This window comes from Anaerotignum lactatifermentans DSM 14214, from assembly GCF_900142265.1.
GTDB classification, from domain to species: domain Bacteria; phylum Bacillota; class Clostridia; order Lachnospirales; family Anaerotignaceae; genus Anaerotignum; species Anaerotignum lactatifermentans.
This window is the reverse complement of record NZ_FRAH01000015.1, coordinates 10,129-53,629: the sequence shown is the minus strand read 5'-3', so window position 1 is coordinate 53,629 and position 43,501 is coordinate 10,129. Positions and strand designations below refer to the sequence as shown.

Sequence of the window (43,501 nt, the reverse complement as noted above, 5' to 3'; positions counted from 1 at the left end):
AACTAACATGTGTATATGATTTGAACAACACTCCGCCTCTACAATATTTACACCTTTCCTTTCACATAATTCTCTTAATATCCTCCCAATATCTGCTTTTAACTTTTTATAAATCACCTGTCTGCGATATTTAGGTGCAAAAACAATATGATATTTGCATCTCCATTTGGAATGTGATAAACTTCTTATGTCATTCATTGACAAAACCTCCTGCTTCTATAATTTGGGTTGCCAGACCATTTTCATTATAACGCAGGAGGTTTCTTTCTTATACTAAAGTATTTTTACCTACCCCCAGTTGAACTGGGGGTTTTGTCATACCTGTTCGGCGTACAATAAAAACAGAGCATTTCTCAAAAGAAATACTCTGTTTTTTATTTTCTGCGGAAATTGCGGACTTTGGCGGAAATTTCCCGGAGTTCTTCTTTGGACAGGGTATCCAGATGTTCCAATTGATCCATGAACAGCACAAGACTTTCGTTATAGCGAATCTTATTGAACTCAATGAAATAATTCACCATGACCCCCGGCACCAATGCCACCACAAAAATGCCGTAAAGCGCCAAAAGTACCGTCAAAATTCTGCCGCCCCATGTCACTGCCACAAAATCTCCAAAGCCAATGGTAGTGGACGCCGCAAAACAGTACCAAAGACTGTCCGCCAATGTGGTGATGGACGGCTCTGCCAGCCAGACTGCCACTGCCACTAGAAACAACAGCAGTACATAACCAACGGCAAACCGTTCCGCATGGGTGATACGAACCACTTTCCAAAGCAAAGATATCCTGCGCATGTTATCTCCTTCCCCCTCTTTTTCCAAAAAAATACCCCGTATTTTTTTTGGGAGGGAAATACGGGGATATCAAAAATCGCTATGGGGTTATACTGCACATAACCCCATAGGGTGACGTAATCTTATTTGCCTCTGACGATTCTGGACAGCTGGATCAGGAAGGTAGGCGCAAATGCCAGACCTACAATCTGACCGATGTTTGTCAGTGTCAGAGCGTTGTCGATGTCAAACAATCCATGGAGTGCGGGCACAAACAGTACCAGCATCAGCAGCAGTGTGCCTACGAAGAAAGCACCTACGCTGTAAGGATTGGAAGGCAGACGGAAGATGGAACGGGAGCCGCGGCAGTTGAAGCCGTGGAACAGACGTGCCATACAAAGTGTTGCGAAAGCCATGGTACAAGCCATGCCGTTGTTGATCTGCATACCCAGATAGAAAGCTGCCATGGTTGCCACTGCAATGAGGGCACCCTGGATACCCAGTGTCTGCAAGAAGTCTTTTGTCAGAATGCCTTCTTTGGGGCTTCTGGGTTTCTGGTTCAGCAGGTCGCCAGTGGGTTTTTCCATGTTCACTGCCAGTGCGGGCAAGCTGTCTGTCAAAAGGTTGATGAACAGCAGCTGTACTGCTGTGAAAGGCAGAGGCAGACCAAAGAGGGATGTGATCATAACCACCAGAATACCAGCCAGGTTACCGGAAAGCAGGAACTTGATGGAGTTCTTGATGTTGGTGTATACGTTTCTGCCGTTGGCTACGGCTTTGACGATGGTTGCGAAGTTATCGTCTGTCAGAATCATGGACGCTGCGTCCTTGGATACTTCTGTACCAGTAATACCCATGGCAATACCGATGTCAGCCTGTTTCAGTGCGGGCGCGTCGTTGACGCCGTCACCTGTCATAGCTGCCACATGACCTCTGTCCTGCCATGCTCTTACGATACGGATTTTATGCTCGGGAGATACACGGGCATAAACGGAAATATGTTCTACTTCGTTGCGAAGTTCTTCATCTGTCATTTTTTCCAGCTCGCTGCCTTCCACAGCTCTGTCGCCATCCTGCAGGATGCCGATTTCTTTTGCGATGGCAGAAGCAGTGATCTTATGGTCACCGGTAATCATAACAGGACGGATACCGGCTCTGCGGCAGTCCGCAACAGCAGGCGCGGATTCCACACGAGGAGGGTCCATCATAGCAATCAAACCAGTGAAAATCAGGTCGGTTTCGTCCTCCAATGTCAGAGGGCGGTTTTCAGAAAGCACCTTTTTGGCAAATGCCAGCACACGCAGACCCTGAGAGGAGAAATCTCTGTTCTGGTCTACGATGGCGCTGCGGATTTCGTCTGTCAAAGGCAGGACTTCGCCGTTCTGTTCCACAGAAGTACATCTTGCCAGCAGCACGTCGGGCGCGCCTTTGATGAGCATTTCATAACGGTTATTTCTGAAATGCAGAGTAGACATGAGTTTTCTGTCGGAGTCAAAGGGAATTTCCTGCAAACGAGGGAATTCTTCTCTGACTTTATTTTCATCGCCGCCGATGGTACGGCAGAAGGACAGCAGAGCCGTTTCTGTAGGGTCGCCTACCGCTGTTTCACCGTTGATGGCGCCGTCATTACACAATACACTTTCTGCCACCAGACCGTTCACGGCTTTATCATTGCCTTTTGCTTCTTCGGGTTCCCAAACTTTGCCGTTGGCATAAGCTTTCTTTACAGTCATGCGGTTCTGTGTCAAAGTACCTGTTTTATCAGAACAGATAACGGATACACAGCCCAGACCTTCCACGGCACGGAGGTTTTTGATGATGGCGTTTTCTTTTGCCATTTTCTGGGTACCAATGGCAAGACCGATGGTCACGATAGAGCTGAGGGCTTCGGGAATGGCAGCAACTGCCAGAGCCACAGCAAACATCAAAGATTCCGCCAGACCCATGTTCCGCCATACACCCAGACCAAAGACGATGGCACAGATGACCATGATGATGATGGACAGTTTCTTGGAGAAATCGTCCAGACTGCGCTGGAGGGGTGTTGCCTTTTCCTGTGCGGATTCCATCAGGTCGGCAATCTTACCGATTTCTGTCTGCATCCCTGTACCTGTGACCAGTACCACCGCACGGCCGTAGGACACCAGAGAGCTGCTGTATACCATATTCAGTCTGTCGCCCAAAGGCAGTTCATCCTGATCAATGGGTGTGTCGATTTTGTTTACGTTTTCAGATTCCCCTGTCAGTGCACTTTCGCTGACCTGCAAGGAGAAGTTCTGCAATACACGACCGTCTGCTGCGGTCACGTCCCCTGCTTCCAAGAGCAGAATGTCGCCGGGCACCAGTTCTGCCGCAGGCACTTCCATTTTCTGACCGTCACGAATGACACGGGCATTGGGTGCTGCCATAGCCTTCAGGCTGTCCAGAGATTTCTGGGCTTTGAAGTGCTGCACCGTACCCAAAATGGCATTGAGGATGAGCACTGCTAGAATAACGATGGTGCCTTCCAGACCGCCTGTCAGAGCGGAAATGATGGCTGCGATAATCAGAATGATTACCAAAAGGTCAGCAAACTGTTCCGCAAATACCTGCAAAACGCCTTTGCGCTTGCCTTCCTGCAATTTGTTGTAGCCGTACTGTTCCAGCCGTTTCTTTGCTTCTTCCGCTGTCAGCCCGTTCATGGAGCTGTTCAGTTCCTGCAGGAGTTCTTCCTGCGATAATTTCCATTGTTTATCCATAGAAATTCCCCTTTCTCTGTGTCCCGTGCAAATAAAAAAGACTTTTATTGCACCGAATCCTCTCGTTATGCAATAAAAGTCTTGCTTTTCAAGAAAATGTTCTTTTAGTCGCGCCCGGGTAATAACACCGAGATGACGAACGCTGACGATGCGGCTTGCCGCACAAGCTACTCCCTTTTATTACAATGACTCTACCATACTTTTGCACAAAAGGCAAGAGAAAAATTCATACAAATTGCAATTTTCTTTTTGCCCCTGTTATTTTGCCCCAAAGCCCCTGATTTTTCCCTCTTTTTTCCCAAAAGCGCCCGTTCTGTTTTTTTGGCAGTCTGCATTTGCATTTTCCTGTCATTATGCAAATATAACGAAATTTTGTATGCAAATCCATGCAATTTTTTTCAAAAAAGGGGCTTGTTTTTTTCTTAACATGGGTCTATGATAAATGCGTCAACTACATACGGCAGTATCTTCAGGGCAGGGTGAAATTCCCGATCGGCGGTATAGTCCGCGAGCGCAGCGATGCGTAGGATTTGGCATAGGTTCAAGTCAGGATTTGGTGAGATTCCAAAACCGACAGTATAGTCTGGATGGAAGAAGATCATGACAGTACAAGGCAGATTTTTCTGTTTTTGTTCTGTTCTTTTGTGTATACCAAAAAGGGGTGTGTTTGTGGTACCCTTTGTTTTGGATATGCGTATTTTTTTCATGGATTTCAAAGCCCTGAGTGGACGGTTTCCCGTCTGTTCAGGGTTATTTTTTTGCAGAAAAGGAAGTGGCGAAAATGGAAAAACAGGATTTTATGCGGCACGCCATTGCCCTTGCCAAAAACGGCATCGGCGCCGTTGACCCCAACCCACTGGTGGGCGCGGTCATTGTCAAGGACGGCGAGATCATCGGGGAAGGCTGGCACGCACGCTTTGGCGGACTCCACGCGGAGCGCAACGCCCTGGCAAACTGCCGCACCTCACCCAAAGGCGCCACTATCTATGTGACACTGGAGCCCTGCTGTCACTACGGCAAGACACCGCCCTGCACAGAAGCCCTGCTGGAAGCAGGCATTGCCAAAGTGGTCATTGGTTCCCGTGACCCCAATCCCAAGGTGGCAGGCAAAGGAGCAGCCATCCTCCGGGAAGCAGGCGTGGAAGTGGAAGAAGATTTCCTGCGGGAGGAATGTGACGCCCTCAACGGTCCTTTCTTTCACTACATCACAACGAAACGGCCTTATGTGGCAATGAAATACGCCATGACTGCCGACGGAAAAATTGCCACAGTCACCGGTGCATCCCAGTGGATCACCAACGAGGAAAGCCGCTATCATGTCCATGCTCTGCGGCGGCGGTATCCAGCCATACTGGCAGGCATCGGCACCGTTCTTGCAGACGACCCCATGCTGAACTGCCGACTGGGTGATGAGGCACGGAATCCCATCCGCATCATCTGTGACAGCAAACTGCAAATTCCCCTGGAAAGCAAACTGGTGCAGACGGCAAAGGACATTCCCCTTATCGTGGCAACCTGTTCCAAGGACGAAGAAAAACAGGCAGCTCTAACAGCAAAAGGTGCAGAAGTGCTTGTCTTTGACGGGGAAAAAGTTCCCCTCCCTGCCCTTATGGACAGACTGGGGGAAAAACAAATCAGCGGCATCCTGCTGGAAGGCGGCGCCACACTGAACGCAGCTTTTCTGGCAGAAAACCTGATACAACGGGCGTATGTATACATTGGGGCAAAAGTATTTGGGGGCGCAGCAGCAAAATCACCCATTGCAGGAGGCGGCATATCCCTTCCATCGGAAGCGGCTGACCTGCATCTGGCAGAAGTACAGACCTTCGGAAACGATGTACTCTGCGTTTATGATTTCCCGAAACAGGAGGCGAAGTAAATGTTCACAGGCATCATTGAGGAACTGGGCACCATTCGGGGTGTTTCCCTCACCAAAGACGGCGGCGAGCTGCAAATTGCCGCCACCACCGTACTGGGCGGCACAAAGCTGGGGGACAGCATTGCCGTCAACGGTACCTGTCTGACGGTGACGAAACTGGAAAAAGACGGCTTTACAGCCTTTGTCATGGCGGAAAGCCTGCGCCGCACCAATCTGGGCAGCCTGAAACGGGGCAGCGTGGTACATCTGGAAAGAGCCATGGCGGCAGACGGGCGTTTTGGCGGGCATATGGTCACGGGGCACATTGACGGGCAAGGCACTTTCCTTTCCCAGAAGCCGGAAGGACAAGCTGTTGTCCTCACCATCGGCGCAGACCCGGAAATCCTTTCGGGCATTGTGGAAAAAGGCTCTATTGCCATTGACGGCACCAGCCTGACAGTCATGGATGTGGGCAAAGACAGCTTCCGTGTGGGCATCATCCCCCACACCGGCGGACACACCGCCCTTTTAGACCGTCCCAAAGGCTACGCCTGCAATCTGGAAACAGACGTCATCGGCAAATACATTCAGAAATTTTTAGCAAAGAACACAGAATCCACTCCCAAGAAATCCACATTGACCATGGATTTCCTCCGGGAAAACGGATTTTAAACATAGGAGGATTACGTTATGCGTGAATATAACACCATTGAAGAAGCATTGGAAGAACTGCGTCAGGGTCGTATGATTCTGGTCACTGACGACCCCGACAGAGAAAACGAAGGGGATTTGATTTGTGCGGCAGAATTTGCCACCACAGAAAACGTAAACTTTATGGCAACCCACGGCAAAGGGCTCATCTGCATGCCCATGAGCGAAGAACTGGGCAAAAAGCTCATGCTGCCCCAGATGGTTTCTGACAACACAGACAACCACTGCACCGCTTTCACCGTTTCCATTGACCATGTAGACACCACCACAGGCATTTCCGCCGAAGAACGCGGCTACACCGCAAGAAAATGCGTGGAAGACGACGCGAAACCCCAGGATTTCCGTCGTCCCGGTCACATGTTCCCGCTCATTGCACGCAGAGGCGGCGTGCTCACCAGAGAAGGACACACAGAAGCTACCGTTGACCTGCTGCGTCTGGCTGGGCTGAAACAGTGCGGTCTGTGCTGCGAAATCATGGCAGACGACGGCACCATGATGCGTACCCCTTCCCTGTGGGAACTGGCTGACAAATACAACCTGAAATTCATCACCATCCACGATTTGCAGAACTATTGCCGCCGCAACGAAAAACACGTCATTCGGGAAGCAGAAGCAAAAATGCCCACAAAATACGGCGAATTCCGTATTTTCGGTTATGTGAACGACCTGACTGGCGAACACCACGTTGCACTGGTAAAAGGCGACATCGGCGACGGCAAAAACCTGCTGTGCCGTGTACACTCTGAATGCCTGACTGGTGACGTATTCGGTTCCCGCCGCTGCGACTGCGGACAGCAGCTTGCGGCAGCCATGGCACAGATCGAAAAAGAAGGCAGAGGCATCCTGCTGTACATGCGTCAGGAAGGCAGAGGCATCGGCCTGATCAACAAGCTGAAAGCCTACGAACTGCAGGAAAGAGGCAGAGATACCGTAGAAGCCAACCTGGAACTGGGCTTTGCACCTGACCTGCGGGAATACTGGATCGGCGCACAGATTTTGCAGGACCTGGGCGCAAAAGAACTGCGGCTCCTCACAAACAACCCCACAAAGGTTTATGGTCTGGACGGCTTCGGCGTTTCCATTGTGGAACGTGTGCCTATCGAAATCGAACCCCAGGAAGATGATGAATTCTATTTGCAGACAAAACAGCAGAAAATGGGTCACATTTTCTCTCACATTTTATAAAAACAAAGTCAGGAGGATACAGCAATGAAAGTTTTAGAAGGATATTTAAACGGCAAGGGTATGAAAATCGGCATTGTTGCCGCAAGATTTAACGAATTTATCGTAAGCAAACTGGTCAGCGGCGCAGAAGACGCTCTGGTGCGTCACGGCGTAGACGGCGACGACATTTCTATTGCATGGGTTCCCGGTGCTTTTGAAATCCCCACCATCGCACAGAAAATGGCAAAAAGCGGCAAATACGACGCTATCCTGTGTCTGGGTGCAGTCATCCGCGGTGCAACCAGCCACTATGACTACGTTTGCAACGAAGTTTCCAAAGGCACAGCACACATCGCTCTGGAAACAGGCGTACCTGTGATGTTCGGCGTACTGACTACAGACACCATCGAACAGGCCATCGAACGTGCCGGCACAAAAGCAGGCAACAAAGGCTATGACGTGGCATGCTCCGCCATCGAAATGGTTGATCTGGCAAGAAAGATGTAATTCAAAGGTGTCGACAAAGTCGAACACCTTTCGTCAAAGGCTCATTTCATGGGGGCCTTTGACGATTAGACAGAAGTATAAAGCAGTTGGGTCAAGCACTTTGCTCCGCAAAGTCAGCTTTGCTGCCCCCGTTTTCTTCGGGGTGCAGAATATCCATCTGCTCAAAAGCATTGAAACTCCCGCTTTTCCCCTTGGGATTCCATTTGGGAAACCCCACACCGCAAGAGATGCGGACAGCCTTTTATGGCTGGCGTTTGCAAAGCAAACGTGTTGACCCTTTGTTTCCCAAACCCTTCCGCGTTCTGAAAAATGTATCATATCACTTGAATTTTTCTTTTCCACTCCCGCTTTTTTTGGTATACTAATGCCAGAGAAACGAAAGGAGCGAAAGCCATGATTCACGATACTTATACCTTTCAGGATTTAAGCGAGGTGTGCTATCACCTCAGCAAATACAAAAACGTCAAAGAGGAGTGGCGGGCAGATTTCTGCAACATCTACGGAGAGCTGGTTGCCAGCTTTGACAGCGACGAGGAAACCAGAGAACGTCTGAAAGACCCCGACGAAACATACGCCATGGTGACAGAACTCATGGACATTGCCATGATGATGGGGAAAACATGGTGATTCCCCTGTTCCAAACTCCATAAAAACGACATAAAAAAAGACATTTTCCTTAGGGGCATCTTCATAAGAAAACAAAGAAAGCCAAAATCCTTATCATGACAAAGGATTTTGGCTTTCTTATTTTATGAAGATTTTCGTTGTTATGTTTTCTTCTGAAGACAGCCGTCGCAGTTCCCCTTAAGAAATCAGAAACAAAAAAACCAATGTTTTCTTAAGGGGAAGTTGCTTTTGGAAAATGTCTTTTTCTTTTGGCTTTCTTCTTATTATATAGAAGAAAAAAGGCAGAGAATTTGACTTCTCTGCCCAAAAATATCTTATTTGTAGTTTTTGCTGGAGTCTTTCAGCAGTACGTCGTGAGCGCCGCCTTCTACCAAGCTGGTTGTGGAAATCACAGTGATCTTTGCTTTTTCCTGCAGTTCGGGGATGGACAGAACGCCGCAGTTGCACATGGTGGATTTTACTTTCTTCAGAGACAGGTTTACGTTGTCATGCAGGCTGCCTGCGTAAGGAACGTAGGAGTCAACACCTTCTTCAAAGGACAGTTTTGCATCGCCGCCCATGTCGTAACGCTGCCAGTTTCTTGCTCTGGAGGAACCTTCGCCCCAGTATTCTTTCATGTAGCTGCCGTTGATGTTTACTTTATTTGTAGGGCTTTCGTCGAAACGAGCGAAGTATCTGCCCAGCATGATAAAGTCTGCACCCATAGCCAGTGCCAGTGTCATGTGGTAGTCGTAAACGATACCGCCGTCGGAGCAGATGGGGATATAGATACCTGTTGCTTTATAGTATTCATCTCTTGCCTGTGCCACTTCGATAACTGCGGAAGCCTGACCACGACCGATACCTTTCTGTTCTCTTGTGATACAGATGGAGCCGCCGCCGATACCAACTTTAACGAAGTCCGCGCCGCATTCAGCCAGGAAACGGAAGCCTTCTGCGTCTACAACGTTACCAGCGCCGATTTTAACGGTATCGCCGTATGTTTCTCTTACCCAGTCCAGAGTCATTTTCTGCCATTCGGAATAACCTTCGGAGGAGTCGATGCACAGGATGTCAACGCCTGCTTCTACCAGTGCGGGCACACGTTCTTTGTAGTCACGAGTGTTGATACCAGCGCCTACCACATAACGTTTCTGTGCGTCCAGCAGTTCGTTTTTGTTTTCTTTATGGCTGTCGTAGTCTTTACGGAATACCAGATACTGCAGTCTGCCTTCATCGTCTACGATGGGCAGTTGGTTGATCTTGTTGTCCCAGATGATGTCGTTTGCTTCTTTCAGTGTTGTGCCAGCAGGGGCATAAATCAGCTGATCCAGAGGAGTCATGAAGTCTTTTACTTTCACGTCTTTGTCCAGACGGCTCACACGGTAGTCTCTGCTTGTTACCATACCTACCAGTTTGCCCTGAGCGGTACCATCTGTGGTAACAGCTACTGTGGAGTGACCTGTTCTTTCTTTCAGGTTCAGGATATCCTGCAGTGTGCTTTCGGGGCTGATGTTGGAATCACTGATCACGAAACCAGCTTTGTAAGCCTTTGCTCTTGCCACCATGGCTGCCTGGCTTTCGATGGACTGAGAGCCGAAAATGAAGGAAATGCCGCCTTCTTTTGCCAGAGCCACTGCCATTTTGTCGTCAGATACTGCCTGCATAACAGCGGAAACCAGTGGAATGTTCATGGTCAAAGCGGGTTCTTCCCCTTTTTTGAATTTTACCACGGGTGTTTTCAGGCTCACGCTATCTACCATACATTCTTTGGAAGAATACCCGGGTACCAGCAGGTATTCGCTGAAAGTTCTGGAAGGTTCTGTAAAGTAAGTTGCCATTTTCTTCTCTCCTTTTCAAATACTGGGTGATGGTTGACTATCATAAAAGCCCGGAGGCTTTTGGGTTTCTTGGATAAAAAAAGAGGAAAAGCGCGTTTTTCTGTTCTTTTCCTACCTTACAATTTTACCAAAATTTCTTTTTTCCGTTTCTGATTTCTCTTTTGTGTATACAACATGCCGTTGTCCTTGTATTGCATACGATTTTAGCACTAAAAAGCCCCCTGTTCAAGGGGGCAGAGACATTTTTTTTGATTTTGTGAAAATTCGTCATTTTTTGCCTGCAAAAAGGCGACTTTCTTAGGTTCTTCTTTGCAGATAGCCCAATGCCAAACGGGCTACGGCGCCAATGACAAAGCCGGTCACCACGCCGGTCACCAGCAAGAACGGCAGATAATACGCCATTTTGATATTTTCCACCACAGCCGCCGCCACGATGATCTGCCCCACGTTATGGAACACACCGCCCATGACGCTGACGCCAGTGATGCTGACCTTCCCTGTTTTCTTCAAAAGAGCCATGACAGCCAGAGAAAGGAGAGCGCCTGCCAGAGAGTACAGCAGTCCCGCAAAGCCCTGGAACAGCAATCCTGACATGAGGACACGCACCAGGGAAATAAAAAAGGCTGACTTGGTATCCATATGATACAGGACAATGACGATGATGACGTTTGCCAGACCCAGCTTCATGCCGGGCACCAGCAAAGGCAGAGGAATGAGCATTTCCACATAGCCCATGAGGATGGCCAACGCCGCAAAAAGTCCGTATTGTGCTACTTTACTGCTTCTCATATCATCCCACCACCGCATCTACTGTATTTTCCGTACCTGCTTCAATGGTGACCACCATTTTATGAGGCAGGCAGACAATGGTTTCTCCTGTTTTGTGAATCCGCTTCTGGTCGGCACAAAGACCGTCCCGGCAGTCCGCTTCGATGACATCCGCCCAGCCATCTTTGATTTCTACTATATTATATCCTTCCGGTGTATCCACCTGATAGGTGGTATCTTCGTCCAAAGGCAGTTCCTGCACCACCTGTCCGTCCACGGTGATGACCGCTTTGCCGCCGTCCTCAGCACTGCCCAAAAACACCAGATAGATAATCCCCGCTAAAACCAGTACCCCTGCAATCAAAATCAAATCCAGGCGTTTCATCTCTCCACCACTTTCTATTTCTTTTTTTCATATATAGGAAAAAAAGGAAGCACGTGCTTCCTTTTTCCAGTAGTAGTAGGATTTATTATTGTAGTACATAAAAAAATGCCCAGAACCGGAATCGAACCAGTGACACGAGGATTTTCAGTCCTCTGCTCTACCAACTGAGCTATCTGGGCACATCGCATCTTTGATGCTTGTACATTGTAACGCAGATTTGCAGTTCTGTCAACACCAAATTTCAAAAAAAAATACAAAATTTCATTTTTTTCTTTCTGGGAAGAACAAAAAGGGGGAAAACAAAGCAAATTCCCCTTCAGAAAAGGAAAATAGCCGGAATCTTCTGTTCACAATGATTCCGGCTATCTTTCTTTTCTTATGAAAAAACGCTTAGGGTTTCTCTGTTTTGCAAATCAACTTTTTTGTTTCGCCTTTTCATCCCAATAATCGCAGATAATGCCCACAACATCAGAGGTAAAGGGTGTACCATCTTTTTTCTTGAAATGCCGTGTGGCACGGAAAGCATATTTTGCCCCCACGAACAGCACAGGCAAGTTACAGTACACGATGATGATATTGCCAAGGTCTGAGATATACCACAAGTTCCCTAGTTCCAGCCCTGCCATAACGGACAGCACCCCAAAGGGAATGAACACCAGCGCCCCCAGAATCCGCACAAAATAAATGAAGGGACGTTTACGGCTAATACGGTTTGCGGCAATCTCCGCGAAAATGATGAAGCCCACAATACAAGTATAGGCGAACAATCCATAGCACACGCTGATGAGCAGTGTCACCAGACTATCGGCGCCGCTGCCCGGTGTCAAAGAGGTGATGGACGCCAGATACAAAGGCAGCTGCTGGGTTTTCAGACCTTCCCAAGCCGCCGGGTCTGCGCTCCACAGGTGCGCCATAACCACAATGAAGCCGGACAATGTGCAGACCACCATGGTATCCAGAAAAACGCCCAATGCCTGCACTACGCCCTGTTCACAGGGATGTTCCGCGTCAGAAGCAGCGGCGGACATGGTGATAGTCCCCTGACCTGCTTCATTGGACATAAGTCCACGTTTTACCCCCTGTGCAAGGGCTGTGCCGAAGAAACCGCCGAATACGGCTTCCGGTGTGAATGCACCGCCGAATACCGCACCAAAGAAATACGGGATGGTGCCAATATTCAAAAGAGCAATGAGCAGTACCGTACCGCAGTAAATCATTGCCATGACAGGTACCATTTTGTCTGTCACCGCTGTGATTTTATGGATACCGCCAAAGGCAAAAAATGTGGTGCCGCCAATGAGCAGGATACCTGTGATACAGTAAAGCATCGATGTCCGTGAGAATGTTTCCCCTGTGACGATTTCCGCCACAGAGCCTACAGAGGAAAACACGTTGAAGGCCTGTGCAGGCAGACAAAACATGGCGTACAAAATGAAGATACAGGAAAGCAAAACGCCTACCCACGCCCGGTTGCCCATGATTTTCTTACCGTAGAACGGCAGACCGCCTACCAGTTCATCGCCTTTTCTTTCTTTGAAAATCTGTGCCAGTGTGGCTTCCATAAATGCCGTTGCCATGCCGAAAAAGGCGCTGACCCACATCCAGAACAAGGCACCGGGACCGCCAACGGCAATGGCGCCTGTCACACCCATGATATTCCCCGGTCCCACACGCATGGCAGAACTGAGGAAGAAAGCCGCCAGAGGTGTGATACCTACGGCCGCTGTTTTTCGGTCAATGAGAATCCGCAGACCCTTACGGAAATGGGTCACCTGGATAAATCCTGTCTTGATGCTGAAAAAGATACCAGAGCCAATGAGGATGACAATGGCAAAGGACAAATTCCCCAAAATGGGAATGGATGCATACCAGTCAAAATTGGTTGGAAACCCCCACAGAAAATCCGCAATGGGTACCACAAAGTCAAAAACCTGATTGACGGCATCGAATACTTCTTTCATGTGAAACTCTCCCCTTTTTCCCCCGTATTACCGTCTTATCGTTTTTCCTGCATAACGGAAATGATGGTGCTGTCCATAGGCGCCATGCCTTCCATGCTGATACGACCCAGGTTTTTGGCTGTCTGTTCCGCTGTGGAACCGATGACACCGAAGTTATGAGGGATTGCTGTGCCATTCATAGCAAGCATTGCGGAGAGGAATGCCGCATGTACCCCTGCATAAGCTTTCAGGGCACATCCGGTGCTGCCGCCGTCACAGATCATGCCTGTCAGGTTTGCTGCCATATGGTCCATGGCCGCTGCCACTTCTGCCGCACCGCCGCCCATAAGCAGGACGATACCAGCTGCCGCACCACTGCCGCCGCCCAGTACGCAGCCACAAAGAGCAGAAAGTCTGCCGGTGTAATGTTTGCTGTAAATGGTAATCAAACCGCTGAGAGCTACGGCTCTGCGGATGGTGTCTTCGTCTGCGCCGATGCTTCTGCCGTAAGAAACCACAGGCATGGAGCACAGGATACCGTGAGAACCACTGCCCACAATGCTCATAGCAGGAAAAGGCAGACCAGCCAGACGGGCATCCATAGCCGCTGTGGTCAGGTGCTGTGCGCGGGAAATCATATCATCCCCCAAAACGCCTTTTGCACGGAACGCATCCAGTGTAGCACCGATAGAAAGCCCTGCGCCTTTTGCACCTTCTGCGGAAAGAGCGCAGTTCATGTCAATCATATCCTGCACAAAGGCAATTTCTTCCGCAGGAACTGTTTTTACATAATCCACGAAATCCGCTACAGTTACGGTATCGAAAGGAAAAGGCTTTTCTGCTTCCGCTGCCTTTGTTTCCCCTTCAAAAATCACTTCGCCGTCTTTCCAAACCTTTGTGATGTTGCTGTGTTTGGCTTCGATGAGGGCTTTGCCTGTGCCTTTGTCTGTTTCCACTTCTGCCAGAATGTAGATTTCTTCTTTGGATTTGTCTACAGCAGTGGTCACGTCAATGCCCATGGCTTTCACGCGGTCTGCGTCGGCTTCTGTGACAGGTTTCAGACATTCCAGTCCCAGTGTCCAGTCACCGCAGACAGCCCCCAGCAGGGCAGCCATTTCGCAGCCCAGTTCCTTTGTGCCGGGGATGGCGCAGGAAAAGGCGTTTTTATACATGCCGCCGTTCATTTCCACATGGATTTTCCTGATATTCCCTTCAGCCGCCGCTGCCGCTCTTGCAGATGCCAGTGCAATGGCACCTACTTCTGTGACACCCAAAGCGGGGCTGATTTCCTTTTTCAATAACGCTGTCAATTCTCTCATAGCATATTCCTCCCTTGTATTTCTCTTTAAACAGGGTAACATGATTTTCTGCAAAATGCCAGAGAGAACCCCTTTTCCTTTTGCAAAAGCTATGGATTTCTTGTCTTACCGCTTTTCCTTATTTTTCGGCGATTCTGCCATGATGTCTGATAATATATCGTGCATTTTGCCCCACTCCATTGTTTTTTTCTATACACCCTACTATAATAGACCTCACCGCATCTGGTATTTTTGCCAAATATGTGCACTTATTTTTATACAATATGATTGTTTCACAAGTAGGAGGGTATCATTTATGGAACAAAAAAGAGAAAGGTTCTCCTCCCGACTGGGCTTCATCCTCATTTCCGCAGGCTGCGCAATCGGGCTGGGGAACGTGTGGAAATTTCCCTACATCACCGGACAGTATGGCGGCGCAGCCTTTGTGCTGATTTACATCGCCTTTCTGATTTTGATGGGGATTCCCATTCTGGTGGCGGAACTTTCTGTTGGCCGTGGCAGCCAGCGCAGTATCGCCCGCGCCATGGACGTATTGGAGCCGAAAGGCACCAAATGGCATTGGTATAAATATCTCGGCATGGCCGGCAACTACATCCTGATGATGTTCTACACCACAGTAGCCGGCTGGATGCTTTACTATTTCTTCAAAACAGCTGCCGGCGGTTTTGACGGGCTGGATGCAGAAGGCATCGGCGCAGCCTTTAACACCATGCTGGGCAGACCCGGTCTGATGACTGGATTTATGGTAGTGGTTGTTCTCATTTGCTTTGCCATCTGCGCACAGGGCTTACAGGCTGGCGTAGAAAAGATCACCAAAGTCATGATGCTGATGCTTCTGCTTCTGATGATCGTGCTGGCAGTGCGTTCCGCATTGCTGGAAGGCGGCGAAGCTGGTCTGGAATTCTACCTGAAACCCAACTTTGGCGCACTGAAAGAATACGGTCTGTTGGAAGTGCTTTTCGCGGCACTGGGTCAGGCATTCTTCACACTGAGTATCGGTATCGGTGCCATTGCCATCTTCGGCAGTTACATCGACAAATCCCGTTCTCTCACAGGGGAAGCCATCCTCATCACCATTCTGGACACCTTCGTAGCGTTCATGGCTGGTATGATCATCTTCCCTGCATGCTTCGCTTACGGCGTAAACCCCGGTCAGGGTCCTTCCCTGATCTTCGTGACACTGCCTAACGTGTTCAACAACATGCCCGGCGGCAGACTCTGGGGCTCTTTATTCTTCCTGTTCATGTGCTTTGCGTCTTTCTCCACCGTCATTGCCGTGTTCCAGAACATCATTTCCTTTGCCACAGACCTGACCAACGCCAGCAGAAAGAAAGTTATCATCATCAATGTCATTGCCATCATTCTGCTGTCCATGCCTTGTGTACTGGGCTATAACCTGTGGAGCGGCTTCCAGCCCTTCGGTCCTGATACCGCAGTGCTGGATCTGGAAGACTTCATCGTCAGCCAGAACATCCTGCCTCTGGGCAGCCTGATCTTCGTCCTGTTCTGCAGCTGGAAAATGGGCTGGGGCTGGGACAACTTCCTGGCAGAGGCCAATGCGGGCAAAGGGCTGAAATTCCCCAACTGCCTGCGCATCTACATCAAATGGGTACTGCCCCTGATCGTACTGTTCATCTTCGTCATGGGGTACTATTCCAAATTCTTCGCGGCATAAAGCGAAAAGCGTATTATAAAAAGGTATGGAAAAAAGCAAATTCCTCTTCAGAAAACATTGTTTTTTCTTGATTTCTTAAGGGGAATTACGACGGCTGTTTTCATAAGAAAACATATCAAAAAATCTTAATAAAAAATAAGAAAGCCAAAATCCTTTGTAATCATAAGGGTTTTGGCTTTCTTTGTTTTCTTATGAAGATGCCCCTAAGTTCCATACCTTTTTGTTTTGCTATATCAAACAGACTTTTTTCCCTTTTTTCCGGGCATATTCCACGGCAGTATAGGCGCCGCCTTCTGCTCGGATGACATACGCAATGACAAAATCCGTCTGCTGGACCATCCAGCGGTTGCGGCAGACAATGGCAGCTTTGAAAGGCACCTTTGCCAGCGTATCCGGCACAAAAGCCTCATCAAATCCCCCTTCCCTCACCCTGGGACTGCGGAGGGCAGAGGCGTAGGCTGCCACCAGCACCAAACGGATATGAGGATAGACCCTCCGCAATTGCCGTACGGTTTGAGCTGCCAGAAAATCAAAATTGCCGTGTCCCCCTACCAGAAAGGTGGTGACACCTTCCAGCAGCACCATCTCCTCGGCAGCAGTGTACAAATCATCGGCAAGGGTATCGGGGGCATCCCGATGACCGAAGAAACAGCAGATTTTTCCCTGCATGATTATCACCTCTTTCACATTCATAATGAAGTCATTTTCAATTCACTTTTAATTCAAACAAAAGTCATTTTAAACATATTATCACAAAATAGATATAAAATAAATCCATATTAGCTGCAAATTAGAATGAAATTATATTTATATAGAGGTGATATCCATGGGAATCAAAAATCTGTCTATCCGCATTGACGAAACCATGCTGCACAAACTCCATTTCGTTGCCGACTACGAAGGTCGTTCTGCCAACAGTCAGGTCAACATCCTCATTCGGGACTGCATCCAGAAATTCGAGAAGGAGCATGGAGAAATCCCCATCAAATAAACGCATATCAGAAAACAAAAAGGCTGAAATCTCTATCATCACAGAGGATTCCAGCTTTTTTCGTTTCACAGCCGGAATCCTGACAACACAGAGGGTCCCGGCTGTTCTGTTTTTATGGGGATTTTACAAAGATTTGCTTCTCCCCTTGACATTCCAGCCTTTCCGCTATATCATTAACACTGTTAATTAACTTTGTTAAGTGCATGGAGGTGCAGAAATGGAGATGGATTGGATGGATATGGTATATTACCAGAAGCAAGTGCAAAAGCTGACACGTCTGCTTCTGCCCGCAAAACAAACCAATCTCACCGTCAGCGAATGTGAGCTGCTGGCATGGCTGTATCAGGAGCCAGAACAGAACACCCCCGTTCTGCTGAGCCAGCGCAGCGGCATGAAAAAAGAAGCTGTCAGCCGCTGTTTGAAAAGCCTTTTGGAAAAAAACTGCATCCGCAAAGAAAAACAGCCTCATGACGAAAGAAGCTACAAAATCTATCTGACAGACACCGGCGTGGAAGAATTGCAAAAAGGCTACAAAATCATATTGCAGCCCTTTTACGACCTGTGGAGAAGCACAGGAGAAGATTTTGAGGCATTTTTACAGTATACAGACAAGATTGTTTCCCATATCAAAAAGGAAGAACAGGAGTGATGCCCATGACTTTTTATAATGCGTTACAAATGGACCCGGCGATATTGAAAGCGAAAATCGCCCAGTGTGATACAGCAGCAGAAAAACGGTTTTACTGGATTGCCATGGCACTGCGTTCCCTGCTCATTGTAGGCTTTGCGGTGGTGTTCATCAGCGGTCTTGCCAGATTATTCGGTCAGGACAACACCCCTTTGGCAGTGGCGCTGTTCTGCATCCTGCTGGGGATTCGCTTTGTAAATTTTGAATATTGTATGGGGGATTCTCTGGTAACATTGGCGGCAGCTCTGGCGATTTTGCTGTTCACCCCCACCGCTGTGGCAGTGGCACCGCCTTATCTTGCCATTCCCCTGCATTTTGTGAGCTTTTTCCTGCTGCTCTATATGACCACACAAAAGCCTGAACTGGGCAACGGCGGTCTTTACAGCTTTGCCTATGTATATCTGACAGGCAATCCTGTTTTCGGCGAAGCGCTGGCAAGAAGAACCATGATGGCAGTGGTAGGTTATCTCCTCTGCGCCATCATCCTGTACCGGAAACATCGCCATGCCCACGGGGAAGTTCGTTTCCACCATGTACTTCAGCGGTTCGACCTGCGCAACATCGTTCATCTGTGGCAGTTCCGCATGGCTTTGGGCGTCAGTCTGGTGCTCACCGCGGGACGTTTCTTCGGCATAGAACGGTTCATGTGGATGGGCTTTGCCTGTGCCTCCCTGCTGTGTGAATATCCTTATTCTGACAGCTTCACCACGAGGTTCTGGCAGCGTATCGTTGGGGTTTTCGCAGGCTCCGGCGCGTATCTGATCATTTACCTCATCACGCCTGATTTCCTCCATTTCCTGCTGGGACCTTTGGGAGGTCTGTGCCTTGGCTTCTGCCGGGATTATCGTTATAAAACTGCTTTCAACTGCTTTGGCGCACTGATGCTGGCAACGGGCATCTATGGTCTTGGCAATGCCGTTGTGCTCCGTATCACCGACACCATTCTGGGCGTGCTTTTCGCATTGGTATTCACATTTCTGTTCCAGAAACTGGTTTCTCAGAGAATCAGGGGCAATGCCTGCAAAGAATCTTAAATACAAAAACCACCCTTTAGGGGCATCTTCATAAGAAAACAAAGAAAGCCGAAATCCTTATCATGATAAAGGATTTCGGCTTTTTTATGATATTGAGATTTTATTCGATATGTTTTCTTATGAAGACAGCCGTTGCAATTTCCCTTAAGAAATTAAGGAAACGAAAATCAATGTTTTCTTAAGGGGAAGTTGCTTTAGGGGTGGTTTTATTTTTTTATTTTTTTATTTTTTCATTTCTTCTTTTACCATATCCGCATACTGCCGAAAGCCTTTTTCCTCTTTTTCAGGAAAAACAAAACCAAGTGCTTCCGCTGTTTGTTCCGCCGTCTGCCGAAAAAGGATGCACGCCTTTTCGATAGCTGTCCAGAAATGAGAAAAATCACCATCGGGCAGTGTTTCCAGATAAAGGTCGTACTGTTCTTTGGGCAGATAATTTTTCAGATATTTTCCCAGCTTGCCGCAGGATACCCTAAAATCTGTCTGCGTTCCCACCTGCCACTGGAGCATCTGTTCCAGCATAGGCCACACCAGTCCATGATACGTTGTCATGGCAAAGGGCATCTCCTGCCGCGCCAGACCTTTCACCACATCGCACAGATTCCAGTAAAAGGCGTTGCAGCAGCCCAAAAATCCTTTTTCAGTGGGCTTTTGCACCCAAAATTCCTCATCTGTCGGGGGAAATTGGGGCAGACAGCCGATTTTATCCAAAAGGGGCACAAACAGGCGGTTGCGGTTCTTCCCCTGCTCCATGGTTTCCAGCGTTTCCACGCCAATGTCAATGCGGTTGCCATCGGCAAAAAGCAACAGCCAAGAATAGCTTTTGTCGTAATCCCCACGAATGCCGAACCGTTCTCCATAGCCAAAATCGTCGTCCTGCTCCTGTTTCAATATGACTTCGCCGAACCCATCCAGCCATGCAGTATCTTCCCGAAAAGGCGCCACTTCCTGCACCACATACATGATGTCAAAATCCTGATAGACATCTTTTGGCACATTTTCATTGGCACGGGAGCCTTTCAGATATGCCGCCAGCACCCGACTATCCTGTCTTGCCGTTTCCAGAATCAAATCCATCATTTCCTGCTCTGTCCGCAATGTTTCCACCTCCGAAAATAAGAAAAAGCCGAAACCCGCAGGCTTCGGCACCGTCCCTAAGAGGATTTGAACCTCCGACCTACCGCTTAGGAGGCGGTCGCTCTATCCAACTGAGCTATAGGGACACATTACTTTTCTATTTTATCACGTTCCCCCGTTTCGTCAAGAGTGCTTTTCCCTTGTATTTTCTACTATTCCAATGGGGATTTCCTTTGACAGCCTTCCTCCGCAGGCAGTATAATATATGATTGAAACAGGATTTTGTATAGAAAACGAGGAAAAACTATGATTCCCATTACCATAACATATACCCCCTACGCCGAAGGGGTGAAAATCATCGGCGTCACAGGACGGGCGGCGGAAATCCGCATTCCCGACCACATCGACGGCTTGCCTGTCATTGCCATTGCCCCCTATGCCTTTGCAGTGCAGACGGAGGCAGAGGTAAATGAAACAGAAACGCCTGCCCAGCTTTCTTTTGTGGAAGGAGAGGACATGCCCAGAAAAGCCCCTCTGAAAGAAGTGACAGGGGAAGCCTTGAAGCGGCTGTATCTGCCGGACACCATCCGGGAAATGGGGGCTTATGCCTTTGGGGGCTGTTCCGCTTTGGAGGTCATTCACCTGCCGGAAAATCTGGCGGTACTGCCTGACCATGTTTTTGCGGGGTGCATTTCTCTGAAACAGATTGCCCTGCCGCCCCAGCTTTCCGTCATTGAGGGCTATGCCTTTTACGACTGCCGCAGTCTGGAAAAGCTGCGGATTCCCGAAACAGTGCAGAAAATCGGGGCTTATGCCTGCTACAACTGCCGGAAAATGGAGGAAATCAACATCCCCAGAGAAACCACCGACCTTGGCACAGGGCTGTTTCTGAACTGCGACAAGCTCACATCCATTTCCTTTGGCAGATGCCGCCACATTGCGGACTTGGTGGCAGTGCTGAACCACGAACTCCATCTGACCATGGATTTTGACGACGGAAACCGGGCAAAACTGCTGATCCCCGATTTCCAGTATGAATATATCGAGGATACCCCTGCCCGTCAATTCCATCAGGTGAACTACGGCACAGGCCATCTGTTCCGTCAGTGTATCGGCAATTCGGACATTGATTTCCGCCGGTTCGACGAGCTGTTTTACCTGACCAAGCGAGAGGACGGGGCACTGATGGTACTGCTTCTGACCATGTACCGTCTGGAATACCCCTACCGCCTGCAGGAAAACCGCAGACAGGACTATCTGCAATATCTGAAAGAGCATTTTTCCACTGCCTTTGGGTACTATACCCAGCAAGGCAGTCTGGACAAAATCCGCCTTTTTGCCCAGTGGGGACTGATTACGGCGGAAAATATCGATTCCCTGCTGGAAATGGCAGGAGAAGCCAAAAAAACAGAAATCACGGGCTTTTTGCTGGAATACCAGCACGCCCATTTTGCGAAAAAGAAAAAATCATTCGATTTGTAAAGGGGGAAAACCATGAACGAAACCCATCAGCAGCTCATACAAATCGGCAGCCGCATATTAAGCGCCTCCCGCAATGAGCTTTATTTATCCATGCGGTTTCTGGACGTTGCCCTCAGCTCTCTGCGTTATGAAATGAACCTGTCCTCCCTCTATGTGGGGACGGATGGGGAGAAAATACTGTTCAACCCCCGTTACCTCATCCAGCGGTATTTGTCCGACCGGGTGCTGGTGAATCGGGCGTATCTGCACATGCTGCTCCACTGCCTGTTCCGCCACCCCTTCCATCAGGGCGACCGGGACGAGGAATACTGGAATCTGGCGTGCGACATTGCCGTAGAATCCATGGTGGATGCCCTGCCCTTCAAATCGGTGCGTCTGGTGGTATCCGACCGGCGGAATGAATGGTATGACAAACTGCGGCGAGAGCTGAAAGTCCTTTCCGCCGAAGGCATTTACGAAGTGCTGCAAAAGGAAAAACTGTCCATACAGGACTTCGGCAAACTGCAATTGGAATTCTGGGTGGACGACCATGTTTTCTGGGAAAAGAAAAAGGACGACGACCAGAATCAGGACGAAAACCAAGACGACAACAACAACCAGAATCAAAACGACCAGAACGACGAGCAGGAACAGCAGCGCAGACAGGAGTTAGAGGAAAAATGGCGTGACATCAGCGAAAAGATGCAGACCAATCTGGAAACCTTCTCCAAGGAAGCCGGGGAAGAAGTCGGCGACCTGCTGCAATACCTGAAAGTGGAAAACCGGGAGCGGTATGACTACCGCCGTTTTCTGGAAAAATTTGTGACCCTCAAAGAGGACATGCAGGTGGACGACGACAGCTATGATTATATTTTCTATACTTACGGCTTGCAGCTCTACGGCAATCTGCCCCTCATCGAGGCTTTGGAATACAAGGAAGTGAAAAAGGTAGAGGAAATCGTCATTGCCATTGACACCTCCGAATCCTGCGAGGGAGAAGTGGTGCGCAAATTCTTAGAAGAAACCTACGCCATCCTGCGGCAGAACGAGAGCTTTTTCCATACCTTCCACATCCACATCATACAGTGTGATACGGTCATCCAGCAGGATAAAGTCATCACCTCCGCCGAGGAGATGGCAGCATACATGGAGGAATTTGACCTGCGGGGCAGCGGCGGCACGGACTTCCGTCCCGTATTCACCTATGTATCGAAACTCATTGAAGAAAAAGTCTTTCGCAATCTGAAAGGGCTCATTTACTTTACCGACGGCTGGGGGCAGTTTCCCAAACGCCGCCCGCCCTACGAAACGGCATTCGTCTTTTTTGACGAGGGCATGTACAACGAACGTGAAGTGCCCCCTTGGGCAATGAAAGTCATTTTGGGCAAAGAAGATTTGGAAATTTCGTATAACAAGGAGTAATGCTATGAATATCAAACAGGCAAAGGAAGAAATCAAGCATGCCATTGCCGCTTATCTGGCAAAGGACGCTTACGGAGAATATAAAATCCCTGTGGTGCGGCAGCGTCCCCTGCTGCTCATGGGAGCGCCGGGTATCGGCAAAACTGCCATCATGGAACAGGTGGCAAGGGAATGCGGCGTAGGGCTGGTGGCATACAGCATCACCCACCACACCCGTCAGAGCGCCATGGGGCTGCCCTTCATCAGCCACAAAAACTATGGCGGCAAGGAATACGCCGTCACAGAATACACCATGAGTGAAATCATTGGTGCCGTTTACGACAAAATGGAAGAAACAGGGCTGAAAGAAGGCATCCTGTTCATCGACGAAATCAACTGCGTATCCGAAACACTGGCGCCTGCCATGCTGCAATTTTTGCAGGCGAAAACATTTGGCTCTCACAAGGTACCCGAAGGCTGGATCATCGTAGCGGCAGGCAATCCCCCCGAATACAACAAGAGCGTACGGGAATTTGACGTGGTAACCTTAGACCGTGTGAAGAAAATCGACGTAGAGCCTGATTTTGCCGCATGGAAGGAATACGCATGGAAACAGGGGCTTCACGGAGCTGTGCTGTCCTATCTGGAAATCAAGAAAAACCATTTCTACGCCATGGAAACCACGGTAGACGGCAAACGTTTTGCCACCGCCAGAGGTTGGGAAGACCTGTCCAACATGTTGCAGGTCTATGAGGAACTGGGCATTGCCGCTGATGAAACCCTCATCGTTCAGTACTTACAGCACAAGAAAATCGCCAAAGATTTTGCCAACTATTTAGACCTTTACGAAAAATACCGCACAGATTACCGTGTGGGAGACATTCTGGCTGGGAACTACACCAAAGGTGCCGTGGAAAAATTGCAGGAAGCGCCTTTCGACGAACGCCTCAGCGTCATGGGTCTGCTGCTGAGCCGCCTGACAGAAGACTTTACAGCGGCTTATGACAAAGACTTGCAGACCGTACAGCTTCACGGGGTGCTGAAAGAAATCAAGGAACGTTTCGCAAGCCCTTACTGCGCCGAAACCCCTTGGGAAACCCTCACAGAATCCTACATGGAAGAAATCCAGAGCAAGTACCACAGAGAAAAGAAAGCCGGACTGCTGGACAAACACAGCGCACAGGCATACCTTGCCACCATCCAGACCATGGAAGGCTATGTGCAGGCAGCCAAAGGAGCAGGTCTGCGGGAAAAAGACGACGTATTCGGCTTGATGAAAGAGAAATTTGCCGATGTGGTGGAAGATAGAGAAAACGCTATCTCCTACGCTTCCGAAGCACTGGACAACACTTTTGCCTTCTTAGAAGAAGCCTTCGGCGCTGGACAGGAAATGGTCATTTTCATCACAGAGCTGACTGCCAACTACTACAGCGTGAAATTCATCAGCGAAAACGGTTGCGAAAAATACTACAGCTACAACAAAGAGCTGCTCTTTGAAGAAAAGCAGAAATCCATTCTGGAGGACATCGAAAAAGCCAAAACCATGGTGGATCTGCTGTTTTAAGCATCAAAAAAACCAGACAAAAAGCAACTTCCCCTTAAGAAAACATTGATTTTCTTTCCACTTGATTTCTTAAGGGGAATTGCAACGGCTATCTTCAGAAGAAAACATATCAAATAAAATCTCAATATAATAAGAAAGCCGAAATCCTTTGTCATAATAAGGATTTCGGCTTTCTTTGTTTTCTTATGAAGATGCCCCTAATGTCTGGTTTTTTTATTTTCCATATTTTATTCTCTTGTGAACTCTGCCGCAATGGGATTGCCGTCTACTTCAATGATCAGACGGAATTCACCAGTGCCGATACTGCCGCAGAGGTTTTTCCAATTGATAGGCAGTTCTACCGTTTCTCCGGCAGGTACTGCAACGGTTTCTTCACCCCACTGGGCATTGGCAGTGCCTACAAATTCTTTCCAATGACCGTCCGCGTCTTTCTTTTCCATGTGATACGCGTCACGATAGCTGATTTCCGCATCTGTGCCATTGGTCAGCAGGAATGTACCGCTGGTGGCTTTCAGGGTATCTTCTTTCAGTTCCAGTGTCACGCCTTCCATTTCGTTGACTGTGGCAAACTGAGTTTCCGGATCGCCGCTGCATCCGGCAAATGCCACCATACACAACAATGCCAATAAAACCGCAATTCCTTTTTTCATTTCGCTTCTCCTTTATTACTGCAATGTCTTTTCGATGAATGCTGCCAGTTCTTTTGCCGCTTTTTCCATGCGTTCCATGTCTTTGCCTTCAATCATAACACGGATAAGAGGTTCTGTGCCGGAAGTACGGATCAGCACACGGCCGTCTGCGGAAAATTCTTCTTCCAGTTTTGCAATGGCATGACGAATAGCAGGTACTTCCATATAAGTGTTTTTCTTTGCGTTATTGACGCGGGCATTTACCAGCACCTGAGGCATCACTTCCATGGCTTTTGCCAGTTCGGATGCTTTTTTGCCTGTGCGTTTCATAACGGACAGCAGCTGGATAGCTGTGAGAATGCCGTCACCTGTGGTGTTATGGTCCAGGAAAATGATATGACCGGACTGTTCACCGCCCAGGTTGCGTTCCGCTTCGATCATGCGTTCCAGAACGTAACGGTCGCCAACGCCTGCCTGTTCAATGGCAATGCCTTTTTCTCTGCCCATCATGGTCAGACCCAGGTTAGACATAACGGTACCAACGATGGTATCGTTTTTCAGTGTGCCTTTTTCCTTCATATCCAAACCGCAGATGGCAAGGATTTTATCACCGTCGATGAGTTCGCCGTTTTCGTCTACAGCCAGACAACGGTCTGCGTCGCCGTCGAAAGCGAAACCGATGTCTGCGTTATTTTCTTTTACAAATGCTTTCAGGTCTTCCATATGGGTGGAACCGCAGCGTTCGTTGATGTTTGTGCCGTCAGGTTCATTATGGATGATACAGAGGCTTGCACCCAGATTCAGCAGTGTGATGGGAGCCGCTTTGTAGGATGCGCCGTTGGCACAGTCCAAAGCCACTTTGATGCCGCCGAATTTTTCCTTTGTGGTGCTGCCCAAAAATGCAATGTAATCATCCAGCGCGTCTTCCGCTACGGTATGGGTACCGATGGCTGCCCCTGTGGGAGAAGGCAGGATTTCGGGATGGCTCAGAATGATGTTTTCGATTTCGTCTTCCAGATCATCGCTGAGTTTATAGCCCTGGCTGTTGAAAAACTTGATGCCGTTGTATTCCACGGGGTTATGGGATGCGGAAATGACAACACCCGCGTCCAGACGATATTTCCGTACCAGATAAGCCACTGCAGGTGTGGGCACGATGCCTGCCAGCACTGCATGAGCGCCTACGGAGCAGATGCCTGCTACCAGAGCCGCTTCCAGCATATCACCGCTGATGCGGGTATCCATCCCCACTAAAATACGAGGTGCGTGTTTTGTTTCTTTTGTCAGTACATAAGCGCCTGCACGTCCCAGCTGGAACGCCATTTCCCCTGTCAGTTCCGTATTCGCTACACCGCGGACACCGTCCGTACCAAATAATCTACCCATATTCTGTTCAAACTCCTTATTCTTATTTTCTCATATTGTTTATGATTCTGTATCTGATTCATCGCTGCCGGCAGCCGTCACTTCTATGGTAACGGTGCTGCTGTCTGCCGTAATGCCGCTTGGCAGGTTCCAATCAATGGAAACGGTATGTTCGCCTTCTGTGAGAGCGGAAACATCCACCTGACCTGACAGGTCGCTGCCTTCCACTGCTGCCAGCTGGCTTGCTTCGCCGTTGATGGAAACGGAAATGCTGTCCGGCAGATGATACTGATATCCATCCTGCCCATTGGTCAGGTGAATCTGGTCAGAAGAAACCGTTACGGTCTTTTCTTCCCCTCTGTCCACATGGACAAAGACCTGAACCACAGCACTGCTGCCTTCTTCCAGTTTTACCCCTTCTGGCAGATAATCAGAAAGCTGGAAGGTATGGCTGATGGAGCTGGTTGCTCCACTAACGTCAATCTGATCCAGAGAAATCACATTCAGTTTATCCAGATCTTCTTTTGCCCCAATGACAGAAACGGTTTTGGGAGTGCATGTGATTTCCCCTAAATGATAGCCGTCTGCCAGGCTGCCTGTTACAGAAACCTGAACAGGCACCTGTTTTGCCTCATTCAGGCTATAAGAAACGGTAACCGTATCCACGGAGAATGTCACGCCGTTTACGGTATTGCCGTCTTTGTCATAAGCGACGGGTTTCACCTGCAAATCCATCTGCTGCACCGCATCTGCCGCATTGACAGACAGGCGCACTGCCACAACGCTGTCCACAGCGGATTTTGCCCCTTTGACCATAATGGTTTCTGGGATCAACTTAGGTGTTGACAGGTGGGTGCCTTCTGTAACTTCCCCATTCAGGGAAACTTCCAGCGGGAATTCCTTTGCTGCCAGAGTTTCTACCTGAATCTCCACGCTGCCGGGGACTTTGCTCTCAACGGTATATCCCGTAGCGCCGCCGCCAACGGAAGTATCTACAGGCAGTGTGATGGTATCACCATCCTGAGCATAAGTCAAATCTGACAGATCCACACTGGCAGAAATCAAATCCGCCTGTCGCTGACTGAGCCGGTCCAGGGCCGTTCGCTGGGCTTTGACTTTGATGCTGACCTTTGTATTGGTCAAATCTTCCCGATTGGCTACCGTAAGGCCACGGGCAGTCAATGTTTCCTCCCCTACCAATTGGAGGGTGGTGCTGTATGATCTTGTATCAATGGGCTGATTGATGCTGATGACCATAAACCACATGGTGGTAGCAATGGCCACGGAAAGCAGTTTCCAGCCCAGGTCTTTCATGAGCAATTCCTGAAATCGTTTCATTTATCCTGCCTTCCTTTCCAAATCGCCAGTTTCTTTTTGGCGGATTGATGATCCTGTTCGGAGATCATGTTTTTCAATTGTTCTGGCGTCAAGTCCCGATACAAAACGCCGCCTCTTGCAACGGAAATCTTCCCTGTTTCTTCGGAAACGACGATAACATGGGCGTCAGAAACCTCGCTGGCACCGATGGCTGCCCGGTGTCTGGTACCCAGTTCCATGCTGACTTCGTTGCTGTCTGTCAATGGCAGGAAACAGGTGGCCGCTGCCACACGGTTCCGCCGGATGATCACCGCCCCGTCATGGAGGGGGGTGTTGTGTTCAAAAATATTGATGAGGAGCTGACTGGACACGATGGCATCGATGGGGATGCCTGTTCTTTCCAGATCGCCCAGAGGCACTTCCTGTTCCATGAGGATCAGGGCGCCTGTTTTTGCCGCGCCCATTTTGTCCGCCGCTTTGACGATTTCGTTTACAGTGCGGGCTGCGGCTTTTTCATCCCCGGCATCTTCGCCGCGGGTGAAGTAAGAAAATATCTTTCCTTTGCCCAGCTGTTCCAAAGCCTTTCGCATTTCCGGCTGGAAAACGATGAGCAGTGCAATGATACCCATATTGATGGTGTTGGAAAGAACGAAAATGATGGTATGTAATTTCAAAAGGGCTGCCACTGCCGCAAAGGCGAAGATCACCAGTATCCCTTTGAAAAGGACCCAGGCACGGGTTTCTTTGATCCAGAAAATGACTTTATAGATAATATATGCCACAATCAGGATATCCAGCACATCCGTTATGCCAATGGACGGACGTACAAATTCTGTGATGCCCAGACCACTGAAAAAGCTGTTCAAAAAATCCATTGTATCACACCCGATTCTTCTGATTCTAATAAAAATTGGTTCCAAAAAGCCGATACAGTATCAGTATATCATAAAGTAGAACAAAAGTGTGATTCTCTTGTAAAATTCAAAAAAATTTATGATATTTTTTTATCAGAGAAAACAGGAGGGAAAGCTCCTCCCTTTCCAAATGCCTGCTCTTTGGACATGAAAACACCCCGCAGGACATTCCGTCCAACAAACGGGGTGTGATTTCTTATTTTGATCTATGACAGCAACGTGTCATTTTTCGTCTTTTTTCATATAACGCTGACTGAATTCCTTGGCGCTCATGGGTTTATCATAGAAATAGCCCTGTCCGAAATTACATTTGAGCGCCTGTATCAATTCCTCATCCTCCTGGGTTTCAATGCCCTCCGCAACGGTGGCAATGCCCAGTTTCCGTGCAAAGCTGACGATCTGCTCCAATATGATATAGCGGCGTTCTTCGTCCTCTTTGGAAACCTGCCGCAAGAAGCCCCGATCCAGCTTCAATTCGTCGATGTTCAGCTGATACAGCATATTCAAAGAAGAATATCCATTGCCAAAGTCATCCATGGAAATGCGGAAGCCCAGGGCATGGAGCGCTTCTATCTGATGGTTCAGCAGTTCCAGATTATTCGTAGCAACTCCTTCCAGTATCTCCAGCGTGATCAAAGAAGGAGAAACATCATACCGATTCAGTATCTGCATCAAATTATCAGGATAATGCAGGTCAGAAAACAGCATCTTAGACTGGTTTACAGAAATGGGCACAGGGGTCAGACCCGCGTCCTTCCATGCTTTGATCTGCTCACATGCTCGTTCCACCATATAAAGATCCAGTTTCAGACAAAATCCATTTTCCTCAAAGAGCGGGATAAATTCATTTGGATAGCGGTAAGAGCCGTCTGGATTCTGCCAGCGCACCAAAGCTTCTGCCCCCACCAGACCTTCATTTTTCATGCCAAACTTCGGCTGTAAAAACAGTTTGAATTCTTTATTCTGCAAAGCCGGGTACATCTGGCTTTCGATGCTGTTTTTCTTCCGCACGGCATTGTGCATGTCGTGATTGTAAAAGGCAATATCCGTATGGTGGGTATGTTCGATGCTCTGCATAGCCAGCAAAGCTTTCTCCCTGTCTTCCCCTATGGCAACGCCGGCATAGAGGGAAAGGTCATAACTAAACTCGCCGTATTCCAAAGAAGATGCTCTGATCTGCTCAATGATGACAGCCAAACGTTTTTTGATAGATTCCTGGTCTGTATCCAACAGCAGCAGGTAAAACAGGTCTGCTGTGTCACGGCAGAAAAACTCGCCTTCTTTCAGGTTATGATCCAGCACATTTTCCATATAACACAGCACGCGATCCCCGCGCATTCTGCCAAACAGGTCGTTGATACCTTTGAAATTATGGACGTTCAAAGCCGCTGTGCTGAAAGGCTGTTTTGTTTCCAATATCCGCTGGAAATTTTCGTCAAAGTAGGCTGTATTTTTTGCCCCAGTGATGGGGTCCTCATAAGCCAGACGGATCAGGCTTTTGATATTTTGGCTAAAGACACGGCGTCCACTGTAAAGCAATATATTCATGAGAATCAGCATCAGCACCATCAGTACGCCAAAGATGGTCAAAGCATCGCCCAATGAGGAGGAAGAACCCCACACCTTATTGGCGCAGTACAAATACCATCCATTGATATCCAAAGGCACCATATAAAAATGCATACGATTGCCTTCGTAGCTAAATTCCTCGCAGACATCTTCGCCTTTTTCCAGTGCAGCCTGCACCTTCGCCTTGGTCTGTTCTGAAAGGATATCCCCTTCATAAAGGTATTTCATTTCCTCATCTACCAACGTATTTTCCGACCGTACCAAAAACCTCCCGTTATCGGCAATCAGGTGCAGATACCCTGCCCCGCCCATGACCGTTTTGCCGTCAGTAGCCTCTGTAAAAATATCAAGGGTATCACCAGCTGCCAGCGCACCAACGACTTCCCCGTTTTCATATACAGGAACAGCGTATACAAACAGCTTCTCATCCAGCACATCGCTCCTGAAGATCTTGGAAACGGCATTTTTCCCTTGCAGTGCGGACTCCACCACCTCAACGGCATAAGGATGCAGGTCATCCATGGTGATTGCCGCTACCTCGCCAGAAATTGTCGTATGTATAAGACCTGTACCATCTTGGCGCATATATACCATACTGAGAAAGCCGTCGGCAGTATTGGTTTCCATCAAACTCTTTCCAAGACATTCAGGTTCATCGGTAATGGTACTGACTTCATATGCCTTGGACAGCGTTGTCAGAATCTGCAAATTTTTATCCATCTGTCTGACCAAACGTCCACGATATTCTTCTGTTTCCGCCTTGAGCTGTTCATGTTCCGCTTCATGGGCAGATTTCATGATATAGGTAAAAATACCAAAACCAATGGCACTGAGCAGCAAGCTGCCGATGATGGTAATGATGGTAATGCGGCGCAATTGTTTTGTCAATTTCTTCTCGTCCATACTTGCCTCCTACCCTGTAAACCTTCTGTTGTGTCTTTGTCTTTTTTCCAGAAAGGCAATTAGGCACAGCTTGTCTTTTTCTTATGTTCGTCTGTTCTGAATGATCTGCTCTGTTGCCTCCCACTGTGGCAGTGGATGGCAGAAACGGAATCCCTGGATGACATCGCAGTGGATTTCCTGCAGCGCCTTCACCTGCGCATCTGTTTCTACCCCTTCGGCAAGGATGGTCATATTCAGCTCATGTCCCACCTGTATCATAGCCTTGAGTATAGCTGTACCAATGGGCGTCGTCACATGATCCACCAGACCTTTATCCAGTTTGATGCCGTCAATGGGGTATTTTTGCAGATCATAAAAAGAGGTAAAGCCTTCGCCAAAGTCGTCCAATGCCACTCTGACGCCGTACTTTTTCAATGCAATGACATTCTGTCGTATCTGGGCGGCGTTTCTGACAGAAACGCTTTCGGTGATCTCCAGAATCAGCAGTTCTCTTGGAAATGTGAATCCATTCAAAATCTCCTGTACCTTTTGGGCAAAGTCCGCTGCCGCAAAAGTTTCACGGGAGAAATTGCAGGATACGAAAAAGGTATCCACGCCTGCCTTCAAAAGGCTCTCTAAGAAGAAGCATACCTCTTTTAGGCAGTAATAGTCAAGTCGGCTGATCATTTTTTCCCGTTCCAGCAGCGGAATAAATACGCTTGGCAGCAAGATCCCCTTTTGCGGATGTTTCCAGCGGGACAAGGCTTCCCCGCCGACCACTTTAAGGGTCTGGGCATCCACATAAAACTGGATATACAATTGGAATTCTTTTTGTGCAAAAGCCTGATCGATGCTCGCCTGAAGCTGCCGCTCCTGGAGGGATTTCTGAATCATTGCCTGAGAGCAGAACAGATACGGCACTTCTTCTTTTTCCGCCTGATAAGCTCCCTGAGACGCCTGAAAAACGATTTCATTCAAATCTCTGTCCTGACTTTTCAGCGGATAGATGCCCGCATAAAGATTGGTATCATAAGGCTTGCCGTAGCGCTTCGCATAGTCGCGGACTCTCTCCAGCAAGGTGCAAAGCCATGTATCCGTTTGTTCTGCGCTGCCCCCAAGGCGCAGCATCAAAAAGCCTTGTTCTGATACCCTTGCCAGAATATCACTATCTTCCGTATATTCTCCCAAAATCACAGCGCAGTAACGAAGGAATTCATCGGTTTCCTGTCCGCTGCCCAGTCTGCGCAGGCGGTCTGTATCCACATAAAAATAGATGGCATGATATAATATCCGATTTTTGTCATTGATATATTGTTTATAATACCGTTCCAGATATTCCATATTCCCCAGACCTGTGGTTTCGTCCGTTTCCACATTCTGCTGGCTTTCTTTCAATTTCCTGCGGTATCGGCGCACCGTCAGAAGCAGCACCACTGCCATGACCAAAAGGGCAGCGCCCATGGCTCCCATTGTCCAGTACAATCCCTGAGAGCTGGGCGGCGTTTCCACGGAAGCCATCAAAAGCCCTGTCATCTCTGCCGGGGATACTTCCGCCAGATACGCCTGCAAATCCGACCGAAAGGCGGCAGGAGCAGCCTCTGTAAAATAGAGCATATAGGCATTTTCTCCAGAAAAAAGGGGGAGTTCATGGGCATGATCCAGCTGTTCCTCCTCTGCTTCATAGCCAGAAAACAGGTCTACCTGCTTCTGCTGGGCTAGTTCCTCCCGGTGGTCTGTGCCATCTGCCTCATAATATACGATTTCATATGTACTTTGGTCAGAAAATTCCGCCAGCAGTTCAGGGATGACCCCTGCATAGGTCTGGGTATCTTTGTCAAAATACTCCAAAGGATAGGCGTCAGGATTTCCCGCAACATAAATCAAAGTCTTTTCTTCCACAGTCAGCACCTCAGTCTTTACGCTTCTTCTGTCTGGTTCCTTTCAAACAAAGTCATATTATGACGGGGGCAGGCAGCCTTCACTGTCTGAATCTGCATCTCCACTTCCTCAGACTTGGCATCCATGGACTGGAGCAGACCTTGGACCATTTCACGGACTTTCGCAATCTGTTTCTGGTACCCATTCAGCTCTTTTGCCCCTTCTTCCAGTTTTTTCTCCCATGCCGCACGCTCTTCCTGCATTTTTTCCTGGGCTTCCTGCTGGAGTTCGTCCTTATACCGCACAGCCTCCATGAGGGCAGCAGCAACATTCATCTGCTCCTGCTTCTGCTCCTCCAGTTCTTTTCTCACGCGACTGAGTTCTTCCTCCAGAGAGGTGATCTGTGTGCGGTATTCTTCCTCCTGCTTCTTCTGTTCCGTGACTTTTTCCGCCAGTTTTTCAGAAAATTCTTCTTCCATCATGGTGATATATTCGTAAACGCTGGCTTTTTTGTAGCCCCAAAAACCTTTTTTCAGTTGATCCAATTTCATATGAAAACCTCCTTTTTTATTTGAACCGTATCTTTTTCCGTTCGATTCTGCCCCAAGCGTGTTTTCTTCTGCGGTATCCAATCAGAGCCGTTGCCCGCACCCATGCCAGCACCAGACGCAGACAGGAAACCTCCACCACACAAAGTCCAATGGCTTTGAGCACATCGGAAAAGGACAGCTTCAAGTCCACCGTATAAATGCGGGCAAAAAATGCCGTCAACGACAGGATTGCGGAGTACACCACATAAATACCGAAAAACAGTATCATAAATGGCACATTGATCAGGTCTACGGCAAATGCCAGTACAATGGTGAGAATCCCAAAGACCTCGATATAAGGCGAAAGCAGCTCATAGACCAGAAAATACAGATAGGAAATCAATCCCACAAGACCATATTTCGGATTCAGGAAAATCCGTCTGTGGCGCATCATGCTCTGGAACAGCCCAATATGCCAACGTCTGCGCTGTTTGCATAAATCCCCCAGTTTCTCCGGCGCCTGTGTCCAGCAGACAGCGTCTGTGGCGTAGCGGATACGATAAGGGATGCCATTTTCCCGGCAATACACATGAAGCTTTACCACCAATTCCATATCTTCGCCAATGGTGCCGGGGTCATATCCCCCTGCTTCCACAACGGTATTTTTATGAAACAGCCCAAAGGCACCGGAAATGATGATGCTGCCATTGAACCGGTCAAAAAGTATCCTTGCCGCCAGAAAAGAACGGTCATATTCCAACACCTGCATACAAGGGACAATCTGGTCAGGCATACGGTAAGACACCACATGTCCATCATGGATTTCCGTACCATTGCAGGGACGAACAACGCCGCCCACTGCCACCACGCTGCTGTCCTCCAGCACAGGGCGGACGATTTTTTCCAGAGAATCATACTGGAGCACAGAATCGGCATCCATACAGATAAAATAGGGATATTTTGCCGCATTGATGCCCATATTCAAAGCATCTGCCTTACCGCCGTTTTTCTTGCGGATGAGGGTGATGGGCACCTTCCATTCGTAGCTTTCATAAATGACTTCTTCTGCCTGGCAGGGAATCTTCCGCTGTATGGGGCGGCTGATCTGCTGCATATGAAAGGCATCCCGCACCACTTTGGAAGTATCGTCGCTGGAACCGTCGTCCACAACGACAATCTCATACAGTTTATAGTCCAAAGCAAGCAAAGAACGGATGTTTGCTTCAATGGTCACTTCCTCGTTATAGGCAGGCACCACAATGGTGACGGGAACATAGTATTCCCCCAGCAATTCGTTTTTCAGCTGGTTCCGCCGCTTCAATTTATACAGTTCGGAAGTGCCCACAGTCACTGCCAGAAACAGAAAACTGGCATAACCAATCATATAGAGGACGAAAAAGACACCCACAATATCAAAAAATTCTTTAAACGCATCCATCATGGCTCTTTACACCTCCAGACTTTGCAGTTTGCGGGATTCCAGCCGATACATGAGCATTTCTCTGGCATAGCGGTCACTGCCTGCGGTAATATCCACCACATCACCGTAATTCACATGGAGATGCTCCAGACTTTGGGCAGCAGCATAGCGCACATACCAATTGCTGCTGTGAAGGGCTTCCTTCAGTGCATCTATCACTGCTGCCCCTTCATAAGACGCCAGAGAGGACGCTGCCACTGTGGCAAACTCCCATTTCGTATCGTCTTTATCCTCCACAAACGCCAGCAAAGGTCCATAAGCCGGTTCATAGGGATATTTGCCGCAGTACCGGATTGCCGCCAGACACAGCTCTTTATCCGCTTTTTTATCCATCATGATTTCGTACATTTCCCGCTGATACTCGCCGGAGCGGAACCGGATATAATTCAGTATGGCAAGCTGGGTATGAGGAGAATACCGCATAATATTCTTCCACAGCTCCTCAATAAGTGCGTGATAATCTCCTGTATAGGAAAGAAGCCCTTCGGTAATGAGTTTTTCATGAAGGAACACGCTGCCGTCATCGGCAATGCGAAGGGCTTTGGCTATGGTTTCCGGTGTTCCGAAATGGTACAGGGCTTGCAGAGCATTGAAACGGCAGTAGAGATTGCTTTTCTGCACATAATCCAGCAAAATGTCCTGCAAAGAGTCCATTGCCATCTGTTTATCCGCCGTATAACAGGAAAGGAAGTAAGCAAAATACCCTGCCTGCATATTCTCCTTATCCCGATAAACTGCCGCCATATAAATGACCACCGGTCGCATCTGATGGCGATACTCCCGATACAAATCGGGTTTTTTCTCCATATCCTCCTGCAAAACCTGATGGAATGCCATCAAATGATTGATATGGGAAAGTTTCCGCCGCAGTTCCTGCAAATGGGCTTCCTCCACATTTTTGCCTGCTGCCAGACGGGAGATCTGGGCATTGATTTTGCTCCGCATCTTCTGACACCGATTCTGCATACGAGATTCGCTGCCTTTCAGGAGCAAATTATAAATGATGTTAAAGACGATCATGCTGGCACAAACTGCGCCATAGATATAGATCATAAATTCAACTTTCATATATCCGCTCCTTTCTTTTGGTATATATCAGCGACCGCTCCAAGCCGCCTGCAAAACATCATAAGATTTTTTCAGACGTTCCTGATATTCCTCGTATTCTCCCCAGCCTTCCAGAGGGAAAGACGCCATGGGGATACGTCCTTTGATATCGCTTTCCACAGCCGCGCCTACGAACATTTCGTCAATCTGTATGTATTCCACACCATAATGTTCATAATAATCATCGTGTATCATTCTTTCAGCAGGATTGGAGAAATTCAGCAGCCCCCAAGGAATCCTTATTTCTACACCATCTGCCGCAAAACAGAAATCCGCCAGAGAATCAAAGGCAGGAGAATCGGGGTCCGCATTGCCGTAGCGCAGTTTTCCCGTTTCGTAAGTGGGCATGGCAACCCAGCGGTTCCCCGCATTGACGCCCTCCCGTTCCATAATGGAACGGATGGGACGGAACACAGGGGAATCCTTTTCCCGCCAATATTCCTTCGCATAAGGATTTTTATAATCCGTTTCATAAGCATACATGGCCCAAAGGCTCTCGTAACGCTCCTGCACCAGCACACGGCTGTTATCCTTGCCGTCGATGGTCACCACAAAGTCGCAGCCTCTTTCAAAGGAAATCTTCTTTTCCTCCCAGTAAGTACTGCCTGTTTTAGGCGTCGTATCAATGGGAAGGTACAAAACGTCTGTTTCCGGCGAAAATCCATCCACATAGAAATACAGATACCTTTCGTCATAATCCATATACACATCCATGGCATCTGATGACCAGACAGGCTCTTTGCCCTGCCATTCCGCAGCGTTGCCGTCCACGGTGCAGACCCTTTCGCCGCTGCCCAGCCAAAACTCCATCAAGCCATAATTCTGCCCGTCTGTCTGTACATCCTGCCAGTTATCCACGCCAAAGCTGTAATTGGCATAGACCGTATTCCAAGTGTTTCTGTCCCACACATCCTGCCATGTGGACACAAAGCCTCCTGTCCAGCCAGCACTTCGCATTTTCTGCCACAGCTCCACAAGGGCTTCTCCCTGCTGCTGTTCGTTCAAAGGGGAATGATTTTCCACCACAGGCGTTCTGGCAGTGGAGAAACCAAAGCCCACTGCTGCCACCGGCACTGTGTGATACCGATTGAGCAAAGTCAGATAGCCGCTGTATAAATCCCCCGTTTCCAGTCCTGCCAGCAGTTCTCCCAGCTTCGCCTTCTGTTCCCGGGTGAAATATTTCTGATAGTCCGGGCAAAGGGTTTCCAGACGATAAGAAGCGAAATACCCGGACAACAATTCCGCAGAAGCGCCGATATGCTCCATATCCACCTGATTGTATGTATCAAAACGGGCGTTATACAGTGTGTCATAAGCAAAGGGATCATCCCAAGGGGAATTGACAAAGGAAATGAGCCGCTGTTCTTTGTATTTATCGCTTTCGTAAGCGGTCACCCGATCCATGAGCTTTGCCATGGCTGTTTCAAAACGTGAAGCTTCCGGTTTGGTGTAGAAATAAGTGCCCTGATAGGAAGTTTCTCCTAATGTGCTGTTATTGGTATAGGCAATGATGCCGCTGTCCCATTCGTGCCCCAGCAGATAGCCCAGTGTCCAAGGGGAAACATCCCACTGATACCAGCCAGTGCCTGTAAAATTCCCCAGCTCGATGGCTCTGTTGCCATGGATGACATCCACGGCTTTGGTGGCATTTTCCAGCAGGAGATCCACAAATTCCTCCTGATAAATGTCCTCCGCTCCATAATTGGCGCGGTCAGGCACCGACAACCCCTGTAACAGATACAAGGGCTTTTCTTTTGTGGTGTTATAGTCATAAAACGCCTCATAAAAATCATCGTCCATGACTGTATGGACCCGAATGGTATTGGCACCCATCTCACCAATCTGTTCCAGCCAACGGCTATAATCTTCATAAGCGGGCACAAAGTCCAGCATGGCTTCACCGGGGATGTTGGAGGATAAATCCACGCCCCGTATCTCCATGGTTTTCCATGTGTCCCCATCCAAATACTGTATCTCTTTTCCCTGGGTGCGGAAACGGGCTGTGACGGATACCTCCGGTTTGAAATCCACATAGATTCCCCGATAGTACACCAGGTATCCTATCCCTGCCAAAAGGAGGACAACTGCCAGAGAAGCGAGAATGAATCGTTTCATCATTTCACATACCTCCTATTCCACCCATTGGGTTGCTGTCTTGGACTGGTGACAATACTGCCGCAGGCTTTCGATATTTTCATCCAGCCATACGCCGCGTCTGAGCATAAAACCTTCCATCCATTCCACTGCCTGAGTGTAACTGGAAGGGTTTACCTCCTCTAAGGTCTGCCCTTCCTCCGGTCTGCGCCGCTGCAAAGAGGTCAGGTTCGTAGCATCATAACTGAAGCCCCACACCGCGTCATTGCGGGCAATGGCAGGTCCAAGGTAAGCAATGGTTTCTTCCATATAATTAGTCAGATATTCGTCAGAAAGGTATGTTTGCCGTAATTCTTGATACCGATTCAGCACCCGCTCCACAAAATCCTCATCTTTCATGAGAGCGCCATATCATCCTCTGTTTGCCAGATACAAACGACCACTGGCAAAGGTGCGGATATAGTTATCCAGCATATTGTTATAGTCCCAGACAGGACCTACCGTCAACTTTCCTCGCACATCCCGATAAAAATAGGTAGAACGAGAGAACATATCGTTGTTCAGCAAAAATTCCTGAAGGATATAATAATCCACGAAAGAATCCACATCTATTTCTTTCTCGTAGTCATACTGCCCGGAAACCATATCCGAGGAATAGAGTCCCCGCTCGATGCGGCTGATGTCCCGCTGGATATAGTCCAGAACGCCTTGGCTCTGGTATTCCTCCTGGGGATACAGCACTTGTATGCCTGTGGAGGAAGTCACCTGTTCTGGATCGTCCTCCTTGGTGGAAAATTCCATTTCGTATGTATACTGGGTATAGTTATTGAGGATTCTGTTTCCATCAGGGTCATCCAGCAGCACCAAATAGCTGGTTTGGTCACTGCCTTCCTCGTAGTTGCTGAGGTTCACCCGATAATCGTCTTCCTTGATGGTTTCCATCAGGACATAGACCCCCTGATATTCTCCATTGAGGATGACTTCACAGAAACGTACTTCCGGCGCATAACCCATGATTTCCGCGGAGATATTCATCCACATATAGTTTCGGATGAGGGTTTTATCCAGAAATGGTCCATGGAGTGCCCAATCATTTTCTTTGCTCATGCCCAAAAGCGGCAGGTCCCGATTGACCAGTCCCTCCGTATCCTCCACCAACTTCACACGATAGCTCTTTTTATTGAAATGGCGGGAGGAGTTGCCTCGAATACGAATCATGATATTGCTTTCCATGTCCGGCGTATCTGTGGGATGATGGTTCTGTTCCTCATTGCTCATAACAGAGAGCTTGGCGGAAATCATGGTGTTTCCGTCAGCTGCGGTGGTGTAGCCAATTGTTTCTGATTGGTCATTAAGGATGGGCTCACCAGGGATGACCACGCCGCCTGTATCAATGACCAGCAAAGGCAGATGGGTACAAAGGGTGGTGCCGTCGCAGTCGCATCCGGCGTCTTGCTGACGGGCAGTGAGATGCTGATGGACCCGTTTTTCCGGGTTTTCGGTATCTACGTTGTCGGCAAGAAATACCGCAAGCAGTACCAGCACCATTGCAGCAATCCCTGCAATACGATATTTCATTTTCCTCCCCTCCCATTAGCTGCTGATTTCGTCGTTCTGCATCACCATGTTGCAGTATTCGATATTGCCGATTTCATAGATGGCATCGGTGATGCTTTTTCCTTTCATATTTCCTTTTGTGGCATTGCCGGCTTTATCCAGCAGACGTTTGCTGATTTCATAAATAAATTCCACACTGTTTTCTGTGGTGTTCTTTACCCGCAGATTTGCTTTCCGGGCAAAATACTGGAACATGAGCGCTTCGATCCGCGCCTCATTGACCCTTGCGGTACGAATGATGAACAACACACGATTGTCATTTTTGATACGTCCGAAAATAAGCAAAATCAAAAACGTAAATGCCCCGCCGATACCAGCAATGAGGAAATCGCCGGAACCGCAGCAGATACCTGTGACAATGGTCCAGAAAATGTAAACGGTGTCACGGGAATCCTTGATGGCAGTACGGAAACGGACAATGGACAGGGCGCCCACCATACCAAGGGACAACGCAATGTTATTGCCAATGACGATCATGACTGCCGTTGTGATGACCGTCAGCGCCATGAGGGAAACATTGAATTTTCGGCTGTAAATGCTTCCTTCATGGGAAAGCATGTAGGACAGGTAAATCAAAAAACCCACCAATGTTGCCACCGCCATACGCAGTATGATGGTCTGTAAATCCAATTGCCCCGTGCTTTCTAAAAACTCCAGTAATACTTTTCTCATACGACATCCCTCCTATAACGCAAATTTCATGGTGGCGCTCCGCGCCAGACAATATTTGCTCACTGATAATTCCGAACGATTGGCTTCGTTGACCAGTTCCTTGATATAACTGAGCAGAAAGCCGTTATATTTCACTTCCAGCACCCCATTGAACCGATCCAGCACCGGACACATGTTCAAATCCGGTGAAAACAACTCCATACAGCTTTCTGTTGCCTGAATCTGATGATCAAATGTGATGCGGATTTTATTTTCCTTGGCGATATAGGCTTTTCGCTTATATTCCACAATGGTTTTGGGGCGATAACACGCCATGTGCATGAGCCCGTAGCACTCCGCCGCAAAAGGGTCCGTATATTTCAGCAAGCTGTGATACCTGCCTTTTGTCAGCTCTATGGCATCTTCCCGGGAAACCCGCAGGGAACGCTTTTTCTGGTAGCTGCCTTCCTTCTGTTTCATTTCCAGCATAGCAAAATCGGCGGCAGGGTCGTAAATCCTAAGACGGATTTTCCGCCGCAGCTCCAGACCATCTATTTTCGCCTCATAATCCCGCTCGTTGATGGTATCAAAGTACAGGGAGCGGATATTGTAGCCGTTTGCGCCGTTATGGGCATCCTGTATCATGACCTGATCCAGCTGACCGGAAAGTTTTTTCATATCAAAAAGTGTCATGAAATACTTCTTTTCCTGACGATATACCTCATTCAAATAACATCCCTCCCAAAAGAAAAAGCTGCAAAAAATCAGACACAGGGATGCCAGTCATTTTTGCAGCTTGACGATCATAGCAGCTTTCTGCCGTAGACTCATAGCTTTGCGTCATCGTTTTTCAACGATTTTGCCAAAGGATTCAATTGTTTTCCGTCTGTTCAGAAAATAAGCTGTACAGCCGGTTTTTGCCCAGCTGTTTTGCGTGATACAATGCTTCATCGGCTTTGCGGTAAAGCTCATCATAGCTCACATTGGGCGTGGATGCCACTGCCAGCCCCATACTACAGCTGGGAGAAACCTCTATGCCATTCCAATGTATTCTGGGAATTTTGCTGATGACTTCTTCCGCATATGTTTCCATACAGGATATGTTACAACCGATCAGCAATACCATAAACTCATCCCCACCGATTCTGCCAATCCTTGCTCCCACAGGGGCATGATGACGCAGGATGTCAGCGGCTTCTTTGAGCACATAATCCCCTATGGGATGCCCATATTGGTCGTTGATGTCCTTAAAGTCATCCATATCCACAATCAAAGCAGCCAGTTTTTCTCCTTCCCGCAGTTCAGACAGTTTTCGTTTGCCGTAACGCTCGATGGAGGCTTTGTTCAATAGACCGGTGAAAAGATCCATTTGGATTTCTTTTTCCAGCTGACTGATCCTGTCCTTTCGGTCTGTAATATCCGAAAGAATCCCAATACCCAAAACAGGCTCGCTCTGCTTATTGGTCTGGGTAATCACGCGGATTTCAAACCATCTGTTTCCGCCGTTTTTGACAGGCAGCATAAACTCATACTTTTGATAAGGGACACCCTTTTTGATATTCCGCATACAGGTAAGCAGGATCTCTTTATGTGATGAGGACAGCTGTTCCAGATTTTTGATAAAATCATAAAATTGAGGGATACTTTCTGGATGATCGAAGTAATGCTTCCACTCCTTGGAAAAGCGAATCCAGTCTTCCTGAATGTCCCATTCAAAGGTGATGGAGCTTTCCTGCTCACGAATCATTTCATACTGCTCAATGGTCAGACGAAAATCCCGCTGGGCATCTGTCAGTTCCTGCTGTACTTCCCGCATCTGGTTTGCCTGACTGATTTCAATGCGCAGGTGCTTATACCGGATGAGATACATCAAGATACACAAGCAGATGGTCACAGAAAAATTGACGATCTCACCCACACTGAATATAGGGTTGATAAACCAGATATACGTCAGGTAGCATACGCCCAAACTAATGATGGTATAAAGAGGTTTGAACATCAAAAAACCGGAAAAGAAAAAAACCGCCGTGACGATGGTAAAGTACGCCATAGCACCAGACAGATACACATTGTACATATTAAACAGCAGATGCCAAAACAAAATCATACCAACGCTGATCATGTAAAACCGATGTCTTACCATAACTGACAAACTACAGAAAAAATCAATGATCAAAAATGCAGCGCAGCATACCAAATAAATCAGATAAAATCTCAGATAAATCAAACGATTTACCATCGCATACCCCATATTGCTGAAAAATAACACTCTGCATATATTACACAGTTCAAAAAGGACACCGAACGCCGATCCGATCCGAAGAGCAATCTGATTGCTCGATACAGATTTTTCCACAAAATCTGCATGTGATATTTTTGCGCCAAGAATCCATTTGATAAGCGCATCAACTCTAGTTCCCAAGCAAGTTCACTCCAAAAATGCAAAATGAAGACACATTGTCAACTTTCGTAAAATAAAAACCACCCCTCAATTTCGAAGATGGTTTGCTCTTATCACGATATATTCCCCAAAGGCTCTTTCAGAAATTTTATTCTGAATGTTTACTTTGATTCATTTAATAGTACACTATGTAACGACAGAAATCAACGATTTTTTGGCATTTTCTTGTTTTTTCATTGCATATAAAAGCCAGAAAATCAACTGTTTCACCAAGAAAGACACAAAGAGGCAAGTATGAGAAAATGCCTCCTGACATCTTATCATTTTATGAAACGCAGAAGTTTTCTTGTGCAAAACATGCACATAAGTCAACAAAATAATTATTCTGTCTTGAATGAATATTTTAACCGTATTTTTCCTGAAGAAAGCATATAAGTGCAAAAAAGGCGTTTCCTCTTACGAGAAAACGCCTTCTGCATTTCTACTTATAATTAGTACAGTTTTGCACCTGCGGGGATTCTATCATCCACCATCAGCAGGTTCAGACCTTCGTGACCATCCACTTCATG

35 protein-coding genes, 2 tRNA genes, 1 pseudogene and 2 riboswitches are annotated in these 43,501 nt (G+C 48.1%); of the genes and pseudogenes, 12 read left to right on the top strand and 26 right to left on the bottom strand.

Translation table 11 applies throughout. The features are described from left to right. The 3 genes from tnpA to BUB35_RS05900 all read right to left on the bottom strand — a co-directional run. A partial coding sequence (tnpA, locus tag BUB35_RS05910) for an IS200/IS605 family transposase (protein ID WP_072847942.1) occupies positions 1-198 on the bottom strand: 198 nt, incomplete at its 3' end. Between the two features lie 176 nt (positions 199-374). Then, a complete protein-coding gene (locus tag BUB35_RS05905; protein WP_072850036.1) occupies positions 375-794 on the bottom strand; it encodes a potassium channel family protein in 420 nt (139 codons plus the stop codon). Between the two features lie 122 nt (positions 795-916). Beyond that, entirely contained in the window at positions 917-3,511 is a 2,595-nt protein-coding gene (locus BUB35_RS05900; protein ID WP_072850024.1) for a cation-translocating P-type ATPase, read from the bottom strand. A 461-nt stretch (positions 3,512-3,972) separates the two neighbouring features. Continuing rightward, positions 3,973-4,114, top strand: a riboswitch (FMN riboswitch). A 178-nt stretch (positions 4,115-4,292) separates the two neighbouring features. Between BUB35_RS05900 and ribD the strand changes: the two genes are divergently transcribed. The 5 genes from ribD to BUB35_RS05870 all read left to right on the top strand — a co-directional run bounded on the left by ribD (position 4,293) and on the right by BUB35_RS05870 (position 8,378). Beyond that, positions 4,293-5,390: a bifunctional diaminohydroxyphosphoribosylaminopyrimidine deaminase/5-amino-6-(5-phosphoribosylamino)uracil reductase RibD gene (gene ribD / locus BUB35_RS05895; protein ID WP_072850022.1), complete on the top strand. Its 1,098-nt coding sequence runs from the start codon at positions 4,293-4,295 to the stop codon at positions 5,388-5,390. After that, a complete protein-coding gene (locus BUB35_RS05890; protein ID WP_072850020.1) occupies positions 5,391-6,041 on the top strand; it encodes a riboflavin synthase in 651 nt (216 codons plus the stop codon). An 18-nt stretch (positions 6,042-6,059) separates the two neighbouring features. Further along, the gene (locus BUB35_RS05885; RefSeq protein WP_072850018.1) at positions 6,060-7,265 is read left to right on the top strand and encodes a bifunctional 3,4-dihydroxy-2-butanone-4-phosphate synthase/GTP cyclohydrolase II; all 1,206 of its coding nucleotides are present in this window, start codon (positions 6,060-6,062) and stop codon (positions 7,263-7,265) included. Between the two features lie 24 nt (positions 7,266-7,289). Next, entirely contained in the window at positions 7,290-7,751 is a 462-nt protein-coding gene (gene ribH, locus BUB35_RS05880; RefSeq protein ID WP_072850016.1) for a 6,7-dimethyl-8-ribityllumazine synthase, read from the top strand. A gap of 393 nt (positions 7,752-8,144) precedes the next feature. Beyond that, positions 8,145-8,378 (top strand): hypothetical protein, encoded by a 234-nt coding sequence (locus BUB35_RS05870; protein ID WP_072850012.1) that lies wholly within the window; start codon positions 8,145-8,147, stop codon positions 8,376-8,378. A 314-nt stretch (positions 8,379-8,692) separates the two neighbouring features. Here BUB35_RS05870 and BUB35_RS05865 read toward each other — a convergent pair whose 3' ends face one another. The 6 genes from BUB35_RS05865 to BUB35_RS05840 all read right to left on the bottom strand — a co-directional run bounded on the left by BUB35_RS05865 (position 8,693) and on the right by BUB35_RS05840 (position 14,610). Continuing rightward, positions 8,693-10,198, bottom strand: a complete 1,506-nt coding sequence (locus BUB35_RS05865) for an IMP dehydrogenase (protein WP_072850010.1) — start codon at positions 10,196-10,198, stop codon at positions 8,693-8,695. A gap of 297 nt (positions 10,199-10,495) precedes the next feature. Next, complete coding sequence (locus BUB35_RS05860) at positions 10,496-10,987, bottom strand: Gx transporter family protein (RefSeq protein ID WP_072850009.1); 492 nt, start codon at positions 10,985-10,987, stop codon at positions 10,496-10,498. A gap of 1 nt (position 10,988) precedes the next feature. After that, positions 10,989-11,351 carry a NusG domain II-containing protein gene (locus BUB35_RS05855; protein WP_072850007.1) on the bottom strand — a complete coding sequence of 121 codons (363 nt, stop codon included), beginning with the start codon at positions 11,349-11,351 and terminating at the stop codon, positions 10,989-10,991. Between the two features lie 106 nt (positions 11,352-11,457). Further along, a tRNA-Phe gene (locus BUB35_RS05850) sits at positions 11,458-11,530 on the bottom strand. A gap of 234 nt (positions 11,531-11,764) precedes the next feature. Then, positions 11,765-13,312: an alanine/glycine:cation symporter family protein gene (locus tag BUB35_RS05845; protein WP_072850005.1), complete on the bottom strand. Its 1,548-nt coding sequence runs from the start codon at positions 13,310-13,312 to the stop codon at positions 11,765-11,767. 35 nt (positions 13,313-13,347) lie between these two features. Beyond that, positions 13,348-14,610, bottom strand: coding sequence for an L-cysteine desulfidase family protein (locus BUB35_RS05840; RefSeq protein ID WP_072850003.1), 1,263 nt, complete (start codon positions 14,608-14,610; stop codon positions 13,348-13,350). 295 nt (positions 14,611-14,905) lie between these two features. On the opposite strand from BUB35_RS05840, the gene BUB35_RS05835 reads away from it, so the two are divergent. Then, complete coding sequence (locus BUB35_RS05835) at positions 14,906-16,285, top strand: sodium-dependent transporter (protein ID WP_072850001.1); 1,380 nt, start codon at positions 14,906-14,908, stop codon at positions 16,283-16,285. Positions 16,286-16,513: 228 nt separating this feature from the next. Here the strand turns inward: BUB35_RS05835 and BUB35_RS05830 are convergent, their stop codons facing one another. Continuing rightward, on the bottom strand, positions 16,514-16,954 hold the full coding sequence (locus tag BUB35_RS05830; protein ID WP_072849999.1) for an LOG family protein: 441 nt from the start codon (positions 16,952-16,954) through the stop codon (positions 16,514-16,516). A 157-nt stretch (positions 16,955-17,111) separates the two neighbouring features. Here BUB35_RS05830 and BUB35_RS18470 point away from each other — a divergent pair, with 157 nt between their 5' ends. The 3 genes from BUB35_RS18470 (at position 17,112) to BUB35_RS05815 (ending at position 18,998) form a co-directional block, all read left to right on the top strand. Further along, on the top strand, positions 17,112-17,276 hold the full coding sequence (locus BUB35_RS18470) for an Arc family DNA-binding protein (protein ID WP_022364493.1): 165 nt from the start codon (positions 17,112-17,114) through the stop codon (positions 17,274-17,276). A 217-nt stretch (positions 17,277-17,493) separates the two neighbouring features. Continuing rightward, a complete protein-coding gene (locus BUB35_RS05820; protein ID WP_242949213.1) occupies positions 17,494-17,925 on the top strand; it encodes a MarR family winged helix-turn-helix transcriptional regulator in 432 nt (143 codons plus the stop codon). A gap of 5 nt (positions 17,926-17,930) precedes the next feature. After that, positions 17,931-18,998, top strand: a complete 1,068-nt coding sequence (locus tag BUB35_RS05815; protein WP_072850032.1) for an FUSC family protein — start codon at positions 17,931-17,933, stop codon at positions 18,996-18,998. A 222-nt stretch (positions 18,999-19,220) separates the two neighbouring features. Here the strand turns inward: BUB35_RS05815 and BUB35_RS05810 are convergent, their stop codons facing one another. Together BUB35_RS05810 and BUB35_RS05805 are read right to left on the bottom strand one after the other, a co-directional pair. Beyond that, the gene (locus BUB35_RS05810; protein WP_072850030.1) at positions 19,221-20,093 is read right to left on the bottom strand and encodes an aminoglycoside 6-adenylyltransferase; all 873 of its coding nucleotides are present in this window, start codon (positions 20,091-20,093) and stop codon (positions 19,221-19,223) included. Between the two features lie 51 nt (positions 20,094-20,144). After that, a tRNA-Arg gene (locus BUB35_RS05805) sits at positions 20,145-20,218 on the bottom strand. Between the two features lie 160 nt (positions 20,219-20,378). On the opposite strand from BUB35_RS05805, the gene BUB35_RS05800 reads away from it, so the two are divergent. Genes BUB35_RS05800 through BUB35_RS05790 form a run of 3 tightly spaced genes read left to right on the top strand, consistent with a single transcriptional unit; the run spans position 20,379 to position 24,498 of the window. Beyond that, positions 20,379-21,554, top strand: coding sequence for a leucine-rich repeat domain-containing protein (locus BUB35_RS05800; RefSeq protein ID WP_072849996.1), 1,176 nt, complete (start codon positions 20,379-20,381; stop codon positions 21,552-21,554). 12 nt (positions 21,555-21,566) lie between these two features. Beyond that, the gene (locus tag BUB35_RS05795) at positions 21,567-22,955 is read left to right on the top strand and encodes a vWA domain-containing protein (protein ID WP_072849994.1); all 1,389 of its coding nucleotides are present in this window, start codon (positions 21,567-21,569) and stop codon (positions 22,953-22,955) included. 4 nt (positions 22,956-22,959) lie between these two features. Beyond that, the gene (locus BUB35_RS05790; RefSeq protein WP_072849992.1) at positions 22,960-24,498 is read left to right on the top strand and encodes an AAA family ATPase; all 1,539 of its coding nucleotides are present in this window, start codon (positions 22,960-22,962) and stop codon (positions 24,496-24,498) included. 227 nt (positions 24,499-24,725) lie between these two features. Here BUB35_RS05790 and BUB35_RS05785 read toward each other — a convergent pair whose 3' ends face one another. From BUB35_RS05785 to BUB35_RS05715, 14 genes and pseudogenes are all read right to left on the bottom strand, one after another. Beyond that, positions 24,726-25,148, bottom strand: coding sequence for an immunoglobulin-like domain-containing protein (locus BUB35_RS05785; protein ID WP_072849990.1), 423 nt, complete (start codon positions 25,146-25,148; stop codon positions 24,726-24,728). A gap of 15 nt (positions 25,149-25,163) precedes the next feature. Further along, on the bottom strand, positions 25,164-26,513 hold the full coding sequence (gene glmM / locus BUB35_RS05780) for a phosphoglucosamine mutase (RefSeq protein ID WP_072849988.1): 1,350 nt from the start codon (positions 26,511-26,513) through the stop codon (positions 25,164-25,166). Between the two features lie 39 nt (positions 26,514-26,552). Next, positions 26,553-27,830, bottom strand: coding sequence for a CdaR family protein (locus tag BUB35_RS05775; protein ID WP_072849986.1), 1,278 nt, complete (start codon positions 27,828-27,830; stop codon positions 26,553-26,555). After that, positions 27,827-28,684 carry a diadenylate cyclase CdaA gene (gene cdaA / locus BUB35_RS05770; RefSeq protein ID WP_022253469.1) on the bottom strand — a complete coding sequence of 286 codons (858 nt, stop codon included), beginning with the start codon at positions 28,682-28,684 and terminating at the stop codon, positions 27,827-27,829. The genes BUB35_RS05775 and cdaA overlap by 4 nt, the downstream gene beginning before the upstream one ends. Before the next feature lie 261 nt (positions 28,685-28,945). Further along, positions 28,946-31,195, bottom strand: coding sequence for a bifunctional diguanylate cyclase/phosphodiesterase (locus BUB35_RS05765; protein ID WP_072849984.1), 2,250 nt, complete (start codon positions 31,193-31,195; stop codon positions 28,946-28,948). Positions 31,196-31,276: 81 nt separating this feature from the next. After that, positions 31,277-33,073, bottom strand: a complete 1,797-nt coding sequence (locus BUB35_RS05760) for an EAL domain-containing protein (RefSeq protein WP_072849982.1) — start codon at positions 33,071-33,073, stop codon at positions 31,277-31,279. A gap of 17 nt (positions 33,074-33,090) precedes the next feature. Then, on the bottom strand, positions 33,091-33,603 hold the full coding sequence (locus BUB35_RS05755) for a hypothetical protein (RefSeq protein ID WP_072849980.1): 513 nt from the start codon (positions 33,601-33,603) through the stop codon (positions 33,091-33,093). A gap of 16 nt (positions 33,604-33,619) precedes the next feature. Next, positions 33,620-35,023, bottom strand: a complete 1,404-nt coding sequence (locus tag BUB35_RS05750) for a glycosyltransferase family 2 protein (RefSeq protein WP_084730590.1) — start codon at positions 35,021-35,023, stop codon at positions 33,620-33,622. Positions 35,024-35,029: 6 nt separating this feature from the next. Beyond that, positions 35,030-36,130 carry a HEAT repeat domain-containing protein gene (locus BUB35_RS05745; protein ID WP_072849978.1) on the bottom strand — a complete coding sequence of 367 codons (1,101 nt, stop codon included), beginning with the start codon at positions 36,128-36,130 and terminating at the stop codon, positions 35,030-35,032. Between the two features lie 27 nt (positions 36,131-36,157). Then, positions 36,158-38,287: a hypothetical protein gene (locus BUB35_RS05740; RefSeq protein WP_084730589.1), complete on the bottom strand. Its 2,130-nt coding sequence runs from the start codon at positions 38,285-38,287 to the stop codon at positions 36,158-36,160. 12 nt (positions 38,288-38,299) lie between these two features. After that, positions 38,300-39,481 (bottom strand): annotated as a pseudogene (locus BUB35_RS19535) (CotH kinase family protein). 375 nt (positions 39,482-39,856) lie between these two features. Next, positions 39,857-40,552: a DUF4956 domain-containing protein gene (locus tag BUB35_RS05725; protein ID WP_072849972.1), complete on the bottom strand. Its 696-nt coding sequence runs from the start codon at positions 40,550-40,552 to the stop codon at positions 39,857-39,859. Between the two features lie 12 nt (positions 40,553-40,564). After that, complete coding sequence (locus BUB35_RS05720) at positions 40,565-41,260, bottom strand: polyphosphate polymerase domain-containing protein (RefSeq protein ID WP_072849970.1); 696 nt, start codon at positions 41,258-41,260, stop codon at positions 40,565-40,567. 58 nt (positions 41,261-41,318) lie between these two features. Next, positions 41,319-41,405: riboswitch (cyclic di-GMP riboswitch) on the bottom strand. After that, complete coding sequence (locus tag BUB35_RS05715; protein WP_072849968.1) at positions 41,403-42,770, bottom strand: sensor domain-containing diguanylate cyclase; 1,368 nt, start codon at positions 42,768-42,770, stop codon at positions 41,403-41,405. Its footprint overlaps the riboswitch before it by 3 nt. Positions 42,771-43,501: the final 731 nt, after the last annotated feature.

Excerpts from the sequence above, each read along its gene's own strand:
- BUB35_RS05905 (WP_072850036.1), bottom strand. The coding sequence starts at position 794 with ATGCGCAGGATATCTTTGCTTTGGAAAGTGGTTCGTATCACCCATGCG.
- BUB35_RS05900 (WP_072850024.1), bottom strand. The coding sequence starts at position 3,511 with ATGGATAAACAATGGAAATTATCGCAGGAAGAACTCCTGCAGGAACTG.
- ribD (WP_072850022.1), top strand. The coding sequence starts at position 4,293 with ATGGAAAAACAGGATTTTATGCGGCACGCCATTGCCCTTGCCAAAAAC.
- BUB35_RS05890 (WP_072850020.1), top strand. The coding sequence starts at position 5,391 with ATGTTCACAGGCATCATTGAGGAACTGGGCACCATTCGGGGTGTTTCC.
- BUB35_RS05885 (WP_072850018.1), top strand. The coding sequence starts at position 6,060 with ATGCGTGAATATAACACCATTGAAGAAGCATTGGAAGAACTGCGTCAG.
- ribH (WP_072850016.1), top strand. The coding sequence starts at position 7,290 with ATGAAAGTTTTAGAAGGATATTTAAACGGCAAGGGTATGAAAATCGGC.
- BUB35_RS05870 (WP_072850012.1), top strand. The coding sequence starts at position 8,145 with ATGATTCACGATACTTATACCTTTCAGGATTTAAGCGAGGTGTGCTAT.
- BUB35_RS05865 (WP_072850010.1), bottom strand. The coding sequence starts at position 10,198 with ATGGCAACTTACTTTACAGAACCTTCCAGAACTTTCAGCGAATACCTG.
- BUB35_RS05860 (WP_072850009.1), bottom strand. The coding sequence starts at position 10,987 with ATGAGAAGCAGTAAAGTAGCACAATACGGACTTTTTGCGGCGTTGGCC.
- BUB35_RS05855 (WP_072850007.1), bottom strand. The coding sequence starts at position 11,351 with ATGAAACGCCTGGATTTGATTTTGATTGCAGGGGTACTGGTTTTAGCG.
- BUB35_RS05845 (WP_072850005.1), bottom strand. The coding sequence starts at position 13,312 with ATGAAAGAAGTATTCGATGCCGTCAATCAGGTTTTTGACTTTGTGGTA.
- BUB35_RS05840 (WP_072850003.1), bottom strand. The coding sequence starts at position 14,610 with ATGAGAGAATTGACAGCGTTATTGAAAAAGGAAATCAGCCCCGCTTTG.
- BUB35_RS05835 (WP_072850001.1), top strand. The coding sequence starts at position 14,906 with ATGGAACAAAAAAGAGAAAGGTTCTCCTCCCGACTGGGCTTCATCCTC.
- BUB35_RS05830 (WP_072849999.1), bottom strand. The coding sequence starts at position 16,954 with ATGCAGGGAAAAATCTGCTGTTTCTTCGGTCATCGGGATGCCCCCGAT.
- BUB35_RS18470 (WP_022364493.1), top strand. The coding sequence starts at position 17,112 with ATGGGAATCAAAAATCTGTCTATCCGCATTGACGAAACCATGCTGCAC.
- BUB35_RS05820 (WP_242949213.1), top strand. The coding sequence starts at position 17,494 with ATGGAGATGGATTGGATGGATATGGTATATTACCAGAAGCAAGTGCAA.
- BUB35_RS05815 (WP_072850032.1), top strand. The coding sequence starts at position 17,931 with ATGACTTTTTATAATGCGTTACAAATGGACCCGGCGATATTGAAAGCG.
- BUB35_RS05800 (WP_072849996.1), top strand. The coding sequence starts at position 20,379 with ATGATTCCCATTACCATAACATATACCCCCTACGCCGAAGGGGTGAAA.
- BUB35_RS05795 (WP_072849994.1), top strand. The coding sequence starts at position 21,567 with ATGAACGAAACCCATCAGCAGCTCATACAAATCGGCAGCCGCATATTA.
- BUB35_RS05790 (WP_072849992.1), top strand. The coding sequence starts at position 22,960 with ATGAATATCAAACAGGCAAAGGAAGAAATCAAGCATGCCATTGCCGCT.
- BUB35_RS05785 (WP_072849990.1), bottom strand. The coding sequence starts at position 25,148 with ATGAAAAAAGGAATTGCGGTTTTATTGGCATTGTTGTGTATGGTGGCA.
- glmM (WP_072849988.1), bottom strand. The coding sequence starts at position 26,513 with ATGGGTAGATTATTTGGTACGGACGGTGTCCGCGGTGTAGCGAATACG.
- BUB35_RS05775 (WP_072849986.1), bottom strand. The coding sequence starts at position 27,830 with ATGAAACGATTTCAGGAATTGCTCATGAAAGACCTGGGCTGGAAACTG.
- cdaA (WP_022253469.1), bottom strand. The coding sequence starts at position 28,684 with ATGGATTTTTTGAACAGCTTTTTCAGTGGTCTGGGCATCACAGAATTT.
- BUB35_RS05765 (WP_072849984.1), bottom strand. The coding sequence starts at position 31,195 with ATGGACGAGAAGAAATTGACAAAACAATTGCGCCGCATTACCATCATT.
- BUB35_RS05755 (WP_072849980.1), bottom strand. The coding sequence starts at position 33,603 with ATGAAATTGGATCAACTGAAAAAAGGTTTTTGGGGCTACAAAAAAGCC.
- BUB35_RS05750 (WP_084730590.1), bottom strand. The coding sequence starts at position 35,023 with ATGATGGATGCGTTTAAAGAATTTTTTGATATTGTGGGTGTCTTTTTC.
- BUB35_RS05745 (WP_072849978.1), bottom strand. The coding sequence starts at position 36,130 with ATGAAAGTTGAATTTATGATCTATATCTATGGCGCAGTTTGTGCCAGC.
- BUB35_RS05740 (WP_084730589.1), bottom strand. The coding sequence starts at position 38,287 with ATGATGAAACGATTCATTCTCGCTTCTCTGGCAGTTGTCCTCCTTTTG.
- BUB35_RS05725 (WP_072849972.1), bottom strand. The coding sequence starts at position 40,552 with ATGAGAAAAGTATTACTGGAGTTTTTAGAAAGCACGGGGCAATTGGAT.
- BUB35_RS05715 (WP_072849968.1), bottom strand. The coding sequence starts at position 42,770 with ATGGTAAATCGTTTGATTTATCTGAGATTTTATCTGATTTATTTGGTA.